Origin of the sequence: Paenibacillus alginolyticus DSM 5050 = NBRC 15375, from assembly GCF_000422905.1 — a bacterium.
GTDB lineage: Bacteria > Bacillota > Bacilli > Paenibacillales > NBRC-103111 > Paenibacillus_E > Paenibacillus_E alginolyticus.
On sequence record NZ_AUGY01000011.1, the window covers coordinates 1 to 57,671 of the forward strand.

Below are 57,671 nucleotides of genomic sequence, written 5' to 3' on the forward strand. Positions count from 1 at the left end.
GATTATTTGGCTTAGTTTGTACGAAGCCAACAAGTCTCGGATCCAGCGATCAAGAGATCGGAAGCCGACTTCATCATTGCTAAATTCCAGTGGATTACCCAAAGCGATACCACGGAAATTAACAGCTCTAGCAACGTGGGTCTCCTGAGCAATATCTACACCGACAACAAGGTGATTAGCGGTAATGTTTTCAATGAGTTGATTTTGTTTATCTTGTGCTTTAAACTTCATAGTAGAGCGACCTCCTGATGTGGGATTTTAAGGGCTGTAGACCCGTTACGTACTCCCATCGTACAGAGGCGCTCTTTTTTATGCAAACTCCAAATTATTCGTTCCACAGGAATTCTAACGGAGAACGATAGCTCAATAATCAACAGGCTGCTGGCAAATCGACAGCCTAGGCAGTAATGTTTAATGACAAGGGACGCTTATTGAATCAATATTTCATCCAATATAATAGAAGGGATTAACTCCATAGAGAAGTTAAGTGAGTGTAACAAGATTGAAATCTTATTTTCATGTGGCATTAATGAATCAAGCCTAAAATTCGACCCCCTTTTTAAATATAAAACTTAGACCCGTAGCCTGTTGCTGGGGGTTTCTTTTTGCTATTCAACGAATTAATCGTAATTCAAAGACCTGTGTATAAAATTACATGTTCTATGGGAAAATACCAAGAAAATCCAAGTAGGAGTAGTTATGCCTATTCATAACTGGTTTAAGAAGCGAAAAGGGCTACTCACTGGTCAGACCTACGCAGACCCCCCGCTGATCATTGACAACGATTTAACGGCAAGACTCCAATGGTTCCGCAAGCATTTGAATCACAACATAGACATTAAATTCTATGAGATCCCATTACCAAGTGGTATTGCCTGTGCGTTCATCTACATTGAAGGTATGATCGATCAAAATCAGTTTCAGAAACAAATACTTTCACCTCTTTTATTTGAAGATACATCTTTATCTGCAATTGAGCTGTTGAATAAAATAGCCGTTATGAAGCAGCTTCCGGTTTCGATGATTGAATCCACCACAGATGTGAACAAGGCATTGGAACGTATTTTTGATGGCACAATTATTTTTCTTATCGATAATGAGCTGGAAATCATTCTTTTTCCGATGAAATCGGTGGAGAAAAGATCGATTGAGCAGTCGGAGATTGAAACCGTCATTCGAGGTCCCAAACAGGCATTTGTCGAGGATTTGACGACTAATATGACAATGATCCGAAGAATTATTAAGCACCAGGCATTGAAAATGGAGCATTATCAATTTGGTACCTATTCTAAAACTTCCGTTGTTGTTTGTTATATCGAAGATATTTGTGAAAAGAAATTGGTTGATGAAGTAAAGAGCAGAATAGCCGGAATCGATATTGACGCGGTACTTGGTAGCAGCTATATCGAGGAATTCATTGAGGATAATCCTTTTTCACCATTCCCTCAGGTGCAGTATACAGAACGGCCTGATACGTTAAGCGCGGCACTGCTTGAAGGAAGAGTCGCTATTTTGGTAGATGGAACGCCGTTTCCCATCATCGTCCCGGTTACCCTATACATGCTTCTTCAATCGGCAGAGGACTATTATGAAAGATTCGTTGCAGGGACATGGATTCGGTGGATTCGATATTTATTCTTGTTGGTGTCCTTTCTGTTACCTTCGATCTATATTGCGGTAACTACGTTTCATCCCGAGATGCTACCTCCTAATCTATTGGCAACGGTTGCTGCTGCCCGTGAAAATGTTCCTTTTCCGGCTTTTGTAGAGGCATTCATTATGGAAATCGTTTTTGAAGCGCTTAGGGAAGCGGGATTACGTATTCCCAAGCCCATAGGTCAGACAGTATCGATTATAGGTGCATTGGTAATAGGGCAAGCGGCCGTGCAGGCAGGTATTGTTTCTGCCCCAATGGTCATTGTTGTCTCCATTACAGGGATCGCTTCGTTCATCATTCCACATTTCGATCTTGCGTTGACGTTCCGTCTCCTGCGGTTTCCTGTGATGTTCCTTGCGGCAAGCTTTGGTTTATACGGTGTTTTTCTTTGCATCATTTTGATCTATCTGCATTTGGTCACACTCCGATCCTTTGGAACGCCATATCTGACGCCTACGGCACCTATCGTTTTTGGCGATTGGAAGGATGTGCTGGTCCGGGCCCCCATATGGATGATGAAAAATAGGCCAAGGCTTTACGGAACAAAAAATAATCAAAGGCAAAATCAAAAATCGGGGCCGAGAATACCTGAAGATGATGATGGTGATTAATGGTGATGCAATTACGAATGAAGCTCATATGGCTTCTTTTACTGTGCTCCAATTTAATGTTGATAACGGGCTGCTGGTCCAGGATTGAAGTCAATGACCGTGCTTTCGTCACTGGCATGTACATAGACCGTTCTGATAATGGCAGCTATGAGGTGTCCCTGGGCTTTCCTTTACCCAATCGAATGGCTAGTGGGCAATCTCCGGGGATGCCCACCTATGGAAACCCGTACACCATTTTGACAAAAACGGCTGAAAGCATTCCCGTTGCCATCCGGAAAATCCGTTCAGATCTAACGAGAGAAATAACTTGGGGTCACTGCCGTGTTATTGTTGTCGGTAAACAAGCGGCTGAATACGGGATTGATTCCCTGTTGGAATTTGTGGCCCGTGAACCGAACTTTCATACGAAAAGTTATCTGATGGTTGCTCCGGGGAAGGCAAGGGACATTACCAAACTAACCCCCGTTTTTGAAAGGCTACCAGCCGAAGTGCTCCGGGAGTTCTCTAACCGAAAGGTGACCTTGGATACCAATGTGAAGGATTTCTTAGAGGCTTCGATGTCGGGAGGAGACATGATTGCCGGAATGCTTACTATTGGACAAACGGAGATGCTTAGTGAGAAGGGAAAAGAAAGCACATGGGTCGGGACTGACGGGGCAGCGCTCTTTAAAAAGGGAAAAATGATAGGAACCTTGGATGTCAATGGGATGCGAGCGGGTCTTTGGTTAAAGGGGAAAATGAAAAGCTCGCAGATTTCGTTGAAATCCCCGAGCGACGGAAAAACGATGAGTTTTATTATCCTATCGTCTAAAGCCTCCATCAAACCCTTCATCGACGGAGAGAAAATCGGCTTTCATATCAAAATTGAAGCGGAAGACGATATTTTGTCCTCGGAATCGGACATAGATCTGACAGACCCGAAGGAAATAATCCGCATCCAGGAACTGCTTTCTGAGCAGCTGAAGCGTCGAATTACGAGAACTCTTTATAAAACCCAGGATATGGGAGCGGATGTATTTCAATTTGGCAGACATCTGGATTGGAATTACCCAAAAGTATGGAGTAAGCATAAGGATGGGTGGCATGCGGATTATAAAATTTGTACATTCATCGTTGATACCAATGTGCAAGTGAAAAGAATTGGTGTTGAAAGAAATTCAATCATACGTCAGCACGAAGATAGGGCAGGGTGACCATGATTATCATCACAATCGTATTTTTAGGGATTTTCATGTTTGAATGGAACTTTTTAAAGCATCTTGGGCGGAAAAAAAGAACCTTCTGGATCACAGGCTGCAGCATATTTGTCGCTTATGTGTATGTCATGGCCGTCTACTCTTTTCAGAATCTGCCAAGTCCTAACCTGCTGATTGATTATGTTTTCAGCCTTAATGAATAAAAGCGTGTTAGTAAGGAGATGGCTGTTATGCAGCGTATTACCCAGCTTCAACTTACATTGATGTTTATTCTCTTTCATTTCTCTACGACAACAGGATTTCTGATAGGCCCCATCTCCTCATCAGCCGGTTATCAAGGTTGGTTAGCGATCCTGCTTGCTTCCATTGGAGGAATACTTATCACCTTCCTCTCTTTTACCCTTGCCAAGCGGAAGGAAAGCGAGTTTATCGTTCATTACGGTAAGGAACTGATTGGACGGGTTCCTAATATCATCATCATGATTGTATTTGGCTTTTTCTTTCTTCATCTGGCGAGCCTGGTACTGCGGGAAATTTCTGATTTCATGGTACAGATCTACTTGCCTACGACGCCAGAATGGGTGATCGCCGGTTTGTTTGGTCTTGTCATTACTATTGCTGTCCGATCTGGTCTGGAAGCCATACTGCGCTGTGCGTCGGGATTTTTTTTCATCATCTTCGGTATAGCTGGGATCACACCATTTTTAATTGGAAAAGAATTAAATACGGAACGTATGATAGCGTTTATCACCCATATTAACCCTGGGAGTCTTTTTCATGAATCGTATCCATTTATTCCATGGTTCGGAGAAATGTTTTTGATTCTTTTTATCTTTCCTTGGATAGCCAATCCGCAAAAGACATTTCGTTCATTAACCTGGGCAATGGTGATAAGCCTCTTTTTTATCGAATTGAATCTCGTGTTATGTCTCTTGTTATTCGGCTCGAAATTATCGGGGCAACTGACCTATCCTGTGCTGGAAATGATTCGTTTCATTCGGATCGGCGATTTTTTGGAAAATTTGGATCCCATTATCGTAGCGGTCTGGTTATCAAGTCTATTTATAAAAATAAGTGTCTTGCTTTACATTCCGACGCTAATTGTCTCACAGTTGTTTAAGCTAAAAGATGCCAGACCGCTTTCTTTCTCATTAGGCGCGATTATGGTAGGACTTTCCATGCATATGTTCAAAAACATAATTGAATTGAACAACTTTCTCATAAAAACCTGGCCAAATTTTGCCTTATGCGTGGAGTGTATCCCACTGATATATTTAGTTGCTTCCATAATAAAAAAGCATCCCAGGAAAAGTGGTTAAGAGTCAGACTCTACTAACAAGTCGGATTATAAGAACATTTATCTCTTTCCCGAGATGTTCATGCTAATACAAAAGGGGGTGTTTCTTAGATCCCTATAATAAAGGTCGCCCCCTTTAAAATATAAAACTTAGACCCTCTGCCCGTTGCAGGGTCCTTTTTTGCTATTCAACTAAAGGGCAGATTACGCTAATGTATATTCTTCCAACCATTGGAGAAACTACCGTGATTAAAACTGAATTACACTGACATCAAATTCTCTGGTTCCTAAGATGAGGTCAGAGTATAGTAGTGGGGTTACGCATGATAACTGGTAAATGGGTTGTATATGGGATATGTAGTATACCCTTCATAATGGTGGTAGGCATAGTATACTTAGCAATCAAGTTAAAGAAGATGTAGCAACTTATTGATAAGCTAATGGATAACGATAGTTCAGAACAATACAACGGCAGCCGATCAGAGGATCAGCTGCCGTTTTTATTGAACGAAGGGCAGTTTATTACAGGAATTGGATGTTGATTCGTCAAATATATTCAATAATGTATTTGTAATAGGAAGGAATCAATATAATGAGATTGGTCTTATTTGGTGACAGCATTACTGCAAGGACTGAAGGTCACGACCGTCCCTTATTAACAATAAAACTGGAAGAAAAATTAAGCGGAACTTGGAACATCATTAATGCTGGCGTGCCAGGTAACAATACGTTCGATGCTCTCGAAAGAATTGAGAAAGATGTGTTAATTCATAATCCAGATTTTGTGACTGTTCTATTCGGAGCAAATGATGCTGCATTTCACAAAATGGTTCAACTGAATGACTTTGCAAGTAACCTCACCAATATTGTAACGGCGATTACATCAAAAAAGACTATACTCATTAGTCCGGCACCAGTTGATGAAAGAATACAACATGCTCGGAATAACACCGTACTTAAGCAATATGCGGAGGTCGTAAGAGCAATCAGTGTAACAACTAGCAGTCATTATATAGACTTGTTCACAGATATGCTCGGTATTCATAATTTGTCCGTGACTTTGAGAGGTCTTCGAAATGATGGACTTCATTTTGGTGAGCTTGGTTATGATTATTTATCCGATTTAATAAGCAACGAGCTACTTATTATTTCTGGTAAGTCATTGAACTACCCTGAAAGTAGCTGTTCACGAAACTAATTTTCATTATTCTGTGGTGTCCTGTGAGGGACATGGATGGCTAACGGGAAACTATAGATGAATACACTTTAAAAGAGCAGGTAGCCGCGGCTTCTGCTTTTTGTTTATTAACGTAACGGGCAGATTAGAAATTTGGAAATGACTGTAACTTTTTCCCGGGATTAGGAGTCTAAGTATTTGAAGGTGGTGTAATTTGTATGAAGAAATTATTTTATTTGGGCATGGCAGCCGTTATCACTATTTTATTAATCATAAGTTGTTCAGCTAAAATAATGGATAAAGGCAATGGTTCATATGCTGATGATTTAAACTTTGAGAATAAATATTATATAAACCATTCGGAATTTACAATTACTGATACTTCAAAAATTAAGAAAATTGGTTCAGTTGAAAAATCTCGTCGTTTGGGCAAGGGTAATGGCGTTTTTGAGATTGAGGGATATTCTAATCATAGTTTTATAGCCGTTAAGGACATAGAAAGCTTTACGGGGTTTAGTGTTTATGGAGAGTACAAAGGCGGTGGAATGCCAATTTCTCCTCCACAGGATATTTCTTATTCAAGGGTAAACCAGATAAAAATTTATAAGGAAATGGAATTAATCAATGATATCCAAGGGCAAGATCTTCAAAAGTTTGTTTCTTTTTTTGAACAAAAAGGTCTGCCTAATGAATTTAGAGTTGATAATCCTCCTCAATATCATGTGATTTTTTTAACAGATGCTTCAATAGGATATAAATATCCTATTTCCGAGAAAGACGGTCAATATGGTATGCCTATGTGGGAGAGTAAATTACCAAAAGAAATAGCCGAATTTTTCAAACCTAGACAATAAAGTACAATGTTATTAAAAAGTACACAATTTATTTTCAATAGTCGGAAAGCATTGTTACGCTAACGCAAAACGTTACTTCAATAAGGACAGCGGCAGTCTAAGACTTTATTTTTCAGGTCTTGGTCCGCCGCTGTTTCATTTTTATGGTCAGTCTAATATCGTATTCTCTCTTAACCTACCGGTTAACTATGCTGAGATTGCATTTCCTTAATGATTTCTAGAAACTGATTGACATCCTCGGAAGGATGTAAGGGATATAGCAAACCATAAGGTATTGTGAAGTCCAAGTCGCTAGGAATTGTCACTAAGGACGGATGAATATCTGCCCATACATCCAATGTTAGTAAGACAACACCACTTTCCTCACATCGATTGAATACATCAATATCATAAAGGCGCGGAATATCTTTAATTCGGATTTTAGGGTGGTTCCTTATCAAAAAATCACGAATTTCATCAATTACAGCACTTCCTCCACCGTTTACTACAGCCAATTGCTCTCCATACAAATCTTTGACAGACATTGTTTTTTTAGAAGCCAGCCGATGGTTGCGAGATAAAGCAAAGCAAAAGCGATAACTTCCCAACTCAAGAACTCGGAAATATTCCTTCCAGTTCTCTGTAAGGGTTGGCCCTACAATGAAATCATAGTGTTTGCCAATAGTACGATAAGTGGTTGGGAGTGTATGTGAATCATCCTCAAAATGCACGATATTGATTTTGAACTGCGGAAATTGGTCGCTGACTTCATTCCACATATCCAACAAAACCTTGCAGGGATTAAGCATAGAGGTTCCCACGCGAATTACAAGCTGATTTGACTGTGCAGATTGACGCATGCGTAACAGAGCTTCTTGGAAATACTGCACCATAAATGCCGCATCCTTGCTAAAGGATTTTCCAGCTTTGGTGAGTTCAATTCCATGGTTAGTACGGATCAAAAGAGGCATACCTACATGTTTTTCCAATAGATTCATTTGCTTCATCACAGCGGTTGGAGAAACAAATAATTTCTCAGCCGCCTTTGAGAAGCTACCGGACTGTACGACCTGAATAAAAGTATTCAATTGTTCGTTCATTCAAAGAACCTCCTGTTGCATAAACCAATGGTTGATACCATGCTAACTTATTTGAACTTCCGTATCAAGTTCTCCAACTGTAACATTAGAGATGAAAAGAGCAGAGCATTTTGAATCTTGCTTATTTCATTCATTGATTTTTTTTAGGACTGCTGGACCGCTTTTTTTCAGACCGGTTTGGCTAATTTCCTCCAAGAAAGGAACATTTATTATGGGAATTCGTGACAAGGTCGTTCTTATTACTGGAGCATCCGCTGGTATCGGCTTAGCCACAGTACGCAGCTTTGCCACTGCCGGTGCTAAATTAGCACTGGTAGCTCGATCTGCCGATGCACTAAATCATCTCGCCAAGGAATTGCAGAGCCAGGGTATTGACGCTGTCGCTATCCCGGCTGACGTGAGTGATCCTAAGCAAGTAGAAGGAGTCATTGAGGAAACGGTTCGCCGCTTTGGCCGCCTAGATGTGGTCATCAATAACGTAGGACAAGCTGTAGTTGGCAAGGTCGCTGACCTAAATCCTGATGACTTCCGCAAGATCCTCGACCTTAATGTGCTAGGACCGTTAGCAGCTATGCAATCTGCGATCCCTGTCATGCGAGGGCAAGGGGGAGGGCTGATCATCAATATAAGTTCGGTGGTATCCAAGATGCATATTGCTGGATTGGGCGCCTATGCTGCAACCAAAGCTGCTTTGAACATGATTTCAGATACAGCTCGAGATGAATTAGCCTCAGATCAAATCCGTGTAATTACCGTCTATCCGCGCTCAACCGCAACGGATTTTGGTAAAAACGCTCTTGGTGCTCGCGAGCAACAGCGACAAGGATCTTCTTCTCCAACAGACACTCCTGAAATGGTCGCAGAGAAAATCTTGGCTGCAGCTTTACATGAGCCAGACGAGCAATATATGGATTAATGAGCTTTTACTTTCATAAGGGATGCGCGGAACATTTTATTTGAAGCTCATAGGAAAATAGTAAGATGCACCTTGTCTAGGGGCTGACTAAGACTTATTCATTCTACACTTAATTGGTTTGTCATGTTTACCCGATTGTTAAGGTTGTGCGGTATATTTCTTTCTGTCTTTCTTCCCGGATTTTGGATCGCACTGCTTACTTATCATCAGGATCAGCTCCCGTTCACTTTGCTGGGGACTCTTGTTATTTCCAGACAAGGTGTACCGCTGCCGGCTCCTCTCGAAGCCGTTGTCATGATTCTTCTATTTGAATTGTTTCGTGAAGCGGGCATGCGCTTGCCATCTTCATTCGGACAGACGATATCTGTTGTTGGCGGTTTAATTGTCGGACAGGCGGCCATCAGTGCAGGTATGACTGCTCCGGGTATTCTTGTTGTCGTAGCTATCTCGGTATTAGCGTCGTTTACCATGGTGAATCAAAATATGGTTGGCTTCGTGAGTCTGTTGAGATTAATCATATTGATAATTAGCGGTGTACTCGGTTTGTTCGGATTATTGATTTGTATGTTAACCATTTCCATCTATATGGTTAATCTGCAATCGTTTGGGGTCAAATATCTAAGTCCGGTGGCACCCATTAATTACCGTGACCTATTGAAAATTTTATTCCGTATGCCTTGGGGGAAGAAGGAGGGTATACCTGGCTTCATAAGGAAAACCGGAGATGATCAAACGTGAGGTTGATACAACTTTTATTGGTTATTGGAATTGTCCCTCTATTGCTTACCAGTTGCTGGGGGGTAAAGGAAATTGAGCATCTCGCCTATGTCAATTCGATTGGTATTGATTATGTAAAAGGCAAAGTGGTGTTCTATACCCAAATGATCAGTTTTAATAATATTGCCAAGAAAGAAGCAGGAGCCGGGATGAGCAAGGAACTGGTTTCTATTGGCAAGGGTGAAGGCAGAACCGTAGATGAAGCTATCTTTGATCTTTACAAGACGTCACAGCAAAGATTGTCCTGGAGTCATGTGAAAACTTTAGCGTTTACGGAAGCGGCGCTGCGGGAGGATATCATTCATGGAATTTTGGACCAAATGGACAGGTATTATGAGTTTCGGTATACCATTTGGACGATGGTAACTCGCGGCTCGATCGAGAATATATTCAACGCAAACCCAACCCAAAACATGTCAACGCTTTACTCACAATTAAATAACCCGCGTGACCGTTATTCCCAAAGTTCGCTTGTTGCTCCGTTATATTTGTACAAATTTATTTGGAAATGGGAGGAAAATGGTCAAATCCTGTTGCTTCCCACATTAACCGTCAATGAAAATAACTGGATAGAGAACAAAAAGCCCTCGCCTCAGCTTCAACAAGATGGGGTATGCGCCATGCAAAGCAAAAAATTGATGGGGTGCTTTAAGATTGACGAAATTATGGGTCTACGATGGATGGAGAAAGAAACTGTTCGTACCCCTTTGATACTTCAGATCGATCAAAAACCAATTGCAATGATGGTTGTTCAAAAAATTAAACCCTCCATCGAACCCAAGATTTCAAATGGCAAACTGACGTTTCATATTAAAGTCAAAGCGCAAGGTTCGGTAACGGAGCAGGAAAAGCCAACTACGGAGAAAGAACTGAAAGAGCTTGCTGCAAAGGAAATTAGGAAGCAGATTCAAAAAACCTATTTGATTGGCCTTAAATCAGATGCAGACCTTCTAGGCTTTTCTAATTCACTCTACCGATCCAACCCGAAGGAATGGCACCGTCTTGAGAAAGATGGGGTTTTGCCATTAAAGCCTGAATCCTTAGGGGAGATCAATGTAGATATAGGAATATCTGATGTAGGGATCGCTAAAATACTTAAAAAGAATGATTGAGGAATCCTGGACAGTCATGATGGCAGCCTTGAAAATGATAGCCGGCAAACTGGAAGGAACGGGCACGAACCGATTCAATCCTAGTGGGGAAGCAAGGAGAGCGGAAGCCGTAACGGTTTTGATGAAGATGTTGGCGCTTAAGGGTAAGTAGGTTCATAAGGGGAATAGCTGGAGATCATATCAAATGCTTACCTATTGTTACCGATAGTACAATAAAACAGTGGCAGTCCAGGACTTTATTTTCTCGTCCATAGCTGCCGCTGTTTCTATTATTGGGATCAATCTAATACTTTATTTTCCATGAACACAAACTCCTCTTTAAAGAACAGCCCTACTGATAATCAATCCTGCAGGTCACATGCTCTTGAGCAGATAAATCCGGCCCCATCATGTCTTCGAAATTACGTAATGCTCAATTCCGTCTAGAATTCTTTCGAGACCGAAATCGAATTCATACCCATATAAGTTCTTATTGTCGTCCTCGCTCTTCTCTTCGGCGGAATATGCCCCCGCTTGAACGGCAAGATTGAAGGTCGATTAAGTGAGGCGAGTATTGGGAACGAGCATGGCATGGACATCGAAATCATGCGCGACGATCTGGGTGACATCTTGTACAATTTAACAAAGGATAAGGCTAACTACATTTGGGGGGATTCGATTACAGCCATTCAAGAAACTGAAGCGGGTGCAGAGGTTCGATTTGCCCATAGCAAGCCGCAGATATTCGATATGGTGATTGGCGCGGATGGTCTTCATTCCAACGTTCGAAGGCTGACTTTTGGCGAAGAAGCACAGTTTAAGCGTACGCTTGGCTGCTATATCGCGATCTTTACCACTGATAATTATCTCAATCTTGATCACAATCAGCAGTTCTATACGATTCCCGGCAAAACGGTGGGCATATATAGCGCACGTGACAATACCGAAGCGAAAGGATTATTCATATTCAAATCGGGGACCTTAACGTACGACAGACATGATGCGGAAGAACAAAAAAATCTTGTCAACAGCGTCTTTGGTAACGAAATGGGCTGGGAAACACAGCACCTGCTGCATGCGATGAAAGACGCGCCAGACTTTTACTTTGATGAGATTTGCCAGATCCAAATGCCGACATGGTCCAAAGGTCGTGTTACGCTCGTAGGTGATGCGGCATATTGCCCGTCCCCACTTTCCGGTCAAGGTACTAGCCTTGCGCTAGTCGGAGCTTATGTACTCGCCGGAGAGCTGAAGGCTGCTCAAGGTGATTACGCCAAAGCTTCTGCCCTCTACGAACAAGAGATGAGAACATTTGCGGAGAAGAACCAGAAGGTAGGACTTTTTGCAGCGGAAAGTATGGTCGAAAACTCACATTTCAAAATCTTGCTGCGCAATTGGATGCTGCGGGTGCCATTCCTGATGACCGTTATGTTTAAAATGGTTGTAAAAATGATTGCCAAAGCCGCTAAGGGGATCACATTAAAGGAATATGATTAGAAAAAACACTCGAAAATTTAGAGACTAACATTAAACAAACGGAAAACATTAGTGAAATGTATGGATAGGAGCAGGCGCCGCGGCGACCTGCTCCTAATTTGTGATGTATCTTAATAAGCGGTCCAGCCAGCATCGGCCGTTACAACTGTTCCATTTACGAAGCTTGCATCATCGGAGGCGAGGAATAATGCCACTTTCGCGATCTCTTCCGGCTCGCCTGCGCGCGGGTTGAGGTTGATGCCGGCCATCGCTCTTTCCATACCGAATGGGTTCGGGCTCGTGATGGATGTGCCAATGTTGGTATTGACACCACCTGGCGCGATGGCATTACAGCGGATGCCTTTAGGCGCATATTGGAAACCGACGTTCTTCGTAAGACCGACGACCGCATGCTTCGCAGCTGTATAAGCCGCACCGGCACGGGAGCCCATCAAGCCGCCTGCGGAAGCGATGTTAACGATGACACCTCTTTGTTTCTCCAGATAGATCGGAATAACTTTGCGGATCGTTCTCATCGGGCCCGTTGTATTGATTGCGAAGACACGTTCCCACAGCTCGTCCGTCAGGTCTCCGGCTGGTACGAAGTTGTCCATAATGCCGGCGTTGTTAACGAGAATATCTACTGTTCCGTACTTCTCGACGGTTGTATCAATAAGCGATTGGACATCATCTTCATTAGCGACGTTAGCCGCAATTGCGAAAGCAATGCCGCCTTTGGTGGTAATCCCGTCCACAACGGCTTGCGCGGCATCAATGCGAAGGTCGGACACAGCAACTTTCGCCCCTTCTGCAGCATACAATTCCGCAATGGCTTTACCCATGCCTGAAGCGGCACCAGTAACAACAGCAACTTTTCCGGATAATCTCATGACGTAAATCCCTCCATCGTTTTCTTGATCATTTAACTTCATTTGATAAATCATCCCGGCTGTTCTGAAAAGATAAGTAACACATGTTCAATAGAGAACATCCGTTACTTCGAGTATAATGAAGTATTGAAAGGGATTACAATCAGTAAAAATGGTGAGTTTGTCAGGTAACGAACAACTCGGCTAATTTTGTTTAATAAGTCGTAAAGAAAGGAATAACAGGCATGACCGACAAAGGAAAAAAAACGGACCGCCGCATCGTCCGCAGCCGGGCGGCCTTACGGCATGCGCTGCTGACGCTAATGGCGGACAAGCCGTTCAAGGCGATATCCATTACGGAAATCGTGGAGCTTGCGAATTATAACCGCGGGACGTTCTATTCCAATTATGAAAGCAAGGACGCACTGCTTGACGATATTATTTCCGACCTGATCGAGAAATTATTGCTCTCCTTCCGCGCGCCCTACGAGAAGGTAGAGTTCTTCCACGTCGATCAGCTCAAGGCGCATTCCGTTATGCTTTTCGAGCATATCTATGTGCATTCCGCGATTTACACCGTGTTTATGAAGAGCGACATGCTAATGGCGCTCCGGGAGAAAATGTTCATCGCGCTGAAGAAGATCTCCACTGAAGAGCTTGTCTATACAAGAAAAGACATCGATGAAGAACTGTTGATTATCTATTCGCTTAATGCGTTGCTGGGGCTTATATTCCATTGGGTGGAGAGCGGTTTTAAGCATTCTCCGGCTTACATGCAGGAGCAGTTGGTGAAAATCATCAACTATCATCCGACTGTTGCGAAGACCGCGATCAAAGGCTCGAGCTTATCCTAAGGGTAAGCTTTTTTTGTGTACTTTCATGTTTAAATCTTACTTTGAGCATTCGGATTAAATACGGGTACAGGTAACGCTACTTCAGCTGTAACCTGTTATTCATTTTCCGTTCATATTCGCTTCCTATACTGTAGTCATTACGAAGGAGGGAAACACAATGTATCTAGCTATTCGAGAAATGAGGTTTGCTAAGGCACGATATTCGTTAATTGCTACAATTATGGTGCTTGTTGCATTTCTTGTTCTGTTTGTCACTGGGCTTGCACAGGGGCTTGCGTATGACAACGCCGCTTCTGTTAAGAATATGGCTGCAACACATTTTGTCTTAGGACAAGACTCTAATCACCGTTTCACCCGATCTCAGGTCGATCAGAATCAGCTTGAAAAGGCTGGCTTACTAGTAGGAAAAGAGAATGCGGAGCCACTTGGTCTGAAAATGACAACGGTTGTTCCATCAGGAGAAACTGGGAAGATTGATGTTGCTTTGCTCGCCGTTAATCTCGAAAGCTGGCTGGCGCCAACAGTAACAGAAGGTTCACCCATCTCGGATCAGACAAAAGGACATGTTCTTGTTGATCAAAAGCTGTCTAATTCTGGTGTCAAAATTGGCTCAATCATTGTAGATCAAGCTTCGGGAACAAAATGGACAGTGAGCGGTTTTGTAAAAAACGAGTCATTCAGTCATGCTCCGGCTGTCTTTCTAAATAAGCAGGATTGGCTTAATCTTCAAGCGCAGACACTTACACGTCAAGGAACTGAATCAGCAGCAGACAGTAAAATTTACAATGCAGTCGCCATTAAAGCCTCGAAAGAAAAAGTTAAGGAGCTTCAGTCCTCGCTGCCCAATACGGAAGTGATAACGAAGTCTGAGGCCGTATCTGGGATTCCCGGTTACAAAGAAGAGCAAGGCTCGCTTATGATGATGATTGTATTCTTATTTGTAATCTCTGCCTTTGTCCTGGCTGTATTCTTTTATGTCATCACGATTCAGAAAACTAGTCAATTTGGTATATTGAAAGCCATCGGTACACGTACTGCCTATCTAGCTAGAAGCGTGACGCTGCAGGTGTTGGTCTTATCGGTCGGCAGCTTGGTCCTTAGCGTCCTGTTGGTTCAATTGTTTGAGGCTGTATTGCCAAGTTCCATGCCATTTCAATTAGGCTTTTCTACCTTGGCACTTACTTGCCTGTCCTTTATAACAATGTCTTTGGCCGGTTCACTATTTTCGGTATGGAAAGTCGCCAAAATTGACGCTTTGGATGCGATTGGGAGGACAGCAGCATGAAAAACAGACTTGTATTACAGGAGATTACACGGACTTTTGAGGATGGCGGTATCGAAAGAACGATTTTGGATAAGCTAAACCTTGAGGTGGCCGAAGGTGAACTAGTTGCGGTAATGGGCCCTTCAGGCTCAGGCAAAAGTACGTTTCTGTCCATAGCAGGAGCACTTCTTGAACCAACGAGTGGGCAAGTTCTACTCGATGGAGAATCCATTATCGGTAAAGACAAGCAAGCACTTTCTGAACTACGACTTCAAAAAATCGGATTTATTTTTCAAAGCGCCAACTTGATACCGTACTTGAAAGTTGAAGAACAATTAGTTTTGGTAAGCAAGCTTGCCGGGATGGAAAAGGCGAAGGCAACCAAACGAGCAAAAGAGTTACTCGATAAGATGGGATTGTCTCATCGACGTACCGCATATCCTGAGAAACTCTCAGGGGGGGAGCGTCAACGGGTAGCTATCGCAAGAGCCTTAATGAATGACCCAGCTGTCCTATTCGCAGATGAACCAACAGCAAGCTTAGATGCCTCACGAGGGCACGATATAGTGAGTATGATAGCGAAGCAAGTAAAGGATCAGCGAAAGAGCGCGGTTATGGTTACGCATGATGACCGAGTACTGCCGCTTTGTGATCGAGTGCTTTTTCTTGAGAATGGAAAATTAATCGAAAAACAAAAAAAAATTGCTCAAATCCACGTTTCAGTGTAGTTTGACGAGTAGTGGCAGCACAATAATAGCAGCGGCAGTCTAAGACTTATTTTTGAGTCCTAGTCCGCCGCTGTTTCTTTTGTGGGTCCTCTTTACTACTCTTACTTCTAAAAGTATAATGAATCAAGAACATATGTTCTAAAGTGGGGTGGAGTAATAATGAGTAGTAGTAAAGCTATCTCACGAAAATGGTACGGATGGGTAGCATTTGACGATATCTTGAATGTAGAATTGGTTGAATAATACTTTTACATAGGACAGTGCTAAAGGGAGGCATGCTGGGAGCTCTGCATGTCTTTTTCCTTTGGTTCGGTCTCAAGACGGAGTGTGATTTCATACCCGGGTTTGAATGAATAACAGTGTCGTAAATATATAATGAAAACACGAGTATTATTCCAGCCTGGAGACTGGGTTGTAGGGGAGGGAAAAGGATATGGTAAGTGCAAAAACAAATGCGAACTTTTTGGATTCGTTTACCCATTCAACTGTAGTTTCGAAGGACGGAACAACAATTGGATACCAAAGTATAGGCATGGGTCCGAGTCTCATTGTCATCCACGGGGCGCTTAGTACTTCGAATGATTTTACTAAGTTTGCCCAAGAATTGTCGGACTCCTTTACAGTCCATGTTATGGATCGACGTGGGCGTGGACTGAGCGGGCCGCAAGGGATTGACTATTCCATCCGTAAGGAATGTGAAGATGTCTTAAGCGTACAAGAAGCAACTGGAGCAACCTATGTATTCGGTCATAGCTACGGTGGCCTTGTAACCTTGGAAGCTGCGCGAACTAATATCTTTAAGAAAATGGCCGTCTATGAGCCTGGCGTTTCAATTAAGTCGATACCAACAGATTGGGATTGGCTGACTGAATATGAAAATGATATGAGCAAGAATGATTTTAGAGGGGCATTTGCCAGCTTTGTAAAGGGTGCGGCTCATTCGCCCTTAAAAAAGTTGCCGAAATGGTATGCAAAACTAATTTTACGTTCGGTGATACGCGGAAATCATTGGATTGAAATAGAAAAACTATTGCCGGAAAATTTAATTGAGCATAAAGAAGTGAAGCGTCTGGCATCCACTTTCAGTAATTACCAAATCATTGATGCGAATGTCCTATTAATTGCTGGGGGGAAGAGTCCTGATTCTGTGCATCAAATGATTCGAGTATTGGACGAAACCATTCCAAAAACACAAACGTTGAACTTACCAAAACTAGATCATCTCTCTCCGGACAATAAATACGCACCAGTCGAAGTGGCACAGCATGTAAAGAGGTATTTTCTTAGTTGAGCTTTGGTTTATTGAAAAAAGAGGCAGATATTTTTAGTGGAAATAGGCAATAAAAGGAAAGATCGGGCTGCTTATTGAATTATTATTAAAGCTAGAACATACTGTTAACCGAAGTTTATAACGTGGCACAAAAAATACTAGCAGGAAAATCGAAAGGGAGGAACCAACCTTGGCAAACGCCATTATAGAAGTGGACGGACTCGTCAAACGGTATGGGAAATTCACTGCGGTGAATGGAATTAATTTCAAAGTACGGGAGGGGGAAGTGTTTGGACTGCTCGGGCCAAATGGGGCGGGCAAAACGACAACGATGGAAATGATCGAAGGTCTGCGTCGACCGGATGAAGGGAGAGCACTTGTCGCAGGCTTCGATACGAAAAAGGAATTGAAAAAGGTCAAGGAAATCATCGGCGTCCAGCTCCAATCGACGTCACTATTTGACCTGCTCCATGTTCACGAGATCATTCGTATGTACGCAAGCTTTTATCCAAGCTCTGTGGAGATCGAGCCGCTGCTCGACGACATGATATTGCGCGAAAAAAAGAACGACCGCGTCAAAAACTTATCCGGCGGTCAGAAGCAGCGACTCGCCATTGCGTTGGCGCTCGTAAACGATCCAAAGGTGGTTTTTCTAGACGAACCGACAACGGGGCTCGATCCTCAAGCCCGGCGTACGTTGTGGGATATCGTGCTCCGCCTGAAGGAGCGCGGTAAGACTGTGGTGATCTCAACGCACTACATGGAAGAGGCTCATGTGCTTTGCGACCGCATCTGCCTCATGGATAAAGGACAAATCGTTGCGCTGGACACGCCGGAGCAGCTCGTCCGAAGCCTGCAGTCAGATAGTGCCATCGAGTTTCGCTTGCCGGAGCAGATTCGAGAAGATGAGACGCGCAAGCAGGAAGTGCTGACGCTTGTCCAGTCATTGCCTGATGTGAAGCAAGTAGACCAGCGCAAAGACACGTTTGTGCTGTACACGGATCATTTGCAGAATGCGCTGACCGCATTTGTGCAACAAACTGCTGAGCAGAATATCCGAGTTTCCGATTTGCAAACGCGCACGGCAACGCTCGAGGACGTGTTCATCCACATGACGGGAAGGAGCTTGAGAGAAGAATGAAAGCGTATCGTCAATTGACCTTAGCCCAGTTGCGTCTATTTGGGCGAAATCGGCAAGTATTATTTTGGACGCTCGTTTTTCCGATCTTTTTCATGGTGATGCTAGGTTCATTCTTAGGAAAAGGGGACAGCACATCGCTCTCCGTCACTGTAATTGACCAAGACCAAACGACTGCGTCTAAGGCGCTTCTATCCTCTATGAAACAGCTATCCATATTAAAATTAACTGAAGGCTCAGATCTCAACGCTGCGATGAAAGATCTTAAGCATGGCGATCGGCAGCTTGTCGTCTCTGTTCCAAAAGGGTATGAAGCTGCTGTGAGTGCTAAAACTGCCTCTGCGGAAGGCTCCAAGCTCACCGTCTATTACGATGAAACAAGCCAAACAACCAATCAGATCGGGCTTCCGATCATGTCTCAAATCGCCGATGGCATTAGCAAGCAGATCGTGGGTTACACCCCTGTCATCACGATTCAATCACAGGCGGTCCAATCTCTTAACCTGAAGTATATCGATTTCCTCGTCCCAGGCATCGTTGCTATGATGATTATGAATAATAATCTGAACGGCGTCGCCGGCCAAATCGCATCATGGCGCGAGCGGGGTATCCTACGGCGTCTTCAGAGTACGCCGCTTCAACCTCGGAGCTTCATTGCTGCGCAAATCACGGCCCGACTGCTGTTGAACGGCTTGCAGGCGGTAATTGTGCTGCTAATCGGCAGCCTGATTTTCGGAACGCAGGTGAACGGTTCGTGGATACTTCTGCTCATGTTCGTCATACTCGGTACACTGACGTTCATGTCGATCGGCTTTATCATCGCCGCGCTCGCCAAAACACCGGAAAGTGCCGGTCCGATTGCCGGCTTCGTCTCTTTCCCGCTTCTGTTTCTAGGCGGCGTCTTCTTTCCAATCAAGAATATGCCTGACTGGCTGCAGCCCATAGTCAAGTTGCTGCCGATCTCGCATCTGTCCACAGCACTGCGCCAAATCATGAATGTCGGAGCCTCGCTTGCCGACGTGTGGCATGAAGCCGCGCTGCTTGGCGGCTGGATGCTTGTAGCTTTCATTATCGCCAGCCTAACATTCAAGTGGGAGTAACGAAAAATAAAAAATCTTATCCATGTATACTTGGCTTTTTCTTTGGCAATAATATAAATTATTGCGTTAAAAACGGAAAAGAAAGAAAACCTGTTTACCGGATAATGTTCGTATTAAAAAATGCATCCATATTGGAATAGAAATTGAATGAAGTATCGCCTGCAATATGGTTAATTTCTCCTTTCAGGTAAAGACGCAAGAATGAAGAAGCTGAGATCAATGATCCAGCTTCTTTTTTGTTTAGACTAACTAAACTCTCATTGCAGAGAAATCACTTGACTTGGAGTTAACTCCAAGGAGTAGACTGCATAGGAAGGAAACAATATCTAATGGAAAGTGAGGAACAATCGAATGGATTATGTGAAACTTGGAAATACGGGCTTGGATGTATCTCGGCTTTGTCTTGGCTGTATGAGCTTTGGTGTTGCAGAGCGGTGGGTTCATCCATGGGTACTTGATGAAGAGCGCAGTCGTCCAATTATAAAAAAAGCTCTTGAGCTTGGTATTAATTTTTTTGATACGGCAAATGTGTATGCAGACGGTACAAGCGAAGAAATTGTGGGTCGAGTTCTAAAGGATTATGCCAATCGTGATGAAATTGTCCTCGCGACAAAGGTTCATTTCCGTATGCATCAAGGTCCAAATGGTGCTGGTCTTTCCCGAAAGGCAATCATGAGTGAAATTGATAAGAGTCTTCAGAGATTGGGAACAGATTATGTAGACCTTTATCAAATCCATCGCTGGGATTATAATACACCTATTGAAGAAACGATGGAAGCCTTGCATGATGTTGTGAAGGCTGGGAAGGCAAGATATATTGGTGCTTCTGCCATGTACGCATGGCAATTCCTAAAGGCATTACATGTAGCTGAAAAAAATGGTTGGACCAAGTTTGTGTCGATGCAGAATCATTTAAACCTCATATACCGTGAAGAGGAGAGGGAAATGCTGCCGCTTTGTAAGGAAGAAAAAATCGGTGTAATACCCTATAGCCCGCTCGCATCAGGAAGATTGACGCGTGATTGGTCGGAAACAACACATCGTTCCGAAACCGATCAAGTTCAGAGATCTAAATACGATGCGACTGCAAATACGGATCGATTGATTGTGGAGCGCGTTGCAGCAATCGCAGAAAAACGCGGCGTTCCCCGAGCGCAAATCGCACTTGCCTGGTTGCTGCAGAAAGAACCCGTAACAGCTCCTATTATTGGTGCTACGAAATTGTCTCATCTCGAAGATCCGGTAGCTGCTCTTTCGATTAAGTTAACACCTGAAGAAATTGCGTCGCTGGAAGAGCCGTATGTTCCTCATAGGGTAATTGGTGCAGTTTGAAATAAGAAGCAGCAAGAAAGCCTTAACCATTTTCGTGGGCGGTCTTGATCTGTAATTGGTAGGTGAAATTTGCATGTTGATAGCAGAAGTAAGTGAGAAATTTGAATTGTCACAGGATACACTCCGCTATTATGAACGAATTGGACTTATTCCACGGGTGAACCGCAATAAAAGCGGAATCAGAGATTATACGGAAGAAGACTGCAGATGGGTTGAATTTATCAAATGTATGCGAGGCGTAGGTCTTCCAGTTGAAAATTTGATTGAGTATGTTGGGTTGTTTCAACTGGGTGATGAAACCATGGAGTCTAGAAAAGAACTCCTAGTCGAGCAGCATAAGCAGCTCATAACAAGAATGGAAGATATGAAGAAAGTGTTGGCACGCCTAGATGATAAAATTGCCAGATATGAACAGACAATCGTTGAAAAAGAAAAAACACTAAAGAGAACGCAAGATTAGTTCTGTGAACCTGAATAAGTTGGTAAAGTATTATTACACAGTTCTCGAGTAGTTAATGAATCATTGGTCTAGCAAAGGACTCCTACTGAAAAGCAGGAGTCCTTTGCTATCCTACCTGAGATTACCATGAACAAAATTTCACTTTACATTACACATTTGTTCATAACCGTGTTATTATATGCAAGTAATTCTTAATTTGAATATGAGATAGGTGGAATGGAAATGATGGAGTTAGCAAGAATGATTGACCATACGCAATTGCGCGCGGATGCAACAAAAGCTGAAATTACACAAATTATTGTGGAAGCGAAGAAGTACGAATTTGCTTCAGTGTGCGTTAACCCGACGTGGGTATCGTATGCAGCTGAGCAATTAGCCAATAGTAACGTGAAAGTATGTACGGTAATCGGATTCCCATTAGGAGCAACAACTTCCGCAACCAAAGCATTCGAAACGACGAACGCAATCACGAACGGTGCGACAGAAATCGATATGGTTATTAACATTGGCGCCCTGAAAGATGGCAATAATGATGTTGTCGAGAATGAGATTAAAGCAGTTGTCGAAGCAGCGGCTGGCAAAGCGATCGTGAAAGTGATAATCGAAATTTGCCTCTTAACAGAAGAAGAAAAAGTACGCGCATGTGAGCTTTCAGCGAAAGCTGGTGCTGATTTCGTGAAGACGTCAACGGGGTTCTCGACTGGTGGCGCAACTGCTGATGATATTGCCCTTATGCGTAAAACGGTCGGTCCAGACATGGGTGTTAAAGCGTCGGGTGGCGTTCGCAGTCTTGAAGATATGCAGAAGATGATTGCGGCTGGAGCAACACGAATCGGTGCGAGTTCAGGAGTGAAAATTATGGATGGCGGCGTATCAACATCTTCGTATTAGAAGGAGGATTTTACGATGAAGGAACAATTGATTCAAGAGGCAATCGCGGTGCGTCAAAATGCTTACGCCCCTTATTCTCATTTTGCAAGGTGATCACAAGATTGAAGCCATCGCCATTGTCGCGGACACGGAAGGTCCGGTTTCACCTTGCGGTGCATGCAGACAAGTATTAGCTGAGTTCTGTGATGAGCATACTAAAATATATTTAACCAATCTTCACGGCAACACGGAAGAATGGACGATGGCACAACTGTTGCCGGGATCATTCACTCTGAAACATATGTAAACGCTTAAAAGTAGTTAATCACATTAATTTGCAACTAGGAGATACACCATGAAATATCTAATTGCTCTGTTGGGATTGCTCGTTGTGTTTGCACTTGCTTTCGTCGCAAGTAACAATAAAAACAAAATCCGATATCGCCCGCTGATCGTAATGGTAATCTTACAAATCATTCTCGGATATGTATTGTTGAATACGTCTGCAGGAGCTCTCTTAATTAAAGGGTTTTCATCCGTTTTCGAGAAACTTTTAACTTTCGCTGCGGAAGGCGTGAACTTCGTATTTGGCGGAATAGTTAATGAGGGCTCATTCACGTTTTTCTTGAACGTATTACTTCCAATCGTGTTCATTTCCGTGCTGATCGGTATTCTGCAGTACACAAAAATTTTACCGATTGTTATTAAATATATTGGTCTTGTTTTGAGCAAAGTTAATGGGATGGGGAAGCTGGAGTCCTATAACGCAGTTGCTTCCGCGATTTTGGGACAATCTGAAGTGTTCATCTCAGTGAAGAAACAAATTGGTCTGCTTCCGCAACAACGCCTGTATACGTTGTGCGCTTCGGCAATGTCGACCGTATCAATGTCGATCGTTGGGTCTTACATGACGATGATTGACCCTAAATATCAATTCAATAAGAATCAGCCAGAATTGTTCAGGAGCAGATTAGACAAATTCATAACAAATACTAGAGAAAACAAAATGTACGGTCAATGGAATGATAATGGACGTCTACTAGATAATTAAGATGCTCTGGGGCGATTTTCAAAACTTTAAGAAGAGGCAATCCAGTCGAGGAGGTTGCCTCGCCACTCGGCTGCCATAATGAACAACGTCCGCTGATTCGGACCAGTCCTGTTCTCTGATTTGGCGTCCACTCTGCACCTTCTGCATCCAAGCAGATGCCTTCAATAAAACCATAATATATAAATAAGTAAGCATTTTTGCTTGCCAAAATCACTTTGCCATTGCGCTAACGAGGAACGATAGTTTAGGAGCTTGCTTTGGGAAGCTCCTTTTTCGTTTATTGAAGTAACGGGCAGGATAGTTCCAATATGTGGTATATTTGATTAAGGACATTTTCTAAACGGAGGTGCTTATGAATCCTGCTTTTGACACCTATATCCAATCGCTAGCCGGTCGGGACGTGACCGTCATCGGCGCCGGCGTCAGCAATTCACCACTGATCCGCATGCTGTACTTGGCCGGGGCGCACGTCACCGTGCGCGACCGCAACCCGGCCTTGCCACGGGAGGAGTGGGACAATCTAGGCGTCGGGTTGCGCCTGGGGGAGAATTATCTGGATCGCGTTGGGGGCGACGTAGTGTTCCGCACTCCGGGCATGCGCCCAGACCATCCGGCGTTGGACTCGGCTCGCGCTGGCGGCAGCCGTGTGACCAGTGAGATGGAGGAGTTCTTTGCGCTGTGTCCTTGTCCTATTTTCGGCGTGACCGGTTCGGACGGTAAGACCACCACCACGTCGTTGATTGCAGACATGCTGGCTGACGGGGGGCGTACGGTTCATCTGGGCGGCAACATTGGCACGCCACTTCTGACGCGCGCGGGCGAGATATCGCCGCTGGATGCGTGCGCGGTCGAGCTGTCCAGCTTCCAGCTGATGGACATGACGCGCTCTCCCCATGTGGCGGTGATTACCAACCTCTCGCCCAATCACCTTGACTGGCACCGCGACATGGATGAATATACCGCCGCCAAGCGCCGACTGCTGGATTTTCAGAGTGCTAACGACTTTGCCGTCCTAAACGGCGACAATCCGGCGACCGCCGAATTGCGCGGGCGGGGACGGACCAAGCATTTCGGCGTGCACACTGTCCACGATGGCATAATCGACGGTCTATTACCCATCAGTGATATTCGTTTGCCGGGTTGGTATAACGTGGAGAACGTTATGGCTGCCATGACCGCCGTGCGGGGGACCGTGTCTGATGAGGCAATCCTGGAGACGGTGCGCAACTTCGTCGGCGTGGAGCACCGAAACCAGTGGGTAGCAACTGTCGGCGGCGTGCATTATTACAACAATTCAATCGGCTCCAGCCCCGCCCGTACCGTCGCCACGCTGCATGCGCATGTGGGCCGAGTGCTGCTGATCGCCGGCGGGCGAGATAAGAAAGTACCGTTTGACGAGATGGCTAGGCTGCTGCCTGATCATGTCAAAGTGCTGCTGTTAATCGGAGAAGCAGCCAGTCAAATCGAGGCAGAGGCGCGCAGAGTGCCGAGTTGTCCGCCTATTGTCCGCTGCGAAGGCCTGGCCGAAGCAGTGGCGCAGGCGCACAAGCTGGCCGTACCGGGCGACACTGTGCTTCTGAGTCCTGCATGCACTGCGTTTGACCAATATCGTAACTTTGAAGAGCGCGGGCGTCACTTTGTAGACTTGGTCGGGTCGCTGCACCGATAGGTCGGAGGGAGAGGATTGAATAGAACAAGACATGGGCGTTTGCCGGGAAAAGCTGAACACTAACGAGAAACGATAGTGACACAATAGAAATGAAGTAGGCTGCCGGTCAGGTCACCCTTAGAATGTATTTACTCGTTTATATTTTCGCAATAGGTATCGCCTTCATCTCTCCATATATTTCGATTGCCGTATACGCGGCAGTTCCCATCTACTTTATTCTTAAGAAAAATGGATAATGCCCTGGACTTTTTTACGTTTCAACTCGAAAAATGGTCCCATCATCACGAAAGTAATAGGCGATATCATCCGTTCTCGTGCTTAGTCTTACGGATTTCTTAGTGAACTTTTCGATGATTCCGCGATCTACTTCGCAGTAAACACCATCGGCGTTCGTCTGCAACACGGTAACCGGGGTTTGTGATAATGCGGCAGCAAATAGATCCGCATCCGTTTCAAGCATCTTATGCAATAGGGTCGACCTCACCTTCATATAGGTCAATTGCGACCGCTTTATACCAAATTATACTGGAGTATATGCAGGAGCTGCTATTTGAAGCGGCTTCTTTTTTATTTCTTGTTCAAGTATCGGGTATTTTAATACTAAACCACGAAGTTGGAGGGAATAATAACCACAACAAATTATTAAAACAAGGGAGTATAGCATATGAATTCAAGCCATGTACCATTGACATCATCAGAAATAGGAAACTTGTGGATGACTTATCAAGAAAAAACAATGTTATTGAGGTTCTTAGAGTATTTCCTTGAACATGCTGAGGATGAAGAAATTCAACAAATCTTAAAGTCGACTTACGATTCAACGCAACAAAGTGTAGAGTCCATTATATATATTTTCCAACAAGAAGGAGCCGTTATTCCACTTGGCTTTACGGAGAATGACGTTAATAAAGGAGTTCCTAAGTTATTCGATTTTCTATATGAACCCATGTTTTTACATATGATAAGCAAGATAGAAGCTAGTCTTTTTGCATTGTACTCAACGATGTCCTATCGTCAAGACATAAGACAACTATTTAAGCAACTGACAGCAAAATCACAAGAAATGTTTGACCAATGTGCACAATTTCTTTTAGATAAAGGGGTTCTTGTCCGCCCGCCTTTTATGACAATGCCCAAAGAAGTTACCTTTGTTAAAGATAAAAGTTATTTATCAGGGTTTAATTTGCTAAGGGAAACAAGAGCATTAAATGCCATTGAAATTTCCCTTATACATCATGCCATAGAGACCAACCTTACAGGCATGCAATTAATGATTGGTTTCGCCCAAGTAGCTAATGATACGACAGTAAAAGAATATTTTGTTGAAGGAATGAAATTGTCTAAGGAAGTTGAAACAACACTAGGTGAATATTTACGTCAGGATTACATAGAGCCTCCTGCTACTCATGCAGGGAAAGCGACGAATTCTACAGTTGCTCCATTTTCGGATAAGTTAATGATGTATATCACTAACTTGTTAGGATCATTTAGTATTGGGAGCAATGCACTTGGTGGAGCTTTTAGTTTGCGAAGTGATTTGCTGGTGACGATGGCTCGACTTACTTCGAAAATTGTGCCTTTTATCAAAGACGGTGGAGAAATATTGATCAATAACGGGTGGATGGAAGAATCACCACAAGTAGAAGATAGAAAACAACTAACTAAATCGTGATGAAGATATGACGAACAAGTAGGCTGCCGCAATGTTCATTGGGCAGCTTGTTCCGTCATTTTTGAGCTTAGATGAAAAGGTGGGATTGACTGTTATTCGGCAATTTGAGAAGGCAATAATGTCTTGAAATGAGGTTTCGATGAGTAGAAAAAAAGGGGAAAGGGTGTTGTCATGCCGAGTCAATCCTCATGGATCTTGAATCATGGACATTCGGTTCATCAATCAGTTATGTTTCTCATATAGTATTCAATAATATCTTTTCGACGAATAATTCCAATGAAAATATTTTGGTCATCTACAACGGGAACAAAATTTTGATCAGCTGCCAGTGCCAGCATATCCTCCATGTATGCGTTAATCGAAACGGACTCATTGTGAATATGCTTCTCAATTTCGCTCACTTGCACTTGATCCAAATTATCAAAATGAATCCCAGGTGTATTCTTTAACGCCCACAACAGATCACCTTCCGACAATGTACCTGTATATTTCCCATCATTATCAACAAGGGGAAGAGCCGTGTAATAGTGATTTTCTAATTGTTCTAATGCTTCCCGCATGGAAGCTGACGATGTGATAAAGGCAACTTTGTCTTTAGGCAATAGAAAAGAGGCTATTTTCATAGTTATAAACTCCTTTTCTCTGAAATTTCAATCAATGATATATTAATTAAAACATAAATAGCTTTCAAGTGCATTGGGTTATGTTTCCATTTAAGCGAGAATCACCAGGAAATGTCAAACGGGATCGCAGACCGGCAGGTCAATAATTGATTTCATCCAAAACTTGCGAAAGCCGAACGAGATCCTCCTTAATATCCCTACAAGACCTACTGATCATACTCAACTCTCTCCAGCCTTCCTCTATCTCGGCAATCATCAGGTCGATATCTCCATTCGTGATCTTTCTTTCCTCCATATTGGTCAGCATTCGATGCTCCTTTAATCATGATAATGTTTCAATAGTATAAGTTTCGTTATGTTGTTCGCGAATGAGGGTGTAGAAGACAATCGAATAATGAACGGCAGCTAAACGGACAAATTGTGATTGCATGTCAAGAAATATTGGAGTTCATGCCGGCGTACCATCGAGCTCCTGAAGTGTTGACTTTGGCTTCTGAAACCCATATTGTGGAATCGGAAGCATAAAGAGATGGATGTAGCTAAATCAGAGACGCATCGCGAGGATTTACAGCATCATGACGGTTCTTTTTTATTTGAGAATATTGTTGATCGAGGGAAAATGAACGATTGTTCTACCTCACTTTTCAGTTGTACAGTTGGATCGCAGGAGAATTTTAGTTCTTCTGTTCAACTACAAATATTCGAATTCAATTTTAGGGGAGAGATAAGATTGTCTAAGCATTGGCAAGCACGTTGGATTACGGAAAACTCGTTTAGTTCGATGGAACCATTGGATTTATTTCATAAAGAAATGGATGCAGCTGAATCAGAGACTCATCGCGAGGATTTGCAGCATCATCATTGGCTTGTGAGGACTACATTTGATCTAGCGTCTATTGATCTTGAAAGCGTTCCCCTATATATGAACATCACGGCAGACGATTACTACAAGCTGTACCTTAACCGCCGTTTTGTTGCTCAGGGGCCTGCTCAAAACGATGCCGGCCACTACTATTACAATCGGATCGAGGTTAGTCCCTTTCTCCAAGCGGGGAAAAATGTCATCGCTGTCCACGTGTATTACCAAGGGCTAGTTAATCGGGCATATAACAGCGGTGATTACAGGCAGGGGCTTATCGCAGAGCTGACAACGGGCGACCGTGTTCTCGTAAAAACCGATGAGACTTGGCGAGCTAAACGGGCAGAAGGATTCCAGAAAGGGGATACTTTTGGCTATTTGACGCAATTTACCGAGCATATCGATGCCAGAAAGTCGGAAAAAGGCTGGAAGGATCATTCCTTTGATGACTCCGCTTGGCTTCCCGTCCAGACGAACAATCAAGCGGACTATACGCTTGTAGAGCAGCCGACACCCGTATTATCGGTTTATGAGAAGCAGCCACATAACGTAGTAAGAAGGGCTCCCGGTCATTACTGGATTGATTTTGGCGAGGAAATCACTGGCCAGTTTACCATGGAGGCGGAAGGGGAAGCAGGCGCAGAAATCGAAATCCGCTGCGGTGAAGAACTGGAAGAGGATGGACAAGCGGTCAGATTTAACATGCGCTGCAACTGTACTTATCAAGATCGTTGGACGCTATCCGGGAATAACGATAAATTGGACCTTTACGATTACAAAGGCTTTCGATACGTGGAAGTGTTCGGCCCCGAACAAGCGATTCGTCCTGATTCGTTCCAAGCGATCGTCCGACACTATCCTTTTAATGAAGAAAGCTGTCGTTTTCAAAGCTCGGATGACTTGACGAACCGAATTTTTCAAATATGTAAAAACGGAGTCAAATATGGTTCCCAAGAAAACTTTGTAGACTGTCCGACCCGTGAGAAGGGACAATATTTGGGCGATAATACGGTGATCGGGCATGCTCACATGCTCCTCAGCGGTGATTTGCGATTGTATAAGAAGGCAATTGAGCAATTTGCTCTTAGTTCCTCTACGTGCCCTGGTCTCATGTCAGTCGTTCCAGGGAACTTTATGCAGGAGATTGCTGACTTTTCACTTCAGTGGCCGCTGCAGCTGCTGGAATATTATAAATACAGCGGGGATCTGACCTTTTTGCGGGACATGTATCCTTATGCGAAGCAACTGCTCCGTCATTTTCAAGCCTACGATCGAGGCGATGGATTGTTACATGAAATCACCGATAAATGGAATTTGGTGGATTGGCCGAAGGAGCTGCGCGATGAATACGATTTTGAGCTAACGAAGCCGATAGGTCCCGGTTGTCATAATGTGGTTAATGCGTTTTATCTTGGCTGCATCCATGCAGTGAATGAGATAAGTGATTTGTTGGGGATTTCTTACGAGGATGATCTTCCACGGTTAAAAAAACGCTTCATCGAAGTTTTTTATGATCCGACCAGCCGTTTATTTACAGATGCGGAGGGAAGCAGACACCATGCGCTGCATGCCAATGTGCTGCCCTTGCTGTTTAATCTGGCCCCGGAGGAATCCGTTCCATCCATCGTAGATCATATTCGCGAGAAAAGATTTTCGTGCGGCGTGTACTTTTCCTATTTTGTCCTAAAAGCTTTGGCAAGAGTTGGAGAGCATTCGTTGATTTATGAGCTTATGAGCTCCGAAGAAGAACATTCATGGGGAAATATGCTGAAAGAAGGCGCTACGACTTGTTTTGAGGCCTGGGGGAAAGACCAAAAGTGGAATACGAGTCTTTGTCACCCTTGGGCAAGCGCTCCGGTACCCTTGCTGATCGAGGAAATCATCGGACTGAAACCATCCAAACCGGGGTGGGAGGAAATTTCGTTTTCACCAAAAATCCCGGCACATTGGGAGCATTTTACGCTGCAAGTCCGCGTCCCTTCTGGAACGATTCGCCTTGCATACAAGCAAGGACAGTGGGTAGAGGATTTTCCGCAACAAGTACGAGTGATCCGACACTGACCATAGAAAATATTTGTAGAAAAGGAGAGTAAACGATGATAAAGAATATCTCGATGAACAAGACATGGTTTCGTCGTCTCCTGTTTTCCTATGTAACGATTTTCCTTTTTATTGTGCCTCTCCTCATGTTCGTCCTCTTGATGGCATTCAGTGAATTGTCACGAAAAACCGCAGTCGAATCGAATAAAATTTTCACCAAGCAATTGCTCCAATCCATTGACAATCAGATGAAGCTGATCGATAACACGATCACGAATGAGATCGCCAGCGATGATACGCTGTTGGGTTTTTTTAATCCCGCTCTGCAAAGCGATCGATATTATTCGGGCTATTTGTCGTCTGTAAAAGTGAAAAGTCTCATGGCAACGATGCCTCTCATCGATTCGATCTATCTATACAGGCTGTCGGACGATACGGTGCAGACGCCATACTCCGTTTCTAAGCTAGCTGCATTTAACGATAAACAATTGATTGTAGAAGCATTGAAGCAATCCGTGCCAAATCATCTATGGACAGATGTGCGGAAAGGTTACACGGAGCAAGGCGAACCCACCCAATTCGTATCGTTAGTGCGCCCATTGAATTCCGGTAATGACGGACTAATCGTTGTCAATGTGCAGCTTCAAGCGATTGCCCATTTTATTCAAACACTAACGACGGCAAATTCCAATCATCTCAGCCTTTATGACCGCGAGGGTACGCCTATTTATGGTGATATTCATGGGAACGATTCCCTAATGACGGAGATGCACTCCGATTATTCCGAATGGGCCATTTCCAGCAGTGTGGTGAATAGTAATTTATTTCGTCTTGTCTCCGCAATATCCAAATATTGGATATTGGTTTGTGCAATTTTCTTTAGTATTGGTGTTTTATGGATTGTTGTGGTTACTCGACGGAACTATAAGCCTGTAGAAACGATCATACAGCGTATCCAATTATTCTCCCAGCAAAAAAGCGCCGAACTGTTCCGTAAAGGCAATCATGATGAATTTAAGTTCATCGATACCGCCTTGGTGAATTTGATGGAGCAGTCAAATGCCTATCAGAAGCAGCATGAGGAAGATTTGGTTTTTAAGCGAAAGCATTTCTTTTTCGAATGGATGGAAGGAAATCGCCCCTTGAAGTATGAAGAGTGGCAACAGGAGATGGAGAGTCTCGGAATGCCTTGCGATTTTGACTCGTTATGTGTAAGTGTGCTCGAAATTAATAAATACAGTAAATTCGCTAGTCTTTATTCAGATCATGATCAAAATTTGCTTAAATTCGTTTTGTGTAGCGTAGTAAAGGAAATCGCAATTGGCCGAAATGTAACCATATGGATCGAGTGGACGTCCAAGGATCAATTGACTTTGCTGCACTTGGTCCAGAAAGTTTCGCCTGAGAGTAAGCCCGAACAGATCGCGAGTGATATAGCGAATGACATGATGCAATGGGTGAAGACCTACCTTGATTTTAATATTACAATGGGCATAGGTTCAGGCGTCGATCGCATAGAGCTTGTACATTATGCATACGTCGAAGCCTTGGAAGCACTTCAATACAAACCTTCACTAGGTGAGGATAGTGTGATCTGTTATTGGGAGATTAATCCTGAGGGTAAGCAGCAGTCGCTCGATCTGCTCGAATATATCCGTGCGCTTGCCTTTTCATTACGAACGGGGGAAGGCGATTGGCAGGGCAGTATCGCACAACTTTTCGATGGCATTCGAGCCGGTTTGTATGCGCGTAAGGAATTGGACAACTTAATGAGCTACATGATATTTTTTCTTGATAAGGAGTTTACGGACCTACCAGCGGATGTGCAAAAAATATGGGCAAACGGCTTGCAGGATAAACTGCAAAAAGCGGTAGACGACTGGGACACCGTGGACGAACTACAGCAAATGTTGAGAAGTGTTCTTACGGAAACAACTGAAGCAATCGCGACGTTGCGTGAGATGAGCAGCAATTATATGCTTATCCGCAAAATTAAATTGTATATGGAGGAACATTACCAGAATCCGGATCTATCATTGCTTCATTTAAGCGATGTGTTTCATGTGCAAATGAAAAGCATCAGTCGTACGTTTAAAGAAGAAATTGGGGAAAATTTTATTGATTATTTGACGCGAATTCGCACGGAGCACGCTAAAGAGCTTCTGGTTCATACCGAACATTCCATACAAGAGATTACGGTTAAAATTGGATATCTGCATCCGAACACGTTTATTCGATCATTTAAAAAGTTGGTTGGTCAAACCCCAGGAGACTTTCGGAAGACTGCTCAAGTGAAATCATAAAGATGAACTTTGTTGATTGGTGTTTTTTTGTTGATTCATAGGATTTGGATTGCTATAGAATCGGATTCACTGGAGAAAAAGCCAGGGATGACGGTTCTTTTTTTACTTGAGAATATTGTTGATCGAAGGAAAATGAACGATTGTTTCACCTCACCTTTCAGTTGTACAGTTGGATCGCAGGATACAACAACGAAAGAGGGAGCTATATGAAAGCTATAGACCGAAGGGGAGTCGACATGAAGAGATTAAGGGAGAATATTCCGCTTCTCCTTATGTTCATACCCGTCATTTTATTTTACTTAATTTTCAAATACGTGCCAATGGCTGGACTGATCATTGCTTTTAAAGATTATAACTTTTTTGATGGGGTGTTTCACAGTCCTTGGGTTGGATTTGAAAATTTTCAAAAGCTGTTCAATGACGTAAATACATTAAAAATTATCCGAAACACGCTTCTACTTAGCAGTCTAAACATATTCGTGGGATTTCCGTTTCCGATCCTATTAGCTATTCTTTTGAACGAAGTGAGAAAAATGTGGTTCAAGAAGATCGTTCAAACGTTTGTTTATTTACCTTACTTTTATTCATGGATTATTGTCGGTGGGATCGTCTTTAGTATTTTCGGAATCGAAGGAAGCTGGTTAAGTCATTTGATGACCCTTTTTAAGATGGAACCATTTCCATTCTTATACAATATCAAATCATGGATCACCATCTTAGTTGGTGCGGGAATATGGAAAGATATGGGTTTCAGTGCCATCATCTACTTGGCGGCAATGACGACAATCGACCCGTCGCTTTACGAATCTGCAAGTATGGATGGTGCTAATAAGTGGAAACAGATTATTCATATTACGATTCCCGGAATTGCGCCGACCATCATTTTGGTCTTTATTCTTTCTATGGGGCGCGTGATGGAAGTCGGATTCGACCCCATTTACGTCTTAAAAAATGCTGCGGTGAACGACGTTTCGGATGTCATCAGCACGTATATTTATCGCGTTGGACTGCAAGGCGCGCAATTTAGCTTAACTACAGCAATGGGCATGTTTGAATCAGTCGTTGCTTTAATTCTACTGCTCTCTGTCAATTGGATTGCACGTCGCTTTCAGCAGGGTCTATTTTAGAAAGGAGGAATCGAGATGCGTGCATCCAATGGAGATAAAATCTTCTACATCATAAATTATATTGTATTAGCCTTAATTGCCTGCTCAAGCTTGTTTCCACTTCTTCATTTAATTGCGCTTTCCATTAGCAGTTCGTCCGCCGTCGAAACCGGGAAAGTAAATCTGTGGCCCATCGGCTTCACCTGGGATACGTTTAATGTTTTGTTCAAGGGAACACCGATCATCCGCTCATTCAGCAACAGTGCTGTGATCACGTTCGTAGGTATTACGTTAAGTATGCTCACCACAATTATGGCCGCATATCCTTTATCGCGTCCCAACTTTTATGCACGACGTTTTTTTACGCTTTGGATGATCTTTACGATGATCTTTACAGGAGGCATTATCCCTACTTTCCTGGTTATTCAAAGTTTGGGACTAGTTAACTCCTATTGGGCTCTTTGGTTACCTGGTTTAGTAAGTACGTATAACATGTTGCTTCTACGCACGTACTTCGAGAACATCCCGTCTGAAATTGACGATGCGGCACGAATGGATGGCTGCAGCGAAGTACGTCTTCTACTTCAAGTTGTATTGCCCATTTCTATGCCTGTTCTCGCGACATTAACGCTTTTTTATGGTGTTGCGTACTGGAATATTTTTTTTAGTATGCTGATTTACATCAACGATACCGATAAGCACAACTTAACTGTGCTCGTACAGCAAATGATTCAAAGCCAGAGCGTGCTGCAGCAAAGCATGGCGGTGCAGCCTGACGATCAGGTTCATGTGGTGGAGGAAGGAATTAAAGCTGCAGGTGTGATCGTCATGATTACCCCGATGTTGATCGTTTATCCATTTTTGCAAAAATACTTTGTCAAAGGCGTTATGCTTGGTTCTGTGAAAGGATAGGAGCATGAGGGCGATAAGGAGGTGGTGCTGCAAAGGGAAATGTGGTTCTTAAAGATCCGATAAGGTAAGCTTATGCAAACAAATAACGAATTCAAAAGGGGTTTATCAAACATGAAAAAATGGTTTGCGACATCACTAACGATGGCATTATCGACTTCAATGGTGCTAACGGCATGCAGCACGAAACCTACTGTACAACCGAGTTCCTCTGCTAATTCAACAACGCCAACTGCATCAACAACGCCAGCCAAGAAAGGGGATATATCCGTTTCGGTGTATGACCGTGGAAATATTCCTGCTGCAGAAGGAACATTAGAAGATAATCGTTGGACAAAATTTATTAATGAAAATGGTCCTGCGAATGTCAAATACGTGCCAATTCCGCGCAACGATGCGGCACAAAAATTCAATGTACTGTTTGCATCGGGATCGGCGCCGGACATTATTAACGAGTTTGATCCGAATATACTGAACCCGCTCATCGATCAGAAACAGCTTATGCCGCTAAACGACCTGATCGAAAAGAACAGCGTTGAATACAAGAAGGTTCTTCAGGATTATCCCGCATTGAAGAAAGTAGCGACCAGTCCCGACGGGAATATGTACAAAGTTGGACGGGTACTGGAATCAGTTCCAAGTTATGCGGTCTTCGTTCGTGCAGATTGGTTGAAAAAATTAAATCTGGACGTTCCGAAAACGACCGAGGATTTGTATAAAGTAGCAAAAGCGTTTGCGGAGCAAGACCCTGACGGCAATGGAAAGAAGGACACATACGGAATGGCATTGAGTTTTCGTTCCGAGTTTGCGATCGATATGATGTTCGGGAACCCTGTTGAGCTGTATGGTCTTGTAAACGATCAGCCGAGCCGTGCATTTGAAAATGCGAAATTGGCGACGGAGTTCAAAAAACGCTTGTTTGATGAGGGGCTAATCGATAAAGACTTCGTGAATGACAAAAATGGGGCAAAGGCCAAACAAGACTTTTTAAATGGCAAGATGGGTATTTACCCGACTTTTGTAGGAAATTGGTTCGAATCGACAGTAACGGATATACAAACCTTGAAGAAGGCAGTCCCAGAAGCTGATGTGATTCCTATCGCACTGCCAAAAAGTCCAGTAGGTGAATTTATTCCGGACGTACAAAGCCCAGTGCAAATGACAACTGCGATTAATGCAAAGACTAAAGACCCGGTTGCAGCGATCAAATACATCGACTTTATCAATCGTGTCTCGACGGGGACCAGCCTGCTTTTCGGATTGGAAGGCACGCATTATAAGAAGGATGTAAACGGATGTCCGCAAAACATCGATCCGAATAAAACGAAAGCAGAAGTTAGCTGGGCGGGCGACTACGCTCATTTCTATTCCCGTTTGCTGCTCGGGAAGTGTGCGTTCTTACAAAATCAATTCAATCCTGAGATTCCGGAACAAAAATCCGGACTTGACATGTTCAAAAAAGCCGAGTCCTTATATCTCGATTCGACTAAAAAATACCGTTTCGTCACCTTGCAAGAGCTTATACCGTCTTTCCCCAAGGATTTGCAACCGTCATTTAACACCGTCAAAAAGCAAATTACCGATACGTGGTTGAAAGCAGTCATAAGCGGGGACAAATATTCTGCTGATCAAGCCTACAAGGACGTTCAGACTGCATGGGATAAAGCGGGCGGCAAACAAATGGACGACTTCATAATCGAGTGGTATAAAACCAGTAAGGACAACAGTTTCATGATGAAAGATTTATGGGAGACCGTTGCGAAACAAGCGCAAATGAAGAAATAAGCAACGCGCATTTAACAAAGGATGGGGGCCGTTATACAATTTGCGGTCCTCAGCTTTACTTTATCCTTGCACGAACTTTATCCTTACACGAATACGAGGAGGGGTATTATGGGGAAGTATAAAAAATTTGTTTGTGTTTTGGGGCTATTATTTTTTATGGTAATTGGAGCACGCGCTGCTCATGCGGCGGTAATACAGCAGCTGCCGGTCTCGAATCCAGGATTCGAGACGCTGACTGTAACGAACGGCGTTTACAGTCCGAAAGACTGGAAGACGTGGTGGTGGAGCGGGCCCGTCAACAACCCGCCGATTGCGGCAGCGAATTATACGGAGAATGAGAAAAGCGGAGGGCAGCGCTCCGTATTTATCAGCAGTGTCAGCACGGGATTCGCGGGGTGGGTATCGAATCCCATAACGCTTCCTTCGAATATGATTTCGTTTCGAATTACCGCCAAAATGAAGACATCGGAAGATTATTTGGGAAACAAACCGCGTTTCTGGGTTTCCTTCCAGAACAACGGGACTTTTTTAGGGTCCTACACGACGGATCAGACGGAGGGGGTGTCACTTGCGGATTGGACGGAAGTGTCCTTTACCGTCGATCGAAGCCAATTTCCGGCTGGCACCAACACGCTTGTATTGAACCTGTCGACAACCAGCATAAATGCTGCGACACCAGTAAGCGGCAATATTTACTACGATGATGTGATGGTGGAAGCGTCGGATGAACCGATTCCGGTTGTACAGCAGCAGCCGGTTTCGAATCCGGGCTTCGAGACATTGACCGTGACGAATGGCGTTTCCAGTCCAAAAGATTGGAAAACTTGGTGGTGGAACGGACCAGCGAATAATCCGCCTGTATCGGCGGCGAATTATACAGAGAATGAAAAAAGCGGCGGTCTGCGCTCGGTGTTTATGGGCAGTGTCAGCAGCGGATACGCGGGGTGGGTGTCGAGTCCCATAACGTTACCTTCGAATATGACATCGTTTCGAATTACAGCCAAGCTGAAGGCATCCCCAGATTATTCGGGCAATAAACCGCGTTTTTGGGTTTCCTTCCAGAACAACGGGACATTCTTAGGGTCTTATACGACGGATAAGACGGAGGGGTTGTCGCTGGCAGATTGGACGGAGGTATCGTTTACCGTGGATCGAGGCCAATTTCCGGCAGGCACCAACACGCTTGTGCTGAATTTGACGACCACCAGCATAAATGCTGCGACACCGGCAAGCGGCAAACTTTACTTCGATGATGTGAAGGCGGAAGTGTCGAACCAATCGCTGGGACCCGTTGTTTTTACTTTGAAATCCAATAAATTTGCAAGCTGGTGGAATCTGGGGGACTCCGTAGTGTATCAATTGAACGCCGGAGCAGTACCGAGTTCCGCTAAATCTATATTTGGTAGCGTTTACAATTCTGATAATAAATTGATTGCACAAGTGCCTGTATCGAGACAGACGTTTCTCGATCAAGGCTGGAGCTGGACGCCTTCGGAGCCGGGGTATTACGAAATTGCTTTTGCGTATCAACAGAACGGTTCTACGGATTTAACGGATTTGCCCGTTAAATATACATATTCACAGACGGATCTGACTACGTTTTCGCGTGAGCGGTATTCATTGGTAGTAAGTCAGGGTCCAACGAAGCCAATATCGCAAAGGTGGCCTACTATGGGCTTTAGCTACCAGCTTTCGGAAGGCGAGAATGCCATGAAACTGGCTGATTTAGTGGGATTTCACTTTGCGCGGATTCATGCAGTGCCATGGGGAACGCAGTTCCGTGATACGAGCTGGGCGATTGAACCGTCCCGCGGTGTTTATAATTGGTCGAGATTCGATGAGCAAATCAACAAGCTGTCAAGTTACGGCTTCGATCTGATTGGAAATCTGTTATACACGCCGCAGTGGGCATCGCCGCATCCCGAGCAAACGCAGGTGAATATCAGTGTCCCGGCATATTCCGCTTATGCTCCTGTGGATATGAAGGACTGGGAAGATTTTGTTCGTGCCGTCGTTACCCGGTACGATACTCGGATTAAGACGTGGGAAGTATGGAATGAGCCAAACTTGCCAGGGTTGAGCGGGTTTTGGCTGGATTCGACGGAACGTTTCGTTGAGCTGTTGAAAACTGCGTATCAGACAATTAAAGAGGAGCAGCCGGATTCAGATGTATGGATTGGGGGACTCGCAGGACGCAACTATTTGAACTTTTATAAAGAGCTGCTCAGGTTGGGTGGAGCGTCCTATTTTGATAAGCTCTCGCTACATGGTTACCAGCCAGATCCGCGCGAATTCCAGCGTATAGATCAGGCTTTTGGAATCGCTTCCAAGCAGTGGGCCGATTCGGAGAGTCATGCGGTTCTGGTCAATTCGAATTCGGTAACAGGCACAGTGCCTACGGAATCTGAGATCGCCAAGCGCATGATCGTTGACTTCCTGTCGCAGCTCAAATGGGGAACGCAAAAAATCGCTTTTTTTCATATGTTGAATTTATCGGAGATGGAAACATTATCTTATGCAAAGAGCACCGGTACTGTTACGCACGCATCGGGTTTATTTCGTTCAAAGCCGCGAGTGGAGCCGAGACTCGCAGCGTCAGTAGCCCACCATTTTCTCGATCTTGCTGGCCAATCGCTCGTTTATAAAGGGGAGTATGTTCTCGAGGGAGGACAAAAAGCAGTTGATCTCGACAATGACGGAGCCCGGCTCATAGGTCTGTGGTCTGACGCATCCTCAGAAGCTCCGATCGATGCGCGTCTAGCGGCTGCTTTCACAGGTGAGACTCTCGTTACGGACTGGGAGGGCAAAGTGCAAAGTGCCAATAACCTACTTAGCGTACATCCTGGCAAGGTATATTGGATAAGTAATGCGGATAGCGCAGCATTAGCGCTACTACCGATCTCAGAGCCGTTTTTGATCTCGGATTTCGACCGTAATACGAATCATATCGTTGTCCCTGAGTCGAAGGGAACCAGCGGAGAACTGTTCAATCCTGCCACATTAGAAGTCGCTGACCATGCTGTTTGGACTACCGATGATTGGGCGTATAAAGCAGCTGCCCAGTCGACGAAACCGGCGGATTTTGACGCTACGTTTGCGGCGGGGTATTCGGATAGCGGACTGGACCTGATCGTTCGCGTGAAGGATGGGACATTTGTTCAGAATAATCCACTCGGAAGCCTCTGGAAAGGGGACAGCGTACAGTTCGCGATTGACACATTCGGACAGGGATTTACGGGAGATCAGGTGGAATTCAGTGCAGCATTGACACCGCAGGGACCAGTGCTTTATAAACAGTTGGTGCCTTTTGTTGGCGGCAATTTGCCAACCAATTGGTCACCGGGCAACAGCGTAGCACAGTACGCGTCCTTAAAGGTAGATCAAACGGTCCCCAATGAAACGACTTATTATATCCATGTGAATTCTTCTGAATTGTATCCTTATGTACATGATCCGAAAAGTCCACTTCGACTGTCTGTGCTGGTCAACAACAATAATGGCAGCGGTCGGCTTGGATGGCTTGAGTGGAGCAGCGGGATTGGCAGTGATAAAAATCCGGCGAAATATGGGAAAGTGTGGACGTTGAATGGGCTAGTTGTTGAAGCAGTTCAAACGAGTATGACAAAGGGGCAAACACAGACTCTGGGTGCCCGCGGACTGACGGCAAACGGGTTTGTAGATTTATCCGGCAAGGCTGCTTGGAGTTCATCCGATGCATCAACCGTAACCGTGGATACTTATGGCACAGTGAAGGCGATTGGGGAAGGCAGCGCGATCATTCAAGCATCGTACGGTCCCTTCGTCGGCAGCATAGCGATAACGGTAGATAATACGGCACCAACTGCAACAGTGGCCTATAGCGTGCTAAACGCACAAAGTGTGATTGCCACAATCACACCGAGCGAATCGGTAACCATCACGAATAATGGCGGTTCAAGCAGCTACACATTCTACTTTAATGGCAGCTTTACCTTCGAATTCGTCGACGCAGCAGGAAATCACGGAATGGCAACGGCAACTGTGAACAATATTGCAGCAAAAAGTAAAGCTAAACCGGGGACAGTGGTACTATCCGATGACAATGGGTATGATACCGGGCTTCTGGACGGTACCTACAATGTTACGATGAACATGTGGTATGGAGAAAACGGTAGAATCTACAAGCTTTACGAGAATGATGTATTAATGGATACGCAAATTCTCACGGACAATTCACCATTAGCTCAATCCACCGTAACATCCATTACCTACAAGCAGAATGGGACTTATCGTTACTATGCAGAGCTTACTAATGCGTTTGGCACAACAACGAGCGCTACACACGTGGTAACGGTAACGAAAGCAGCGCCGGAAAAATCGATTCTTTCCAATGATAACTGGGATGGCGACGGCAACTTTAAAGTCAGCATGAATATGTGGTGGGGAACCAATGGCGGGACGTACAATTTATATGAGAACGGTATTCTCATCTATACAGAAGCACTGGCCAATCATACACCGAATGCTCAATCATCCGTAATGACCGTGGCAAATAGAGCAAAAGGCTACTATGAGTATCGAGCTGAGCTCACTAACTACGCTGGAGCCACATCTAGCGATACGATGATTGTAAATGTAACCAAGTAGTTCAATGAAGAGGCTCCCCAACTCATCTACGAGATGAGTTGGGGAGCCTCTCCACTCCCAGATAAAAGATAAAGCTCAAACGAGAGGGATATTTTAATTAAAACCAATTCCTAGCTACTATTTTAAAAATATTTATTGCATCATTAGTAGAGAATCATAAGTTCAATAGTAAAGGGGATGTGCTAACATAAATAAAATTCAGGAGTTTAATGCCCTGCATGAATCAAATGAAGTTTTATTGTTGGGGAACGCCTGGGACTTATTATCCGCTCTCTCACTTGAGAAAGCCGGATTCAAAGCCATCGGTACAACGAGTTGGGGAGTATCTCAAAGCTTAGGATATTCGGACGGCGAAATGATTGAATTTGCCATACAGCTTAACATTGTGAAGATGATCGTAGATCAGATTTAGGAGCTTCAGGAATTAATATAGAGGATTCGCTCAAGAACCAAGCAGGTCTCAAACCACTGGACCAACAATGCAATCTTTTATCGAAAATTAGAACCGCATTAGAGAAGAATGGGTATCAAGGTTTTTATATAAACGCGAGGACGGATACTTATTTACAAAATCAAGATCCTCTAAATGAAACGATTTACAGAGCAAAGGCCTATGTCGAAAGCGGTTGTTCCTGGATTGAAAGAAGATGACGAAATCAGAGCAATCATATCACAAATAAATGCCCCACTAAATATTATGTCTTTGCCGGGACTTACTAACTGCAATAAGCTCAAGGAGCTTGGAGTCAAACGGTTAAGTATTGGAGGTGCATTGTACCGGAAGGTTAACAACCTATTGGATCATTGTGCGGCTCAAATGTATGAATCTCAGGATACATCGGTATTATTTAATTGATATATAAGGGCTTGTCCATATAAATATGCAGTAAGTGACAGTAAAACACAATATCAATTGTGTTGTCAGTATTTCAAATTGGAATAAATATCTATTGATTAATCACCTGAAGCTAATTAAAATAGTAAAAGTTACTGAAAACTAAATAGAAACCCTCATCAACCTAGATGAGGTAGAGGTCGCGATGTTGAAGAGTACATCAGAGGAAGTCCAGTAAAGACTGTTGATTCTGATGAAAAGGCAACATTGCCGAAGCCGCACGGTGTACTGACCGCGCCCGGCTGGGGCCGTTTCCGAAAGGGACGGAACTGTCATGCTGTTGCATCCACAACAGTGTGTTGTGCTATCTTGAACCAGGATAAATGAGGGAGTAGAAGCTGCCTAACTTATTTATGAAGAGAGGCGGCTTTTTTGCGTTTTTAGCTTACTATTTAAAGAAAGAAAACATGTAAAGGGAGCGTACAGAAATTGAAAGAGAACAAGTTACGTAGAGGTCTGAAGTCGCGGCACATGACGATGATTTCACTCGGCGGATCGATTGGAACAGGGTTGTTCCTAGCCAGCGGCGGGACGATTCATGCTGCTGGACCAGGTGGCGCGCTGTTAGCATACTTCATCATTGGAATTATGGTTTACTTTTTGGTAACGAGCTTGGGAGAAATGGCGACATATATGCCGGTATCTGGAACATTTAGTACCTACGCAACCAAATTCGTAGATCCATCCCTTGGCTTCGCGCTGGGGTGGAATTATTGGTACAACTGGGCCATTACAATTGCAGCAGAGTTGTCCGCGGCGACGTTAATTATTAAGTTCTGGCTGCCGGACAGCCCGTCGTTCTTATGGAGTGCTTTGTTCCTTGCCTTGATGGTTGGTCTTAATTTATTGTCTGTTAAAAGCTATGGCGAGTCGGAATATTGGTTCGCAATGATAAAGATTGTAACAGTTATTGTGTTCATCGGTATCGGATTGCTAATGATCGTCGGCATCTGGGGCGGAAAGGCGATAGGCTTCAGTAATTTTACAGCGGGTGACGCGCCGATTTCTGGCGGCTTGCTTGCCGTACTTGGCGTTTGTATGGCCGCCGGCTTCTCTTTCCAAGGAACCGAACTCGTCGGTATTGCAGCAGGGGAGTCCGAGAATCCTCGGAAGAACGTACCTCGCGCAATCCGCAGCGTGTTCTGGAGAATTTTATTGTTTTACATCTTAGCTATTTTCGTTGTAGGCATGCTGATTCCGTATTCCACAGATACATTGGCTAGCGACAGTGTAGCGGCAAGTCCGTTTACGATTATTTTCGAAAAAGCAGGCTTAAGCGTGGCAGCTTCTGTAATGAATGCCGTTATTTTAAGCTCGGTTTTATCCGCAGGTAACTCAGGGATGTACGCTTCCACACGAATGCTATGGGTTTTGGCCAAAGAAGGCAAAGCGCCTAAGTTGTTCGCTAAATTAAATAAGGGCGGGATTCCGGTTTACGCCTTGCTAGCCACTGCTGCACTTGGAATGCTTGCTTTCCTTGCCTCCTTCTTTGGGGATGGTCAAGTGTACATTTGGCTATTGAACGCATCAGGTATGTCCGGATTCATCGCATGGCTTGGTATTGCCATTAGCCATTACCGGTTCCGGAAAGCTTACGTTGCACAAGGCCGCAAAGTAGCTGATCTTCCATACCGCTCCAAATGGTTCCCGTTTGGGCCAATCTTGGCAGGTGTAATGTGTATGATTGTCATTATTGGCCAAAGCATTAGTGCGTTTTCGGATGGTCAGGTAGACTGGAAGTTGTTACTGGCTTCCTATATTGGAATTCCATTGTTCCTGGCATTTTGGCTTGGTTACAAGTGGAAATACAAAACAAAAGTGTTAAAGCTGGAAGAATGCCAGTTGGATGCTACAGAAGATTAATTGAAAAAAAGAGCAAGGGCATAGGCGCCTTTGCTCTTTTTGCATAGTGGTTGTCCCAGAAGGCATTTTTGGATGTTAGGCCTCTCTCCCAATCTATGGTAACCAGAATTTGCTGAGGGAACGAGGATCCGCTATTTGGACGAAAAACACCCAAAATCATGAGGAGGAGGAACGACGATGCGTTATTTCGTGATTTTTTGCCTCCGGATCGTACATATGGATCAAATAGCGCACTCACGTTCCCCTAAATCGATTTCTAACGTAGATTCCCCAAAATAACGAATCGACGTTCCGCCAAATTGGGTGTGAATGTAAAGAATATTTGACATTATGTATGGTTAACAATATACTATGTAAATAATACTTTACTTTTCATCGATAATATAACAAAAAAGGAGAGGTGAATATGTCCTTTCAAGAAAAGAGAAATGTCGTATCTTTATTTACCACCTTATTAATTTTTTCTGTCTATAGCTTGTATGTGTTTCAAAAGTACCAGGAAGGAAATTTTCATACATCGAATGAATTCAGCTTCTGGGGAGCTTTCATTTTAATCTTAATCCCGGTGTCGATTGTAGCAAAAGTCATCATTCATATCGTATTCAGCATAATCAATACCGTAGCAACGAAGGAGAAAGAACCATTAATTACGGATGAGTTGGACAAATTAATTGCATTGAAATCTACGAGAAATTCTCATTATGTCTTTATCATTGGTTTTCTTCTATCGATGATATCGCTGGTCATGGACCAACCTCCCTATGTCATGTTCATCATACTGATTAGTTCAGGGTTATTGTCAGAAGTGGTTGGAATCATCACACAGTTGTACCTTTATCGGAAAGGAGTCTAAGATGGGCAAAGCACATATTAGCAACAATATTCGGGCCTTACGTTTTAACCATAATGAAATGACCCAACAACAATTAGCAGATAAAGCGGGGGTGACAAGACAGACTATCGTTGCAATCGAGAAAGGAAATTACTCCCCGTCCCTGGAATTGGCTTTTCGTATTGCTCACGTCTTCGGCTTGAAATTGGAAGAAGTGTTCTCTTTTGAGGAAAATTAGGAGGGGTTAAAAATGACAAACCGTAGCACAGAAGCTTCACCGCTTTTTTATGCTAGAGTTGCTGGGTTCGGGCTTCTACTTATGGCTATATTTGCTATGTTTTCAAATTTTTCTGTTCTTGAGGGTCTTATTATACCGGATGATGCAGCAGCTACTGCTAATAATATCATAGCCAATGAGATGTTATTTCGGAGTGGATTTATTAGCTTTGTCATCGTGCTTATTCTTGATGTGCTGGTAGCTTGGGCACTGTATGTTCTGCTCAAACCCGTTAATAAGAATCTTGCCATGCTCGCGGCTTGGTTTAGGTTAGTGTACACCGCCGTTTTTGGAGTCGCCTTGTCTAATTTGTTGAATGTTTTACCACTTCTAAGTGGTGCTAATTACTTCGCGGTATTTACAACAGATCAGTTAAAGTTATACGCTCAGGTGATGTTGCTGGTCGATGCATTTAACAATGGATGGTTGATTGGAATGGTATTTTTCGGAGTTCATTTGTTGGTCGTTGGTTATTTAATCATCAAGTCAGGAGGCTATATACCAAGAATAATTGGGATCTTCTTGATCCTAGCATCTGCGGGATATGTCATAGATAGTCTTGCACATTTTCTTCTATCCAACTACGCCGATTACAAAACGATATTCCAACTGATTGTAGCCGTACCTGGTGTGATTGGAGAGCTATCCTTAGCTTTCTGGCTTCTGATTAAAGGTGTGAAGGTTCAACAACGGCAATAGCTATCATATATTTGTAAATCGATAATCTCAAAACTTACCTCCCATGATGGGAGGTTTTTTATGTTTCGAACAATAGGACTAATCAGACCGAACAAAATGACCCCTAAGTCCCTCACAACCCTCAATAGGCAACAAATTACCTACCCATCACAAACAACTGTCGGTTCTTCCCCCGTTCTCCATTCGATACAATGAAAGCGCATACTGTTTTCGTAAAGGAGAATTGATCATGAACTTTGACCTGAACGTTGTACCCTTCAGCCGGAAAGAATCCTTCCTAGCGATTTCGATTCTGCCTGAAGCTCAAGATCGACTACAAGGCCTATACCTGCGCACGGTGCGCGGCGGCGATGATAAATTCGGCGAGGCGTTTCATATGGATATGTTGGATGAAAGCGGTCAATCCGTGCCATTCGAGGCTATAGCTTGCCCTGAGCTGATCCGGCTAGAATCGACGGCCGGCTTAATGGCTGAGATCTGTATCTCTGATCGTCGAACATTTCGGATTCGCACGAAAGGCTGTGGAATTCGCATAACTTTCCGCACGGCTGCTTACGATTACGCGTATCAAGCAGCCTCCAGCAGCTGGGAAGTGAACAGCTTCACTCATGAATGCAGGTTCATGCTGACAGCGTTGGTTGGCGATTTGAAGATGGAAGTGCCATGGGACAAAATCAAAAGCTCCTACGTAATCGCAGACTTCTTGCCAGACGGCAAATCGGGCGTATCCGAGTTTGCTGTAGAGGAATTCCATACCGTGTGGGAGCCGCGCAAGGCTTGGGAATCTTTCGATGACGCAGTGAAGCAAGTAAAGGAAGAGTTTAGCCAATGGCGGGATCGTTCTTTGCCTCTGCCAGAGCGCTGGCATGAAAGTCGGGAACTTGCGGCTTATATCACGTGGTCCTGCCTTGTTCCGGCAGAGGGGTGCCTGACCAGGCCAGCGATGTATATGTCGAAGAACTGGATGACGAATATCTGGAGCTGGGACCACTGCTTCAATGCGATGGCGCTCGTTCGCCATGATCCGAAGTTGGCGTGGGATCAATTCATGATTTTCTTTGACCGCCAGGATGAGTGCGGTTTGATTCCGGATTTTATCAACAATAAGTATGAGCTTTGGAACTGCAACAAGCCGCCAATACACGGTTGGACGCTTTCCTGGATGATGGCCAGAACAGACTATATTAAGGATGCGCAGCTTCGGGAGGTCTATGAACCACTTTCCAAATGGACGAAATGGTGGTTCCGCTATCGCGACGGCGATGGAGATGGCATTCCGCAATACAATCACGGTAATGACTCTGGCTGGGACAATAGCACAGCCTTCAATAATGGCATTCCAGTAGAAAGCCCGGATTTAGCGGCTTTTCTCATTCTTCAAGCAGAACTGCTTGCTGAGATTGCGGGACTGCTCGGACATGCAGAAGATGCGAAAGAATGGCGGCAGCTTGCGGAGGGCACACTGGAAAAGATGATCAGTCATTTCTGGAAAGATGACCGCTTCACGGCCTGCCGCTCCAGCACGCACGAGTTATCCGAAGGGGACAGTCTCCTCTTGTTCGTTCCAATCCTTCTGGGCAAACGTCTGCCTGAGCCGATCCGCACAGCTTTGTTGAAGGGGCTACGGGATGAAGACCGTTTCTTAACCCATAATGGTTGGGCAACAGAGAGCGTGAAAAGTCCTTTCTACAATCCGGACGGCTATTGGCGTGGTCCGATCTGGGCTCCGTCAACTATGCTGCTCGTGGAAGGAGTAGCTGCAGCGGGTGATCGTGAACTGGCAGAAGAGGTGGCGCGTCGATTCTGCACCATGCTGGATCGCAGCGGAATGGCTGAGAATTTTGACGCGATTACAGGACAAGGCTTGCGCGATCGGGCCTTTACTTGGACATCGAGTGTGTTCTTGATTTTAGGAAATGAGTACACAACCTAAATAAAACCTGCACTTCCTCCTGTTACAAAATGAGCAGAGGGGAGGTGCTTTTCCGGTTTGAGGGGATCGGTTCTCCATTTTGGCATGGTGAAGCTATCGCGGCTTATGCGGAATCTCATGGATGGAAGATACATTGTTCGCTGAAAGTGTTCCATGCTACACTTAAGAGTAAGAATTTTCAGAGATGCTGGAGGGAGGGTGCGATCATCAAAGGTTATTTGCATAAGCGATTCAACATCCGCCTTTTGTCCGGCTCTTATCGAAGCATTCGCACGAAGCTGCTCTTCTGTTTTCTCATTGTGACGATAATTCCGCTGCTCTCACTTGGGGCCTTGTCCTATTACCAATCCGCTAAGGTCATTAATTCTCAGTTTGGCAAATACGGCGAAAACACTGTGGCGCAGTTGGAGCAGCAGATGAGTTCTTATTTGAATCGGATGAATCAGACGACGGAGACGGTTTATTCCTATTTACTTGATCCTGCAAGGGTCGATCTAGGGAACCAGGTTCCGACGACTTATAAAGAAATTATGGATAAGAATGATTTTGAAGTCCTTCTGAAAGCGCTTAAAACCGACCGTACGACAGGTATCTACATTATTACCAGCTCCGGCTACTATTATGGAGAAAATAATCTCGATGTTTCGAAGCTCAGCCGAATACCGGCTTGGCAATCCATGTCGGACGCTAATGAAGGGAAGTACTGGCTAGGATTCTATGCTCAAAATCATGGGATGAAGGAAACCGAAGATTCCGGGATGACCGTACTGGGCTTAGCAGTCCCGATTAACAATCCTTACGGAGCGCTGCGGGGCAGCAAAATTCTTATTGAGGAAAATGCGGAAGACCTGCTTCATATGTTCAGGCTGTTCGAAAATGATACGAAGGCTCATCTCCGAATAGCAGATCCGCAGGGACGTACTATATATGAGACTGCAGCTGCCTTCACATCGCAAACCAGTGATATTGTTTGGAACAAAACACTTGCGGCTAATCATTGGACGATCGAGGCGAGGCTGCCTGCCCAGTCGTTCTATCGCTCCTCCGGCATTATAAGATCGAATACGATTATGGTTGCTGTTGCTTCATGCTTGCTGGCTTTTGGGCTTGCGTATTTATTCTCTACCCGATTAACCGCGCGGATTCGCCGTCTTAAGGATGCGATGCAGAAGGTCAGCTTCGGGAAGCTGCATACGAGGACTCCGGTCGAAGCCAAGGATGAGCTGGGCATTTTAGATACAAGCTTTAACAATATGGTGGGCGGCATTCAGACTTTGATTGGCGAGGTTGAACGAAGCGAGCGGCTCAAGAAAGAAGCGGAGCTTAAGGCTTTCCATTATCAGATCAATCCACATCTGCTTTTCAATACTCTCAACTCCATTCAATGGAAAGCCAGGCTTCAAGGAGCGGAGGACATCCGCGAAATGCTGTACCATCTCACGATGGTGCTCGAAGGCAATCTGGATATCTCGCAGGAGCTGATACCGCTTGGTCGAGAGCTGCGGATGATTGAGCATTTTCTGAAAATCCAAGAGGTCCGATATGGCCCCGTTTTCGAGTATGAACAGGCATGTGATGAACAGCTCAAGCGGTATCTGATTCCCCGCATGACACTGCAGCCGTTGTTCGAGAATATTTTCTTCCATGGCTTCGAGGACGGCAAGGGAGTGATCCGCTTAACCGTTCGGGAAGAAGGCAATCAGTTGCTGCTTATATTATCAGATAATGGAGTGGGAATTCCTGCGGATAAGCTGAAGCGCCTGCTCCGGCCAAGTGATATGAAGCGTAAGGGCAGAGGAGGCCTGGGTGTGCAAAATGCAGATCAGAAATTCAAGCTGCATTTTGGCCTGCAGCATGGGCTAACGGTGCAATCAATCCAAGGTGAAGGGACAACGATCATCATAGAATGGCCTAAGAAGGAGGAGAGTCCGCATGGAAACAAGCAAGACCATTAAGGTGATTATCGCAGATGACGAGAGCATCGTCCGCAAAGGACTTCGTTCCACGGTTCCTTGGGATAAATACGGAATGGAAGTGGTGGCGGACGCCCCGAATGGCCGCAAAGCTTGGGAAGCCTTCCTAGAGCATAAGCCTCAAGTCGTCATTACCGACATTGTTATGCCAGAAATGGACGGTATTGAATTGTCACGCCGAGTCAAGGAAGCAGCTCCCGATACGAAAATCATTCTGCTAAGCTGCCACCGGGATTTCGAGTATGCGCAGCAAGGAATGAAGCTGGGAGCAGCCGGCTATCTGCTCAAAACCGCCTTCGAGGATGAAGAGCTGGAAGGCATGCTGGCGAAGTTTCAACATGAGCTTGCGATAGCTCCCTCGGCACCAGTAACTGCCCAGACAGTTGGCAGCGAAGACGAAGATGAGCGATTGGGTACCCTGCTCTATGCTTGGCTGAATGGCCATAATGACAAACTTGTTGGGGAAATGGAGAAACGTACGCGCGAAGCGTGGTCTTTCCATGGTGAACCGGTTTATGTCTATCTGATCAAAACTTCCGGGTGTGCGTCGTGGCTAGAACTGCTGAAGGAAGCACTTGAGGAAGACCGCCAGCTATGTAAAGGGGCAATCATTCCATACGGGGATGAGCGGTGCTACCTTATGGTGCCCGAATCGCTTCTGAACGCTGCGGAGAGCTTGCTTGTGGAGAGAAAGAGCGAGAACGCGAAGCTGCAGTGGGCCAGAAAAGGACCGCTCACAAGTACAGAGGAACGTCTTGATGCGTTGTTAGCCCTGCATAAAGCAGCGGAATTGGAGAAAGTCTATGGCGTAATAGCCACAGATTGGCCGGAGCCGATCTGGAAAGCGGTTAAGCTTCTGCATGACAATCCGGCGGCTGAGTGGTCTGTCAGCGATGTGGCGGGACAGGTTGGTCTCAGCCGAAGTCACTTCTCTATTATTTTTAAGAAAACGCTGGGAGACAGCTTCGTGGCTTTTCAATACAAACGTAAGCTCAAGCTGGCTTACGGATTATTAAAGGATACGCCGCTGACGATGCAGGAGATTGCTGAGCGCACGGGGCTTGGAGACAGCAAATATTTCAGCAAATGGTTCAAGCGCTGCACAGGCCAAACGCCAAGTCAGTACCGCGCCGAACATAAAGACGGCACGCTCCGAACATATGGACACCCGCCTCGGTGAATCGAACAAAAACGCACAAACATTCGAATAGTTATCGGTTTTGAACCGCTTTCATTTTAGTTATGATGAAAGCGGTTCAATTATTATCTACTCATTCACGGATAGGGGAGCTGACAGAATGAACATGAAACTTTCACTCATTGTTCTTACAACGGCAATGGCGATGACGACGCTTACAGCATGCAGCAGTAATAACGAAGGTACGACTAGTAAGGCGACACAACCGGCGAAAGGTAACGATGCTGCCAAAGAGAAGACGCTTCGATTCGCTACATGGGATACCGGGGATGCACTGAAGATCGAGCAGGATATCGCGAAGAAGTTCGAAGTAAACCATCCTGGAACGAAGGTTCAGGTAGAAGCGTACGCTGACGGTTTCGACCAGAAGCTAGCTGCGGGTTTCGGCGCTACGAATCCTCCGGATGTGATGTACATGTGGGATTTCCCAACGTATCATCAATCGCTTGAGCCGCTGGGCAGCTACGCTGACGGGGACAAGGACTTGAAAAAGGATGATTTCTACAAAGGGCTGTTCAATTACGCAACGATCGAGAACAAGCTCTATGGAATCCCGGCTGGTTTCACTACTCGGGTCGTGTATTACAACAAGAAGATGTTTGATGATGCAAAGATTCCTTATCCGAAGGACGGCTGGACATGGGATGATTTCCAGGAAATCTCCAAGAAGCTGACGGATAAAGCCAAGAAACAGTATGGTTTCGGTGTTCGAGCGGATAACGATACGTACGATCTGCAAGGATTTGTATGGAGTAACGGCGGCTCTTATATTTCTAATGACGGCAAGACGATTAATGGTTTTATGAACAGTAAAGCAACAGCCGGAGCCATTCAAATGTTCGGGGATATGGTCAAGAACGGTTCGGCCGTGCTGGCCGGAGGCAAAGGACAGCAAAGCGGTGAGGATATCTTCAAAGGCGGCAAAATCGCCATGTGGGAAAGCGGTATCTGGCCGCTGGAATCGTTCAAGGAAGCCGGGATTGATGTAGGCACAGTGGAGATGCCGGCATTTCCAGGCAAACCTGTCAAAGGCGTGATTGCTGAATCTGCCCTATCGATTGCGAAGGATTCGAAACAGAAGGATCTGGCTTGGGAGTTTATCAAATATTATGTTTCCAATGAAGCGATCAAGATGCGCGTAGCGGATTTACCAGTCAGAGTAAGTGTCGTAAACGAGCTTAAGAAGGACCAGGATCCACTTTACAAGCCGTTTTACACGATGCTGCAGCGTTCGGATAATTCGCCGGCATTCCTGCTTAATGCCAAGTGGAATGAAGTGAACCGTCAGCTATCTTCGGCCGTAGAAGCTACCGTGCTTGGCAGCAATGCACAGGATGCACTGGATCAAGCCGTCAAAGACAGTGAGCGTTATTTGAAATAAGATTTCTACAGAAAGAAGGTTAGGGAGATGGCTCAGACCTACCCGCAGCAAGCAAACGCAGGGAAACAAATGGCCAGCCTCAAGCCTAGAAGGAAACGAAGTTGGGGTGGGGTCGCTCCCTACCTCTTCATTTTCCCATGGATCTTTGGATTCCTAGTGTTCACTTTAGGGCCGTTGTTATTCTCGCTTATCATTTCGTTTTTCGATTGGCCGATTGTAGGTAAAGTACGCTTTATCGGTTTAGGCAATTATGTGGATATGTTTACGAAAGACCCGCTGTTCTGGAAATCGTTCTGGGTGACTATCAAATTCGCAGCGCTGTTTGTTCCGCTCAATATAGCGGTTGCGCTTGGACTAGCGATTCTGCTCAATCAGAAAATTCGCGGCAGCGCGATTTTTCGAACCGCATTTTATCTGCCCTCTGTGATCTCAGGCGTGGCGCTAGCTATGATCTGGTCCTGGGTGTACAGCGGAGATTACGGCATTCTGAATTATTTTCTGTCGATCATCGGTGTCCAGGGTCCAGACTGGTTGAATAGTAAACAATGGTCTCTGGTAGCGATGGTTGTTGCCAGCCTATGGGGGCAAGGCTCGATGATGCTCGTTTTTCTCGCAGGGCTCAAGGGGATACCGAAGGATCTATACGAATCTGCTTCCATCGATGGTGCGGGTAAGCTCAGACAATTCTTCAGCGTGACGATTCCGATGCTCAGCCCGACCATTATATTCAATCTGATTACGTCCATTATCGCGGCGTTCCAACAGTTGACCCTTGCGCTCCTGCTCACCGGAGGCGGTCCGCTGAAATCAACGTATTTCTATGCGATGTACATGTACGAGAATGCTTTTAAATTTTTTAAAATGGGTTATTCCGCGGCTAACGCATGGTTCATGTTCCTTATTGTCCTCAGTCTGACTTTCCTTGTATTCAAATCGTCAGAGGCTTGGGTGTTCTATGAAGGCGAAATGAAGCAAAAATCACAGAAGAAAGTGAAATCCGGCGGAAGGAGGCGGTCTGCATGAAACGGATCATCGTATATCTGATGCTGATTATCTGCTCGCTGCTGTTCATCGCTCCGCTGTTCTGGGCGGTGACGACAGCGGTGAAATCGCCTGCGGAGCTGTACCTTTTCCCGCCAAAATGGATTCCTTCCGTTTGGAAATTCAGCAATTTCGCCGATGCATGGACGATTCAGCCTTTTAACTTATTCCTGAAAAATACCGTCATTGTGACGTTGATGTCAACGCTCGGCCAACTGATTTCCTGTACGCTCGTAGCCTACGGGTTTGCGAGATTCCAATTTAAAGGGCGCGATCTGCTGTTTCTGATTGTGCTTGCTACGATGATGATCCCTTGGGAAGTCACCATGATCCCGCAGTATATGGAGTTTAACTACCTGGGCTGGATCAATACGCTCAAACCGCTTATTGTTCCGTCGTGGTTCGGTTCGGCTTACTTTATTTTCTTGCTGAGACAGTTCATTCTGACGCTTCCTCGTGAACTAGATGAGGCGGCAACGATTGACGGGGCAAATAAGTTTGCCATTCTTGTGCGAATCATTGTTCCGCTTATGGGACCATCGCTCATCTTAGTCGGTGTCTTCCAGAGTATGAGCTGTTGGAACGATTATCTGGGACCGCTCATTTTCCTTAATGATCAATCGAAATATACACTGACACTGGGATTGTCGCAGTTCAAAGGGATGTTTGGCGTCGATATGCAGTCCATTATGGCGATAACTTGCCTGATCTCCATCCCGCCGCTGGCTGTATTCTTCTTCGCGCAGCGCTATATTGTCGGTGGAATCGCTGGAACGGGGATTAAGGGGTAGATTGGTCCTTCTATGATAAAAGTCATTGGAATTTATACAATCAAATCCCATTTCATGCAGTGAATATCATCATTCTATTGCAATTATCCAATGAGTTACATGCATTTTCGCCTAGATTGAGCTTTTATTGGCGCTTCTGTTGGATTAATTCCAATAGAGCATGTTATTCAAGGCTTGATTGTGCGAAACCATTGTATTTATTCCAATGGATACGTTTTGCGTCTCGATCTCGTAGTATACTTTTTCCGCGATGAGGGAATTTTAGTGATTTTTTTAAACAGTAGATTCATAGATCCATAGAGAGAGATTCGAGAGGAGAGACAACCATGCGTAACGAGAAAGTGGCACGCGATTGGGATAATCTTGCGGTGTTAGAGCGCAACCGCGCGAAGAGCCGCGCGTATTTTATCCCACATTCCGACCCGGCCGGAGCTTTGAGCTATGACCGAGGGAGCTCCCCTTGGTTCAAATCATTGAATGGTAGTTGGAAGTTTCATTATGCGAAGGGGCCTGAATGGGCGCCGGATGATTTTTACCTAGAGAATTATGACATGTCGGGCTGGGATGAGATCCAAGTTCCGAGCCACTGGCAGCTGAAGGGATATGGAAATCCGCATTATACGGACTTATATTATCCGTTCCCGGTTGATCCTCCTCATGTGCCTAACGATAATCCGACGGGCAGCTATGTGCGAGAGTTTGAGCTTCCACCGCATTGGGACGGCAGAAAACTGGCCGTGAAATTCGACGGCGTGGATAGTGCCTTTCACGTATGGGTCAATGGGACTTTTGTTGGTTACAGCCAAGGAAGCCGACTGTCGTCAGAGTTTGATTTGACGCCATATGTTAAGCAGGGGATCAATCGTATGGCGGTTCGCGTCTATCAATGGTCAGACGGCAGCTATTTGGAAGACCAGGATATGTGGTATATGAGCGGTATTTTCCGGGATGTGTATCTGATTTCGGAGCCATCTTCCATACGTATCGTTGACTATCGAATCGTTACTGAACTGGACGCGGACTACAGCGATGCGACTTTATCTGTTCAAGTTGAACTGCAAGGAGATGCTCTGCAGGGGGAACTCCAACTGCAGCTGCTGGATCATGAAGGCGTACATGTTGTTTCGGCCGAAAAACAAATCACTGACGCCGCTGCTGGCCAGACGATTCTGGAATTTTCAATGCCAGTGACGAAGCCTGCATTATGGAGCGCTGAAGCTCCAACTCTGTATCATTTGACGATAGGCATATTGGATCACAACGATAAATTGGTGGAGGCGGTTGCTCAACGAGTTGGCTTCCGCAAGATTGAAGTGAAGGATGGCCAGTTTTTGGTGAACGGCAAGGCAATCATGCTGAAAGGCGTAAACCGTCATGATCACCATCCGGATACGGGTCGTACGGTGACGCTGTCGACCATGATTCAAGATGTAAAGATGATGAAACAGCATAATATCAATGCGGTCAGAACCGCTCATTATCCGAATGATCCGCGGTTCTACGATATTTGTGACGAATATGGCTTATATGTCATGGAAGAAACCGACTTGGAAACACACGGCTTCGAGCCTCTGGGCAATATTTCACGGCTAAGCGATGATCCTGCATGGCAGGAAGCTTATGTCGATCGCATACGCCGCATGGTGGAGCGCGATAAGAATCATCCTTCTGTCCTATTCTGGTCACTTGGCAATGAGTCCGGCTTCGGATGCAACTTCCGTGCGATGTCAGCCTGGTGCAAACAAGCAGATCCAACGCGGCTCATTCATTATGAAGAAGATCGCGAAGCGGAAGTGTGCGATATTGTGAGCACTATGTACTCTTCTGTTGAAAAGATGGCCGGTTTCGGTCAGCTGGTGGATCATCCTAAACCGCATATCCTATGCGAATTCGCCCATGCCATGGGGAATGGTCCAGGCGGACTCAAGCCGTATTTTGATACCTTCGATGCTTATAGAAGGCTGCAGGGCGGTTTCGTTTGGGAATGGATCGACCACGGTATCCGCAGGAAGACAGCGGATGGCAAAGACGACTACGCTTACGGCGGAGACTACGGCGATGTGCCGAACAACAGCAATTTCGTCATCGATGGTCTTGTTCGTCCGGATCGGACACCTTCCCCAGGTCTAATTGAATACAAGAAAATTATTGAGCCTGTAAGGGTCGAGTATATAAAAGATAATCGCATACGTATTATGAATCGCTACGATTTTGTAACGCTCGATCACCTCTATGCAGATTGGAGCGTGACCGTAGATGGGCGGACCGTCCAAAGCAGTGTGCTTGTTCTGCCGCGAATTGGCCCTGGTGAAAGTGCAGAGCTGTATGTTCCCGTGAGAGCAGATCTGCAGCTAGCCATATTGGATCAGGGTGCTGAGCGCTGGTTGAATGTCGGCTTCACGCTTGCGGCAGATTGCATCTGGGGTGAGCAAGGACATGAGGTAGCTTGGGCGCAGATCGCACTAGAAGCAGTTGGAAATAGTGAGCAAACAAGAAATACCGGAGTTAGCGCCAAATCGTCAGCTTACGAAGCAGCTAGTCTACCGATGCGGAGCTTATCCTGCGCAGAGGAAGGGCGCAAGCTCATCCTCGCAAACGATTCATTCCGAATCGCATTCGACACCCGGTGTGCAGGAATCAGCTCACTGCGAATGAATGGCCAAGAGCTAGTGAACACGGGGCCGCGTCTTAACTTTTGGCGTGCGCCGATTGATAACGATATGTATGTCCTGCCTGACTGGTACAAGGCGCATCTCAATAGGCTCAGCGAGCGAATTGATGATTGCCGCTGGGAGCGGCTGGACGAAGGGACGATTCGTATAACTTGGGAGTCTCGCATTGCACCACCAGTATTCGACTGGGGCTTCCGATGTGAAACGACTTACACCATAACGGGCTCAGGTCTTATCGTGATCGACGTGCATGGCGTTCCAGAAGGCAAGCCGCCTGCCATGCTTCCGAAGATTGGACTCCAAATGGAGATACCGGGGGACATAGACGCTGTGAAATGGTATGGACGTGGTCCGGGAGAGAACTACTCCGACAGCAAAGAAGCAGGACGCTTCGGTGTGTATCGGAAGTCTGTTGATGAACTATTCACGCCATATATTTATCCGCAGGAAAACGGCAACCGCACAGATGTAAGGTGGATATCCATAACAGATGGCGCCGGAATCGGTCTGCTCGCGGTAGGAGCACCGACACTTGAATTCAGTGCACGACGCTATACCGACGCTGACTTAGAAGCAGCCAAACATGCGAGTGATCTTGTTCCGCGGGATTTCATTACACTCAACTTGGATTACAGGCAGAATGGTCTGGGCAGCAACAGTTGTGGACCGGCTCAATCCCCAGAGAACACAGTCACATCGGAAGCATTCCGTTTCCGGATGCTGCTTAAGCCATTTCTATCCGAAGATGCCTCACCGGACCGGTTGAGTCATCAAATGAAATTAGAAGTGAAACAGCTACAACAGGAGGGTACAAACCATGCTTAATACACAAGACGTTTTGAACTTATCGGGAAAAATAGCGGTTGTGACCGGCGGTGCCTCAGGGATCGGCCTTGCGACCGCTGAACTGCTGGCCAGCTTTGGAGCATATTCCGTCCTTCTAGATATTAACGAAGCGCAGGGTGAACAAGCTGTGGCTGGCATCAGACAGCAAGGAGGTCAAGCGAGTTTCTACCGCTGTGATGTGTCTTCCTCTGCAGATTGCCAGCGTGTTGCAGCAGAAATTGATGCTGCACACGGACGAATTGATATTTTGTTCAACAATGCTGGGATTATTCGTCGTAAAACGGTCGTTGAGCTGGAAGAACGTGATTGGGACCTAGTCATTGATGTCTCCTTGAAGGGCGTTTATCTGCTGTCCAAATATATCATCCCGATCATGGAGCGTGAGGGCGGAGGCAGCATCATTAACTCCGGCTCAGGTTGGGGACTTAAAGGCGGAGACCGCGCAGCTGCCTACTGCGCTGCCAAGGCTGGCGTTGTGAATTTAACGCGGGCTATGGCTATCGATCATGGCGTCGCCAACATTCGCGTGAACTGCGTATCGCCAGGCGATACGGACACGCCGCTGCTGCGTGATGAAGCGAAACAGCTGCAGCGAAACGAGGCCGAATTCC

Annotated in this window: 45 protein-coding genes, 4 pseudogenes and 1 riboswitch (1 of these 50 running past the window's edge); of the genes and pseudogenes, 43 read left to right on the top strand and 6 right to left on the bottom strand. The window is 45.0% G+C overall.

Features of this window, described 5'->3' with window-relative positions; translation table 11 throughout:
• A pseudogene (locus G519_RS41785) lies at window positions 1–231 on the bottom strand (IS110 family transposase); the annotation flags it as partial.
• 468 nt (window positions 232–699) lie between these two features.
• Here G519_RS41785 and G519_RS41790 point away from each other — a divergent pair.
• From G519_RS41790 to G519_RS0105260, 6 genes are all read left to right on the top strand, one after another.
• Window positions 700–2,268, top strand: coding sequence for a spore germination protein (locus G519_RS41790; protein ID WP_036632124.1), 1,569 nt, complete (start codon window positions 700–702; stop codon window positions 2,266–2,268).
• A gap of 5 nt (window positions 2,269–2,273) precedes the next feature.
• Window positions 2,274–3,461, top strand: a complete 1,188-nt coding sequence (locus tag G519_RS0105240; protein WP_161632902.1) for a Ger(x)C family spore germination protein — start codon at window positions 2,274–2,276, stop codon at window positions 3,459–3,461.
• A gap of 2 nt (window positions 3,462–3,463) precedes the next feature.
• Window positions 3,464–3,667, top strand: a complete 204-nt coding sequence (locus G519_RS0105245) for a hypothetical protein (RefSeq protein WP_029193792.1) — start codon at window positions 3,464–3,466, stop codon at window positions 3,665–3,667.
• 27 nt (window positions 3,668–3,694) lie between these two features.
• Window positions 3,695–4,783 carry a GerAB/ArcD/ProY family transporter gene (locus G519_RS0105250; protein WP_029193793.1) on the top strand — a complete coding sequence of 363 codons (1,089 nt, stop codon included), beginning with the start codon at window positions 3,695–3,697 and terminating at the stop codon, window positions 4,781–4,783.
• 570 nt (window positions 4,784–5,353) lie between these two features.
• Window positions 5,354–5,959: a GDSL-type esterase/lipase family protein gene (locus G519_RS41795; RefSeq protein ID WP_051253095.1), complete on the top strand. Its 606-nt coding sequence runs from the start codon at window positions 5,354–5,356 to the stop codon at window positions 5,957–5,959.
• 197 nt (window positions 5,960–6,156) lie between these two features.
• On the top strand, window positions 6,157–6,792 hold the full coding sequence (locus tag G519_RS0105260) for a hypothetical protein (protein WP_029193794.1): 636 nt from the start codon (window positions 6,157–6,159) through the stop codon (window positions 6,790–6,792).
• 182 nt (window positions 6,793–6,974) lie between these two features.
• Here G519_RS0105260 and G519_RS0105265 read toward each other — a convergent pair whose 3' ends face one another.
• Window positions 6,975–7,871: a LysR family transcriptional regulator gene (locus G519_RS0105265; protein ID WP_029193795.1), complete on the bottom strand. Its 897-nt coding sequence runs from the start codon at window positions 7,869–7,871 to the stop codon at window positions 6,975–6,977.
• A gap of 211 nt (window positions 7,872–8,082) precedes the next feature.
• Here G519_RS0105265 and G519_RS41800 point away from each other — a divergent pair, with 211 nt between their 5' ends.
• The 5 genes from G519_RS41800 to G519_RS41810 all read left to right on the top strand — a co-directional run bounded on the left by G519_RS41800 (window position 8,083) and on the right by G519_RS41810 (window position 12,152).
• The gene (locus tag G519_RS41800; protein ID WP_051253096.1) at window positions 8,083–8,787 is read left to right on the top strand and encodes an SDR family NAD(P)-dependent oxidoreductase; all 705 of its coding nucleotides are present in this window, start codon (window positions 8,083–8,085) and stop codon (window positions 8,785–8,787) included.
• Window positions 8,788–8,910: 123 nt separating this feature from the next.
• Window positions 8,911–9,525 (top strand): spore germination protein, encoded by a 615-nt coding sequence (locus tag G519_RS41805; RefSeq protein ID WP_084160036.1) that lies wholly within the window; start codon window positions 8,911–8,913, stop codon window positions 9,523–9,525.
• A complete protein-coding gene (locus G519_RS0105280) occupies window positions 9,522–10,676 on the top strand; it encodes a Ger(x)C family spore germination protein (protein WP_051253099.1) in 1,155 nt (384 codons plus the stop codon). Before G519_RS41805 ends, G519_RS0105280 begins: the two co-directional genes overlap by 4 nt.
• A 16-nt stretch (window positions 10,677–10,692) precedes the next feature.
• Entirely contained in the window at window positions 10,693–10,827 is a 135-nt protein-coding gene (locus G519_RS52900; protein WP_268633665.1) for a hypothetical protein, read from the top strand.
• Window positions 10,828–11,246: 419 nt separating this feature from the next.
• A complete protein-coding gene (locus G519_RS41810; RefSeq protein WP_084160042.1) occupies window positions 11,247–12,152 on the top strand; it encodes an FAD-dependent monooxygenase in 906 nt (301 codons plus the stop codon).
• A gap of 110 nt (window positions 12,153–12,262) precedes the next feature.
• Here the strand turns inward: G519_RS41810 and G519_RS0105295 are convergent, their stop codons facing one another.
• The gene (locus tag G519_RS0105295) at window positions 12,263–13,021 is read right to left on the bottom strand and encodes an SDR family oxidoreductase (protein WP_029193797.1); all 759 of its coding nucleotides are present in this window, start codon (window positions 13,019–13,021) and stop codon (window positions 12,263–12,265) included.
• Window positions 13,022–13,245: 224 nt separating this feature from the next.
• Between G519_RS0105295 and G519_RS0105300 the strand changes: the two genes are divergently transcribed.
• From G519_RS0105300 to murD, 12 genes and pseudogenes are all read left to right on the top strand, one after another.
• The gene (locus tag G519_RS0105300) at window positions 13,246–13,854 is read left to right on the top strand and encodes a TetR/AcrR family transcriptional regulator (protein ID WP_029193798.1); all 609 of its coding nucleotides are present in this window, start codon (window positions 13,246–13,248) and stop codon (window positions 13,852–13,854) included.
• A gap of 157 nt (window positions 13,855–14,011) precedes the next feature.
• On the top strand, window positions 14,012–15,139 hold the full coding sequence (locus G519_RS0105305) for an ABC transporter permease (RefSeq protein ID WP_029193799.1): 1,128 nt from the start codon (window positions 14,012–14,014) through the stop codon (window positions 15,137–15,139).
• Window positions 15,136–15,846: an ABC transporter ATP-binding protein gene (locus tag G519_RS0105310; protein ID WP_029193800.1), complete on the top strand. Its 711-nt coding sequence runs from the start codon at window positions 15,136–15,138 to the stop codon at window positions 15,844–15,846. The genes G519_RS0105305 and G519_RS0105310 overlap by 4 nt, the downstream gene beginning before the upstream one ends.
• 433 nt (window positions 15,847–16,279) lie before the next feature.
• Entirely contained in the window at window positions 16,280–17,137 is an 858-nt protein-coding gene (locus G519_RS0105315; RefSeq protein WP_051253101.1) for an alpha/beta hydrolase, read from the top strand.
• A gap of 169 nt (window positions 17,138–17,306) precedes the next feature.
• Window positions 17,307–18,257, top strand: coding sequence for an ABC transporter ATP-binding protein (locus G519_RS0105320; RefSeq protein WP_029193802.1), 951 nt, complete (start codon window positions 17,307–17,309; stop codon window positions 18,255–18,257).
• Entirely contained in the window at window positions 18,254–19,354 is a 1,101-nt protein-coding gene (locus G519_RS0105325; protein WP_029193803.1) for an ABC transporter permease, read from the top strand. The genes G519_RS0105320 and G519_RS0105325 overlap by 4 nt, the downstream gene beginning before the upstream one ends.
• A gap of 351 nt (window positions 19,355–19,705) precedes the next feature.
• Window positions 19,706–20,686: an aldo/keto reductase gene (locus G519_RS0105330; protein WP_029193804.1), complete on the top strand. Its 981-nt coding sequence runs from the start codon at window positions 19,706–19,708 to the stop codon at window positions 20,684–20,686.
• Window positions 20,687–20,759: 73 nt separating this feature from the next.
• Window positions 20,760–21,146, top strand: a complete 387-nt coding sequence (locus tag G519_RS0105335) for a MerR family transcriptional regulator (protein ID WP_029193805.1) — start codon at window positions 20,760–20,762, stop codon at window positions 21,144–21,146.
• 225 nt (window positions 21,147–21,371) lie between these two features.
• Entirely contained in the window at window positions 21,372–22,037 is a 666-nt protein-coding gene (deoC, locus tag G519_RS0105340) for a deoxyribose-phosphate aldolase (protein WP_029193806.1), read from the top strand.
• Window positions 22,038–22,052: 15 nt separating this feature from the next.
• Window positions 22,053–22,323, top strand: a pseudogene (locus G519_RS41815) (cytidine deaminase family protein).
• Window positions 22,324–22,371: 48 nt separating this feature from the next.
• Window positions 22,372–22,947, top strand: a pseudogene (locus tag G519_RS41820) (Na+ dependent nucleoside transporter N-terminal domain-containing protein); the annotation flags it as partial.
• Between the two features lie 472 nt (window positions 22,948–23,419).
• Window positions 23,420–24,736: a UDP-N-acetylmuramoyl-L-alanine--D-glutamate ligase gene (gene murD, locus G519_RS0105355; protein ID WP_029193807.1), complete on the top strand. Its 1,317-nt coding sequence runs from the start codon at window positions 23,420–23,422 to the stop codon at window positions 24,734–24,736.
• Window positions 24,737–24,986: 250 nt separating this feature from the next.
• Here murD and G519_RS0105360 read toward each other — a convergent pair whose 3' ends face one another.
• Window positions 24,987–25,205 carry a hypothetical protein gene (locus G519_RS0105360; RefSeq protein ID WP_051253105.1) on the bottom strand — a complete coding sequence of 73 codons (219 nt, stop codon included), beginning with the start codon at window positions 25,203–25,205 and terminating at the stop codon, window positions 24,987–24,989.
• 195 nt (window positions 25,206–25,400) lie between these two features.
• Between G519_RS0105360 and G519_RS0105365 the strand changes: the two genes are divergently transcribed.
• Window positions 25,401–26,408: a DUF3231 family protein gene (locus G519_RS0105365; RefSeq protein ID WP_029193809.1), complete on the top strand. Its 1,008-nt coding sequence runs from the start codon at window positions 25,401–25,403 to the stop codon at window positions 26,406–26,408.
• Between the two features lie 218 nt (window positions 26,409–26,626).
• Here G519_RS0105365 and G519_RS0105370 read toward each other — a convergent pair whose 3' ends face one another.
• Together G519_RS0105370 and G519_RS49945 are read right to left on the bottom strand one after the other, a co-directional pair.
• Window positions 26,627–27,031 (bottom strand): CBS domain-containing protein, encoded by a 405-nt coding sequence (locus G519_RS0105370; RefSeq protein WP_029193810.1) that lies wholly within the window; start codon window positions 27,029–27,031, stop codon window positions 26,627–26,629.
• Window positions 27,032–27,170: 139 nt separating this feature from the next.
• Window positions 27,171–27,338 (bottom strand): hypothetical protein, encoded by a 168-nt coding sequence (locus tag G519_RS49945; protein ID WP_154669540.1) that lies wholly within the window; start codon window positions 27,336–27,338, stop codon window positions 27,171–27,173.
• Between the two features lie 423 nt (window positions 27,339–27,761).
• Between G519_RS49945 and G519_RS41825 the strand changes: the two genes are divergently transcribed.
• The 19 genes and pseudogenes from G519_RS41825 to G519_RS0105480 all read left to right on the top strand — a co-directional run.
• Window positions 27,762–29,951, top strand: a complete 2,190-nt coding sequence (locus G519_RS41825) for a family 78 glycoside hydrolase catalytic domain (protein ID WP_036632148.1) — start codon at window positions 27,762–27,764, stop codon at window positions 29,949–29,951.
• A 35-nt stretch (window positions 29,952–29,986) separates the two neighbouring features.
• A complete protein-coding gene (locus tag G519_RS0105385) occupies window positions 29,987–32,233 on the top strand; it encodes an AraC family transcriptional regulator (protein ID WP_029193811.1) in 2,247 nt (748 codons plus the stop codon).
• Between the two features lie 236 nt (window positions 32,234–32,469).
• Window positions 32,470–33,360 carry an ABC transporter permease gene (locus G519_RS0105395; protein ID WP_084160043.1) on the top strand — a complete coding sequence of 297 codons (891 nt, stop codon included), beginning with the start codon at window positions 32,470–32,472 and terminating at the stop codon, window positions 33,358–33,360.
• Between the two features lie 15 nt (window positions 33,361–33,375).
• Window positions 33,376–34,251 carry a carbohydrate ABC transporter permease gene (locus tag G519_RS0105400; protein ID WP_029193814.1) on the top strand — a complete coding sequence of 292 codons (876 nt, stop codon included), beginning with the start codon at window positions 33,376–33,378 and terminating at the stop codon, window positions 34,249–34,251.
• A 111-nt stretch (window positions 34,252–34,362) separates the two neighbouring features.
• The gene (locus G519_RS0105405) at window positions 34,363–36,033 is read left to right on the top strand and encodes an extracellular solute-binding protein (protein WP_029193815.1); all 1,671 of its coding nucleotides are present in this window, start codon (window positions 34,363–34,365) and stop codon (window positions 36,031–36,033) included.
• Window positions 36,034–36,141: 108 nt separating this feature from the next.
• Window positions 36,142–40,659: a beta-galactosidase gene (locus G519_RS0105410; protein ID WP_029193816.1), complete on the top strand. Its 4,518-nt coding sequence runs from the start codon at window positions 36,142–36,144 to the stop codon at window positions 40,657–40,659.
• Window positions 40,660–40,846: 187 nt separating this feature from the next.
• A pseudogene (locus G519_RS41830) lies at window positions 40,847–41,515 on the top strand (isocitrate lyase/PEP mutase family protein).
• Window positions 41,516–41,680: 165 nt separating this feature from the next.
• A riboswitch (Lysine riboswitch) is annotated at window positions 41,681–41,869 on the top strand.
• A gap of 156 nt (window positions 41,870–42,025) precedes the next feature.
• Complete coding sequence (locus G519_RS0105425; RefSeq protein ID WP_244280028.1) at window positions 42,026–43,417, top strand: amino acid permease; 1,392 nt, start codon at window positions 42,026–42,028, stop codon at window positions 43,415–43,417.
• Between the two features lie 406 nt (window positions 43,418–43,823).
• A complete protein-coding gene (locus G519_RS0105430) occupies window positions 43,824–44,270 on the top strand; it encodes a hypothetical protein (protein ID WP_029193819.1) in 447 nt (148 codons plus the stop codon).
• Window position 44,271: 1 nt separating this feature from the next.
• On the top strand, window positions 44,272–44,487 hold the full coding sequence (locus G519_RS0105435; RefSeq protein ID WP_029193820.1) for a helix-turn-helix transcriptional regulator: 216 nt from the start codon (window positions 44,272–44,274) through the stop codon (window positions 44,485–44,487).
• 12 nt (window positions 44,488–44,499) lie between these two features.
• Window positions 44,500–45,225: a DUF4386 domain-containing protein gene (locus G519_RS0105440; RefSeq protein WP_029193821.1), complete on the top strand. Its 726-nt coding sequence runs from the start codon at window positions 44,500–44,502 to the stop codon at window positions 45,223–45,225.
• A gap of 229 nt (window positions 45,226–45,454) precedes the next feature.
• Complete coding sequence (locus G519_RS0105445; protein ID WP_029193822.1) at window positions 45,455–47,158, top strand: amylo-alpha-1,6-glucosidase; 1,704 nt, start codon at window positions 45,455–45,457, stop codon at window positions 47,156–47,158.
• A gap of 218 nt (window positions 47,159–47,376) precedes the next feature.
• Window positions 47,377–49,113: a sensor histidine kinase gene (locus tag G519_RS0105450; RefSeq protein ID WP_051253129.1), complete on the top strand. Its 1,737-nt coding sequence runs from the start codon at window positions 47,377–47,379 to the stop codon at window positions 49,111–49,113.
• A complete protein-coding gene (locus G519_RS0105455; protein ID WP_029193824.1) occupies window positions 49,091–50,311 on the top strand; it encodes a response regulator transcription factor in 1,221 nt (406 codons plus the stop codon). The genes G519_RS0105450 and G519_RS0105455 overlap by 23 nt, the downstream gene beginning before the upstream one ends.
• A 118-nt stretch (window positions 50,312–50,429) precedes the next feature.
• Window positions 50,430–51,710, top strand: a complete 1,281-nt coding sequence (locus G519_RS0105460) for an ABC transporter substrate-binding protein (protein ID WP_029193825.1) — start codon at window positions 50,430–50,432, stop codon at window positions 51,708–51,710.
• A gap of 69 nt (window positions 51,711–51,779) precedes the next feature.
• Window positions 51,780–52,733, top strand: a complete 954-nt coding sequence (locus tag G519_RS0105465; protein ID WP_244280029.1) for a carbohydrate ABC transporter permease — start codon at window positions 51,780–51,782, stop codon at window positions 52,731–52,733.
• Window positions 52,730–53,542, top strand: coding sequence for a carbohydrate ABC transporter permease (locus tag G519_RS0105470; protein ID WP_029193827.1), 813 nt, complete (start codon window positions 52,730–52,732; stop codon window positions 53,540–53,542). The genes G519_RS0105465 and G519_RS0105470 overlap by 4 nt, the downstream gene beginning before the upstream one ends.
• 326 nt (window positions 53,543–53,868) lie before the next feature.
• Complete coding sequence (locus tag G519_RS0105475; protein WP_029193828.1) at window positions 53,869–57,039, top strand: glycoside hydrolase family 2 TIM barrel-domain containing protein; 3,171 nt, start codon at window positions 53,869–53,871, stop codon at window positions 57,037–57,039.
• Window positions 57,032–57,671, top strand: the 5' portion of a protein-coding gene (locus tag G519_RS0105480; RefSeq protein ID WP_029193829.1) for an SDR family NAD(P)-dependent oxidoreductase. 143 nt of this gene lie beyond the right edge of the window; the window shows 640 of its 783 coding nt (coding positions 1–640); it begins with the start codon at window positions 57,032–57,034; its stop codon lies off the right edge, out of view. Before G519_RS0105475 ends, G519_RS0105480 begins: the two co-directional genes overlap by 8 nt.

Coding starts and splice junctions, on each gene's coding strand:
- G519_RS41790 (WP_036632124.1), top strand. CDS start 700: ATGCCTATTCATAACTGGTTTAAGAAGCGAAAAGGGCTACTCACTGGT.
- G519_RS0105240 (WP_161632902.1), top strand. CDS start 2,274: ATGCAATTACGAATGAAGCTCATATGGCTTCTTTTACTGTGCTCCAAT.
- G519_RS0105245 (WP_029193792.1), top strand. CDS start 3,464: ATGATTATCATCACAATCGTATTTTTAGGGATTTTCATGTTTGAATGG.
- G519_RS0105250 (WP_029193793.1), top strand. CDS start 3,695: ATGCAGCGTATTACCCAGCTTCAACTTACATTGATGTTTATTCTCTTT.
- G519_RS41795 (WP_051253095.1), top strand. CDS start 5,354: ATGAGATTGGTCTTATTTGGTGACAGCATTACTGCAAGGACTGAAGGT.
- G519_RS0105260 (WP_029193794.1), top strand. CDS start 6,157: ATGAAGAAATTATTTTATTTGGGCATGGCAGCCGTTATCACTATTTTA.
- G519_RS0105265 (WP_029193795.1), bottom strand. CDS start 7,871: ATGAACGAACAATTGAATACTTTTATTCAGGTCGTACAGTCCGGTAGC.
- G519_RS41800 (WP_051253096.1), top strand. CDS start 8,083: ATGGGAATTCGTGACAAGGTCGTTCTTATTACTGGAGCATCCGCTGGT.
- G519_RS41805 (WP_084160036.1), top strand. CDS start 8,911: ATGTTTACCCGATTGTTAAGGTTGTGCGGTATATTTCTTTCTGTCTTT.
- G519_RS52900 (WP_268633665.1), top strand. CDS start 10,693: ATGATGGCAGCCTTGAAAATGATAGCCGGCAAACTGGAAGGAACGGGC.
- G519_RS41810 (WP_084160042.1), top strand. CDS start 11,247: ATGGACATCGAAATCATGCGCGACGATCTGGGTGACATCTTGTACAAT.
- G519_RS0105295 (WP_029193797.1), bottom strand. CDS start 13,021: ATGAGATTATCCGGAAAAGTTGCTGTTGTTACTGGTGCCGCTTCAGGC.
- G519_RS0105300 (WP_029193798.1), top strand. CDS start 13,246: ATGACCGACAAAGGAAAAAAAACGGACCGCCGCATCGTCCGCAGCCGG.
- G519_RS0105305 (WP_029193799.1), top strand. CDS start 14,012: ATGTATCTAGCTATTCGAGAAATGAGGTTTGCTAAGGCACGATATTCG.
- G519_RS0105310 (WP_029193800.1), top strand. CDS start 15,136: ATGAAAAACAGACTTGTATTACAGGAGATTACACGGACTTTTGAGGAT.
- G519_RS0105315 (WP_051253101.1), top strand. CDS start 16,280: ATGGTAAGTGCAAAAACAAATGCGAACTTTTTGGATTCGTTTACCCAT.
- G519_RS0105325 (WP_029193803.1), top strand. CDS start 18,254: ATGAAAGCGTATCGTCAATTGACCTTAGCCCAGTTGCGTCTATTTGGG.
- G519_RS0105330 (WP_029193804.1), top strand. CDS start 19,706: ATGGATTATGTGAAACTTGGAAATACGGGCTTGGATGTATCTCGGCTT.
- G519_RS0105335 (WP_029193805.1), top strand. CDS start 20,760: ATGTTGATAGCAGAAGTAAGTGAGAAATTTGAATTGTCACAGGATACA.
- deoC (WP_029193806.1), top strand. CDS start 21,372: ATGGAGTTAGCAAGAATGATTGACCATACGCAATTGCGCGCGGATGCA.
- murD (WP_029193807.1), top strand. CDS start 23,420: ATGAATCCTGCTTTTGACACCTATATCCAATCGCTAGCCGGTCGGGAC.
- G519_RS0105365 (WP_029193809.1), top strand. CDS start 25,401: ATGAATTCAAGCCATGTACCATTGACATCATCAGAAATAGGAAACTTG.
- G519_RS0105370 (WP_029193810.1), bottom strand. CDS start 27,031: ATGAAAATAGCCTCTTTTCTATTGCCTAAAGACAAAGTTGCCTTTATC.
- G519_RS49945 (WP_154669540.1), bottom strand. CDS start 27,338: ATGCTGACCAATATGGAGGAAAGAAAGATCACGAATGGAGATATCGAC.
- G519_RS0105385 (WP_029193811.1), top strand. CDS start 29,987: ATGATAAAGAATATCTCGATGAACAAGACATGGTTTCGTCGTCTCCTG.
- G519_RS0105395 (WP_084160043.1), top strand. CDS start 32,470: ATGAAGAGATTAAGGGAGAATATTCCGCTTCTCCTTATGTTCATACCC.
- G519_RS0105400 (WP_029193814.1), top strand. CDS start 33,376: ATGCGTGCATCCAATGGAGATAAAATCTTCTACATCATAAATTATATT.
- G519_RS0105405 (WP_029193815.1), top strand. CDS start 34,363: ATGAAAAAATGGTTTGCGACATCACTAACGATGGCATTATCGACTTCA.
- G519_RS0105410 (WP_029193816.1), top strand. CDS start 36,142: ATGGGGAAGTATAAAAAATTTGTTTGTGTTTTGGGGCTATTATTTTTT.
- G519_RS0105425 (WP_244280028.1), top strand. CDS start 42,026: ATGACGATGATTTCACTCGGCGGATCGATTGGAACAGGGTTGTTCCTA.
- G519_RS0105430 (WP_029193819.1), top strand. CDS start 43,824: ATGTCCTTTCAAGAAAAGAGAAATGTCGTATCTTTATTTACCACCTTA.
- G519_RS0105435 (WP_029193820.1), top strand. CDS start 44,272: ATGGGCAAAGCACATATTAGCAACAATATTCGGGCCTTACGTTTTAAC.
- G519_RS0105440 (WP_029193821.1), top strand. CDS start 44,500: ATGACAAACCGTAGCACAGAAGCTTCACCGCTTTTTTATGCTAGAGTT.
- G519_RS0105445 (WP_029193822.1), top strand. CDS start 45,455: ATGAACTTTGACCTGAACGTTGTACCCTTCAGCCGGAAAGAATCCTTC.
- G519_RS0105455 (WP_029193824.1), top strand. CDS start 49,091: ATGGAAACAAGCAAGACCATTAAGGTGATTATCGCAGATGACGAGAGC.
- G519_RS0105460 (WP_029193825.1), top strand. CDS start 50,430: ATGAACATGAAACTTTCACTCATTGTTCTTACAACGGCAATGGCGATG.
- G519_RS0105465 (WP_244280029.1), top strand. CDS start 51,780: ATGGCCAGCCTCAAGCCTAGAAGGAAACGAAGTTGGGGTGGGGTCGCT.
- G519_RS0105470 (WP_029193827.1), top strand. CDS start 52,730: ATGAAACGGATCATCGTATATCTGATGCTGATTATCTGCTCGCTGCTG.
- G519_RS0105475 (WP_029193828.1), top strand. CDS start 53,869: ATGCGTAACGAGAAAGTGGCACGCGATTGGGATAATCTTGCGGTGTTA.